This window comes from Sulfitobacter aestuarii (genome assembly GCF_042685005.1).
In the GTDB taxonomy this organism is placed as follows: Bacteria; Pseudomonadota; Alphaproteobacteria; order Rhodobacterales; family Rhodobacteraceae; genus Sulfitobacter; species Sulfitobacter aestuarii.
In genome coordinates this window covers 1-56328 of sequence record NZ_JBHUMP010000007.1, presented here as the reverse complement: position 1 = coordinate 56328, position 56328 = coordinate 1, and the positions used below count along the sequence as shown (strand labels likewise).

At 64.1% G+C, this 56328-nt stretch carries 53 protein-coding genes (1 of these 53 only partly in view); 25 read left to right on the top strand and 28 right to left on the bottom strand.

Features of this window, described 5'->3' with window-relative positions:
* The 5 genes from queA to uvrA all read left to right on the top strand — a co-directional run.
* Positions 1-557 carry the 3' portion of a tRNA preQ1(34) S-adenosylmethionine ribosyltransferase-isomerase QueA gene (queA, locus tag ACFSUD_RS09755; RefSeq protein ID WP_386373864.1) on the top strand. Its footprint begins 496 nt before the window's first position, so only the last 557 of its 1053 coding nucleotides appear in the window; its start codon lies beyond the left edge, outside the window; it ends in the stop codon at positions 555-557.
* A gap of 97 nt (positions 558-654) precedes the next feature.
* The gene (locus ACFSUD_RS09750; RefSeq protein WP_386373862.1) at positions 655-1914 is read left to right on the top strand and encodes an MFS transporter; all 1260 of its coding nucleotides are present in this window, start codon (positions 655-657) and stop codon (positions 1912-1914) included.
* 104 nt (positions 1915-2018) lie between these two features.
* On the top strand, positions 2019-2603 hold the full coding sequence (locus ACFSUD_RS09745) for a DUF924 family protein (protein WP_386373860.1): 585 nt from the start codon (positions 2019-2021) through the stop codon (positions 2601-2603).
* A gap of 96 nt (positions 2604-2699) precedes the next feature.
* Positions 2700-4094: a dihydrolipoyl dehydrogenase gene (gene lpdA, locus ACFSUD_RS09740; protein WP_386373858.1), complete on the top strand. Its 1395-nt coding sequence runs from the start codon at positions 2700-2702 to the stop codon at positions 4092-4094.
* A 125-nt stretch (positions 4095-4219) separates the two neighbouring features.
* On the top strand, positions 4220-7084 hold the full coding sequence (uvrA, locus tag ACFSUD_RS09735; protein WP_386373856.1) for an excinuclease ABC subunit UvrA: 2865 nt from the start codon (positions 4220-4222) through the stop codon (positions 7082-7084).
* A 51-nt stretch (positions 7085-7135) separates the two neighbouring features.
* Here the strand turns inward: uvrA and ACFSUD_RS09730 are convergent, their stop codons facing one another.
* From ACFSUD_RS09730 to ACFSUD_RS09710, 5 genes are all read right to left on the bottom strand, one after another.
* Positions 7136-8167 carry a transketolase gene (locus tag ACFSUD_RS09730; RefSeq protein ID WP_386373854.1) on the bottom strand — a complete coding sequence of 344 codons (1032 nt, stop codon included), beginning with the start codon at positions 8165-8167 and terminating at the stop codon, positions 7136-7138.
* Positions 8168-8287: 120 nt separating this feature from the next.
* Positions 8288-9172 (bottom strand): 3-hydroxyisobutyrate dehydrogenase, encoded by an 885-nt coding sequence (mmsB, locus tag ACFSUD_RS09725; RefSeq protein ID WP_386373852.1) that lies wholly within the window; start codon positions 9170-9172, stop codon positions 8288-8290.
* A 2-nt stretch (positions 9173-9174) separates the two neighbouring features.
* The gene (locus ACFSUD_RS09720; RefSeq protein WP_386373851.1) at positions 9175-10212 is read right to left on the bottom strand and encodes an enoyl-CoA hydratase/isomerase family protein; all 1038 of its coding nucleotides are present in this window, start codon (positions 10210-10212) and stop codon (positions 9175-9177) included.
* Between the two features lie 11 nt (positions 10213-10223).
* Positions 10224-11366 (bottom strand): acyl-CoA dehydrogenase family protein, encoded by a 1143-nt coding sequence (locus ACFSUD_RS09715; protein WP_386373849.1) that lies wholly within the window; start codon positions 11364-11366, stop codon positions 10224-10226.
* A 137-nt stretch (positions 11367-11503) separates the two neighbouring features.
* Positions 11504-13003: a CoA-acylating methylmalonate-semialdehyde dehydrogenase gene (locus tag ACFSUD_RS09710; protein WP_386373847.1), complete on the bottom strand. Its 1500-nt coding sequence runs from the start codon at positions 13001-13003 to the stop codon at positions 11504-11506.
* 167 nt (positions 13004-13170) lie between these two features.
* On the opposite strand from ACFSUD_RS09710, the gene ACFSUD_RS09705 reads away from it, so the two are divergent.
* The 3 genes from ACFSUD_RS09705 (at position 13171) to coaD (ending at position 15143) form a co-directional block, all read left to right on the top strand.
* Positions 13171-14067 carry a LysR family transcriptional regulator gene (locus tag ACFSUD_RS09705; RefSeq protein ID WP_386373845.1) on the top strand — a complete coding sequence of 299 codons (897 nt, stop codon included), beginning with the start codon at positions 13171-13173 and terminating at the stop codon, positions 14065-14067.
* Between the two features lie 55 nt (positions 14068-14122).
* A complete protein-coding gene (locus ACFSUD_RS09700; RefSeq protein WP_386373843.1) occupies positions 14123-14557 on the top strand; it encodes a CBS domain-containing protein in 435 nt (144 codons plus the stop codon).
* 85 nt (positions 14558-14642) lie between these two features.
* A complete protein-coding gene (coaD, locus tag ACFSUD_RS09695; RefSeq protein WP_386373841.1) occupies positions 14643-15143 on the top strand; it encodes a pantetheine-phosphate adenylyltransferase in 501 nt (166 codons plus the stop codon).
* A 100-nt stretch (positions 15144-15243) separates the two neighbouring features.
* On the opposite strand, the gene ACFSUD_RS09690 is transcribed toward coaD, so the two are convergent.
* Positions 15244-15387 carry a hypothetical protein gene (locus ACFSUD_RS09690; RefSeq protein ID WP_386373839.1) on the bottom strand — a complete coding sequence of 48 codons (144 nt, stop codon included), beginning with the start codon at positions 15385-15387 and terminating at the stop codon, positions 15244-15246.
* A 75-nt stretch (positions 15388-15462) separates the two neighbouring features.
* A complete protein-coding gene (gene gap / locus ACFSUD_RS09685; protein WP_386373837.1) occupies positions 15463-16464 on the bottom strand; it encodes a type I glyceraldehyde-3-phosphate dehydrogenase in 1002 nt (333 codons plus the stop codon).
* A 186-nt stretch (positions 16465-16650) separates the two neighbouring features.
* Between gap and ACFSUD_RS09680 the strand changes: the two genes are divergently transcribed.
* A complete protein-coding gene (locus ACFSUD_RS09680) occupies positions 16651-17631 on the top strand; it encodes a DUF808 domain-containing protein (RefSeq protein ID WP_386373835.1) in 981 nt (326 codons plus the stop codon).
* 112 nt (positions 17632-17743) lie between these two features.
* Here ACFSUD_RS09680 and ACFSUD_RS09675 read toward each other — a convergent pair whose 3' ends face one another.
* Together ACFSUD_RS09675 and tkt are read right to left on the bottom strand one after the other, a co-directional pair.
* Complete coding sequence (locus ACFSUD_RS09675) at positions 17744-17917, bottom strand: hypothetical protein (protein WP_386373833.1); 174 nt, start codon at positions 17915-17917, stop codon at positions 17744-17746.
* Between the two features lie 233 nt (positions 17918-18150).
* Positions 18151-20166 (bottom strand): transketolase, encoded by a 2016-nt coding sequence (gene tkt / locus ACFSUD_RS09670; protein ID WP_386373831.1) that lies wholly within the window; start codon positions 20164-20166, stop codon positions 18151-18153.
* A gap of 263 nt (positions 20167-20429) precedes the next feature.
* Here tkt and ACFSUD_RS09665 point away from each other — a divergent pair, with 263 nt between their 5' ends.
* Both ACFSUD_RS09665 and ACFSUD_RS09660 read left to right on the top strand, forming a co-directional pair.
* Positions 20430-20930 carry a hypothetical protein gene (locus tag ACFSUD_RS09665; protein ID WP_386373829.1) on the top strand — a complete coding sequence of 167 codons (501 nt, stop codon included), beginning with the start codon at positions 20430-20432 and terminating at the stop codon, positions 20928-20930.
* The gene (locus ACFSUD_RS09660) at positions 20930-21322 is read left to right on the top strand and encodes a cell division protein ZapA (RefSeq protein WP_386373827.1); all 393 of its coding nucleotides are present in this window, start codon (positions 20930-20932) and stop codon (positions 21320-21322) included. Before ACFSUD_RS09665 ends, ACFSUD_RS09660 begins: the two co-directional genes overlap by 1 nt.
* A gap of 174 nt (positions 21323-21496) precedes the next feature.
* On the opposite strand, the gene grxD is transcribed toward ACFSUD_RS09660, so the two are convergent.
* Complete coding sequence (gene grxD / locus ACFSUD_RS09655; protein ID WP_386373825.1) at positions 21497-21859, bottom strand: Grx4 family monothiol glutaredoxin; 363 nt, start codon at positions 21857-21859, stop codon at positions 21497-21499.
* Between the two features lie 44 nt (positions 21860-21903).
* On the bottom strand, positions 21904-22146 hold the full coding sequence (locus ACFSUD_RS09650) for a BolA/IbaG family iron-sulfur metabolism protein (protein WP_386373823.1): 243 nt from the start codon (positions 22144-22146) through the stop codon (positions 21904-21906).
* A 114-nt stretch (positions 22147-22260) separates the two neighbouring features.
* Between ACFSUD_RS09650 and ACFSUD_RS09645 the strand changes: the two genes are divergently transcribed.
* From ACFSUD_RS09645 to ACFSUD_RS09620, 6 genes are all read left to right on the top strand, one after another.
* Positions 22261-23229, top strand: a complete 969-nt coding sequence (locus ACFSUD_RS09645; RefSeq protein WP_386373821.1) for an XdhC family protein — start codon at positions 22261-22263, stop codon at positions 23227-23229.
* Positions 23226-24224: a molybdopterin-binding protein gene (locus ACFSUD_RS09640; protein ID WP_386373820.1), complete on the top strand. Its 999-nt coding sequence runs from the start codon at positions 23226-23228 to the stop codon at positions 24222-24224. The genes ACFSUD_RS09645 and ACFSUD_RS09640 overlap by 4 nt, the downstream gene beginning before the upstream one ends.
* A gap of 114 nt (positions 24225-24338) precedes the next feature.
* The gene (locus ACFSUD_RS09635) at positions 24339-24824 is read left to right on the top strand and encodes a (2Fe-2S)-binding protein (RefSeq protein ID WP_386373818.1); all 486 of its coding nucleotides are present in this window, start codon (positions 24339-24341) and stop codon (positions 24822-24824) included.
* A 76-nt stretch (positions 24825-24900) separates the two neighbouring features.
* Positions 24901-27273: a xanthine dehydrogenase family protein molybdopterin-binding subunit gene (locus ACFSUD_RS09630; RefSeq protein WP_386373816.1), complete on the top strand. Its 2373-nt coding sequence runs from the start codon at positions 24901-24903 to the stop codon at positions 27271-27273.
* Between the two features lie 99 nt (positions 27274-27372).
* Positions 27373-28164, top strand: a complete 792-nt coding sequence (locus ACFSUD_RS09625; RefSeq protein WP_386373814.1) for an FAD binding domain-containing protein — start codon at positions 27373-27375, stop codon at positions 28162-28164.
* A gap of 154 nt (positions 28165-28318) precedes the next feature.
* Positions 28319-30358: an OmpA family protein gene (locus ACFSUD_RS09620; RefSeq protein ID WP_386373812.1), complete on the top strand. Its 2040-nt coding sequence runs from the start codon at positions 28319-28321 to the stop codon at positions 30356-30358.
* A gap of 100 nt (positions 30359-30458) precedes the next feature.
* Here the strand turns inward: ACFSUD_RS09620 and infC are convergent, their stop codons facing one another.
* Positions 30459-31031, bottom strand: coding sequence for a translation initiation factor IF-3 (infC, locus tag ACFSUD_RS09615; protein WP_449343062.1), 573 nt, complete (start codon positions 31029-31031; stop codon positions 30459-30461).
* A gap of 179 nt (positions 31032-31210) precedes the next feature.
* Here infC and ACFSUD_RS09610 point away from each other — a divergent pair, with 179 nt between their 5' ends.
* Positions 31211-32212, top strand: a complete 1002-nt coding sequence (locus tag ACFSUD_RS09610; protein WP_386373810.1) for a hypothetical protein — start codon at positions 31211-31213, stop codon at positions 32210-32212.
* Between the two features lie 90 nt (positions 32213-32302).
* Here ACFSUD_RS09610 and ACFSUD_RS09605 read toward each other — a convergent pair whose 3' ends face one another.
* From ACFSUD_RS09605 to cysG, 6 genes are all read right to left on the bottom strand, one after another.
* Positions 32303-33148: a ferredoxin--NADP reductase gene (locus ACFSUD_RS09605; RefSeq protein WP_386373808.1), complete on the bottom strand. Its 846-nt coding sequence runs from the start codon at positions 33146-33148 to the stop codon at positions 32303-32305.
* 108 nt (positions 33149-33256) lie between these two features.
* Positions 33257-33679 (bottom strand): DUF934 domain-containing protein, encoded by a 423-nt coding sequence (locus tag ACFSUD_RS09600; protein ID WP_386373806.1) that lies wholly within the window; start codon positions 33677-33679, stop codon positions 33257-33259.
* Between the two features lie 2 nt (positions 33680-33681).
* A complete protein-coding gene (locus ACFSUD_RS09595; RefSeq protein WP_386373804.1) occupies positions 33682-34458 on the bottom strand; it encodes a phosphoadenylyl-sulfate reductase in 777 nt (258 codons plus the stop codon).
* Positions 34448-36112: a nitrite/sulfite reductase gene (locus ACFSUD_RS09590; protein ID WP_386373802.1), complete on the bottom strand. Its 1665-nt coding sequence runs from the start codon at positions 36110-36112 to the stop codon at positions 34448-34450. The genes ACFSUD_RS09595 and ACFSUD_RS09590 overlap by 11 nt, the downstream gene beginning before the upstream one ends.
* Positions 36112-36408, bottom strand: a complete 297-nt coding sequence (locus ACFSUD_RS09585; protein ID WP_386373800.1) for a DUF2849 domain-containing protein — start codon at positions 36406-36408, stop codon at positions 36112-36114. Before ACFSUD_RS09585 ends, ACFSUD_RS09590 begins: the two co-directional genes overlap by 1 nt.
* On the bottom strand, positions 36408-37814 hold the full coding sequence (cysG, locus tag ACFSUD_RS09580) for a siroheme synthase CysG (protein ID WP_386373798.1): 1407 nt from the start codon (positions 37812-37814) through the stop codon (positions 36408-36410). Before cysG ends, ACFSUD_RS09585 begins: the two co-directional genes overlap by 1 nt.
* 142 nt (positions 37815-37956) lie before the next feature.
* On the opposite strand from cysG, the gene ACFSUD_RS09575 reads away from it, so the two are divergent.
* Positions 37957-38418 (top strand): Lrp/AsnC family transcriptional regulator, encoded by a 462-nt coding sequence (locus ACFSUD_RS09575; RefSeq protein ID WP_386373795.1) that lies wholly within the window; start codon positions 37957-37959, stop codon positions 38416-38418.
* A 9-nt stretch (positions 38419-38427) separates the two neighbouring features.
* Here the strand turns inward: ACFSUD_RS09575 and ACFSUD_RS09570 are convergent, their stop codons facing one another.
* Complete coding sequence (locus ACFSUD_RS09570; protein ID WP_386373793.1) at positions 38428-39609, bottom strand: cytochrome P450; 1182 nt, start codon at positions 39607-39609, stop codon at positions 38428-38430.
* A gap of 234 nt (positions 39610-39843) precedes the next feature.
* Here ACFSUD_RS09570 and ACFSUD_RS09565 point away from each other — a divergent pair, with 234 nt between their 5' ends.
* From ACFSUD_RS09565 to ACFSUD_RS09555, 3 genes are all read left to right on the top strand, one after another.
* Positions 39844-40845, top strand: coding sequence for a TRAP transporter substrate-binding protein (locus ACFSUD_RS09565; protein ID WP_386373791.1), 1002 nt, complete (start codon positions 39844-39846; stop codon positions 40843-40845).
* Positions 40846-40960: 115 nt separating this feature from the next.
* Positions 40961-41641 (top strand): TRAP transporter small permease, encoded by a 681-nt coding sequence (locus ACFSUD_RS09560; RefSeq protein ID WP_386373789.1) that lies wholly within the window; start codon positions 40961-40963, stop codon positions 41639-41641.
* 4 nt (positions 41642-41645) lie between these two features.
* Positions 41646-43022, top strand: coding sequence for a TRAP transporter large permease (locus tag ACFSUD_RS09555; protein WP_386373787.1), 1377 nt, complete (start codon positions 41646-41648; stop codon positions 43020-43022).
* 84 nt (positions 43023-43106) lie between these two features.
* Here the strand turns inward: ACFSUD_RS09555 and tpiA are convergent, their stop codons facing one another.
* From tpiA to ACFSUD_RS09510, 9 genes are all read right to left on the bottom strand, one after another.
* Entirely contained in the window at positions 43107-43856 is a 750-nt protein-coding gene (gene tpiA, locus ACFSUD_RS09550) for a triose-phosphate isomerase (protein ID WP_386373785.1), read from the bottom strand.
* Positions 43857-43938: 82 nt separating this feature from the next.
* On the bottom strand, positions 43939-44289 hold the full coding sequence (locus ACFSUD_RS09545; protein ID WP_386373783.1) for a HesB/IscA family protein: 351 nt from the start codon (positions 44287-44289) through the stop codon (positions 43939-43941).
* 46 nt (positions 44290-44335) lie between these two features.
* On the bottom strand, positions 44336-45046 hold the full coding sequence (locus ACFSUD_RS09540) for a DUF3307 domain-containing protein (protein ID WP_386373781.1): 711 nt from the start codon (positions 45044-45046) through the stop codon (positions 44336-44338).
* Positions 45047-45162: 116 nt separating this feature from the next.
* Complete coding sequence (locus tag ACFSUD_RS09535; protein WP_386373779.1) at positions 45163-45798, bottom strand: hypothetical protein; 636 nt, start codon at positions 45796-45798, stop codon at positions 45163-45165.
* 108 nt (positions 45799-45906) lie between these two features.
* Positions 45907-46269: an SUF system Fe-S cluster assembly protein gene (locus ACFSUD_RS09530; RefSeq protein ID WP_386373777.1), complete on the bottom strand. Its 363-nt coding sequence runs from the start codon at positions 46267-46269 to the stop codon at positions 45907-45909.
* A gap of 107 nt (positions 46270-46376) precedes the next feature.
* Positions 46377-47222: a 2-keto-4-pentenoate hydratase gene (locus ACFSUD_RS09525; protein WP_386373775.1), complete on the bottom strand. Its 846-nt coding sequence runs from the start codon at positions 47220-47222 to the stop codon at positions 46377-46379.
* An 82-nt stretch (positions 47223-47304) separates the two neighbouring features.
* On the bottom strand, positions 47305-47610 hold the full coding sequence (locus tag ACFSUD_RS09520) for a hypothetical protein (RefSeq protein WP_386373773.1): 306 nt from the start codon (positions 47608-47610) through the stop codon (positions 47305-47307).
* Between the two features lie 159 nt (positions 47611-47769).
* Positions 47770-49155, bottom strand: coding sequence for a 30S ribosomal protein S6--L-glutamate ligase (gene rimK, locus ACFSUD_RS09515; protein WP_386373771.1), 1386 nt, complete (start codon positions 49153-49155; stop codon positions 47770-47772).
* Between the two features lie 56 nt (positions 49156-49211).
* On the bottom strand, positions 49212-50885 hold the full coding sequence (locus tag ACFSUD_RS09510) for a mechanosensitive ion channel family protein (RefSeq protein WP_386373769.1): 1674 nt from the start codon (positions 50883-50885) through the stop codon (positions 49212-49214).
* A gap of 194 nt (positions 50886-51079) precedes the next feature.
* Here ACFSUD_RS09510 and tgt point away from each other — a divergent pair, with 194 nt between their 5' ends.
* The 3 genes from tgt (at position 51080) to lon (ending at position 56103) form a co-directional block, all read left to right on the top strand.
* Positions 51080-52207, top strand: a complete 1128-nt coding sequence (gene tgt / locus ACFSUD_RS09505; protein WP_386373767.1) for a tRNA guanosine(34) transglycosylase Tgt — start codon at positions 51080-51082, stop codon at positions 52205-52207.
* 106 nt (positions 52208-52313) lie between these two features.
* Positions 52314-53411 carry an alkene reductase gene (locus ACFSUD_RS09500; RefSeq protein ID WP_386373765.1) on the top strand — a complete coding sequence of 366 codons (1098 nt, stop codon included), beginning with the start codon at positions 52314-52316 and terminating at the stop codon, positions 53409-53411.
* A gap of 280 nt (positions 53412-53691) precedes the next feature.
* Entirely contained in the window at positions 53692-56103 is a 2412-nt protein-coding gene (lon, locus tag ACFSUD_RS09495; protein WP_386373763.1) for an endopeptidase La, read from the top strand.
* Positions 56104-56328: the final 225 nt, after the last annotated feature.

Sequence of the window (56328 nt, the reverse complement as noted above, 5' to 3'; positions counted from 1 at the left end):
AGGACATGACCGATTACCAGACCGTCTTCGCGCGTCATTCCGGTGCCGTCGCGGCGCCCACCGCCTCGCTGCATTTCGATGCGCCGCTGCTGACCGCGCTGGCCGCCAAGGGCGTTGAATTCGCCCATGTCACGCTGCATGTCGGTGCCGGGACGTTCCTGCCGGTCAAGGTCGATGACATCAGCGAACACAAGATGCATGCCGAATGGGGCCAGGTCAGCGCCGCCGCGGCAGAGAAGATCGCCGCGACGAAGGCAGCGGGCGGCCGGGTGATCCCGGTCGGCACCACGGCGCTGCGGCTGATCGAGACGGCGGCGCGCGGGGGCGAGATCGCGCCCTGGGAAGGCGATACGGATATTTTCATCACCCCGGGGTTCACCTTCAACATTACCGATGCGCTGATGACCAATTTCCACCTGCCGCGCTCGACGCTGATGATGCTGGTTTCCGCGCTGCTCGGCGTGGCGGAGGTGCGGCGCATCTATGATCATGCAATCGCTGAAGAATATCGCTTTTTCTCCTATGGCGATGCATCGCTCTTGATTCCGCGGCCCTGAAGGTCGGCGGGAACGACCGACTTAATGTCGCTTTGGGGGCTGACGCGGGGCGGCAACATCGTCAGTGAGGGGTCAGAAGGCTAAGGGGATTCGGTTTATGTTACAGGTGCTATCCAGCGCATGGGCGCTTTTGCTGGGCATGTGCCTGCTGATGGTCGGTAACGGCATGCAGGGCACGCTGCTCGGTATTCGCGGCGGAATCGAGGATTTCTCGACCTTTCAGATGTCGGTGGTCATGTCGGCCTATTTCCTCGGCTTCCTCGGCGGCTCGCGCATGGCGCCGGGGATGATCCGTCGGGTCGGTCACGTGCGGGTTTTCGCGGCGCTGGCCTCGCTGATCTCGGCGGTGATGATCATCTATCCGACCTTTCCCAACACCATCGTCTGGTCGCTGGGCCGGGTGTTGATCGGCTTCTGTTTCTCCGCCGTCTATGTCACCGCGGAAAGCTGGCTCAACAACGCCGCCACCAACGAGAACCGCGGCCAGGCGCTGTCGCTCTACATGATCGTGCAGACCCTCGGCATCGTCATTGCCCAGGCGCTGCTGCTGACCGCCGATCCCTCCGGCTTCGTGCTCTTCGTGATCCCCTCGGTGCTGGTCTCCATCGCGGTGACCCCGATCCTGCTGTCGATCAGCCCGACTCCGGCCTTTGACACGACAAAGCCGATGAGCCTGCGCGAACTGGCCGGATATTCTCCTCTGGGTTGTGTCGGCATGTTTCTGCTCGGCGGCGTCTTCTCCGCGCAATTCGGCATGGCTTCGGTCTACGGTGCCGAGGCGGGGCTCAGCGTGGCGCAGATTTCGACCTTCGTGGCGATGTTTTTCGTCGGCGCCGTGATCTTGCAATATCCGATCGGCTACATCTCCGACCGGATGGACCGGCGTGCCCTGATCGTGATGGTCTCGCTGGTCGGGGCCGGGGGCTCCGTGCTCGGCATGATGCTCGGTCATGTCTTCCCGATCCTGCTGGTCTCGGCCTTCGTGGTGGGCGGCATGTCAAACCCGCTCTACTCGCTGCTGATCGCCCATACCAATGACTTCCTGCAACATGAGGATATGGCGGCTGCCTCCGGCGGGATGATATTTATCAATGGCTTGGGCGCCATCCTCGGCCCGATCATCACCGGCTGGCTGATGGGAACAGCGTTGGGGCCCGGCGCGTTCTACTTGTTCACGGCGCTGCTCTTCGTGCTGTTGGCTGCCTATGCCGCCTACCGCGCGACCCAGCGTGCCGCGGTGCCCGTGGAGGAGACCGGCAATTACGTGCCGATCTATGCCTCCGCCACAGCGGTTGCCGTGGAGATTGCGCAGGAATACGCGATCGAGACCGAACAGGAGGGGGAAAGCAACCAATGATAACGTTAACAATGTCGGCGATGTTGCAATTCGTGACTATGAAACCAGCTGGAATAAGCGTTAAGCTATAATGACTTGACCAAAGCGTCAGAGGAGTGCGCAAAATGGTGAGCCCCGAGGAAGTGCTTGAATTCTGGCTGGACGATGTCGGTCCGAAGGGGTGGTACGATTCAAGTGCCGCATTGGACAAGCGCGTCCGGGAGAAATTCGAGGAGAGCTGGAACGCGGCCTGTGAAGGAAAGTTCTCCCTCTGGTTGACCTATCCGAGCGGCGCGCTGGCCTATATCATCCTCATGGACCAGTTTCCGCGCAACATGTTCCGAGGGCAGGGCAAGGCGTTTCACAGCGATCACATCGCGCTCGCTGCCGCGAAATCCGCCATCGAGAAGGGCTGGGACCTGCGCATCGACGAACCCGCGCGGCAGTTCTTCTACCTGCCGCTCATGCATTCGGAGAACCTCTGCGATCAAGATCGCTGCGTGCGGCTGATCGTCGAGCGGATGCACAGCGGCCGCGAGAGCAATCTCGTCCATGCCCGCGCCCATCGCGCGGTGATCCGTCAATTCGGCCGCTTCCCCTACCGCAACGAGGCGCTCAATCGGCCGTTCACGGCGCTGGAGCGCGACTATATCGCCTCCGGCGGCTATGGCATGACCCTGCGCCAGCTGCGTGCCAAGGAAGCTGCCTGAGCGGCTTCCTGCGGGTGATGATCTCGCGGTTGTGGTGCGCGCGAATATAGTTTAACGGTAAACTATATTTGCGTCCCACTGAGCGAGGTTCCCCATATGGCTGCGAAATCCTTTGATCTTGTCGTGATCGGCGCCGGGCCCGGCGGCTATGTCGCGGCCATCCGGGGCGCGCAGCTCGGTATGAAGGTGGCGATCGTCGAGCGCGAGCATCTCGGCGGCATCTGTCTCAACTGGGGCTGTATCCCGACCAAGGCGCTGCTGCGCTCTTCGGAGGTTTTTCATCTGATGCACCGGGCCAAGGAATTCGGGCTGAAAGCGGAGGGCATCGACTATGATCTCGAGGCGGTGGTGAAACGCTCGCGCAAAGTGGCGGGGCAGCTTTCGGGCGGAATCGGCCATCTGATGAAGAAGAACAAGATCGAAGTGTTCATGGGCGCCGCGACCCTGCCCGGCAAAGGCAAGGTCAGCATCAAGACCGACAAGGGCAGCGAAGAACTGAGCGCCAGGAACATCGTGCTCGCCACCGGCGCGCGGGCGCGCGAATTGCCGGGGCTTGAGGCCGATGGCAAACAGGTCTGGACCTATAAACACGCGCTGCAGCCGCCGCATATGCCCAAGAAGCTGCTGGTCATCGGCTCCGGCGCCATCGGCATCGAATTCGCCAGTTTCTACAACACGCTCGGCGCCGATACGACGGTGGTTGAGGTGATGGACCGGGTGCTGCCGGTGGAGGACGCCGAGATTTCGGCCTTCGCCAAGAAGGCGTTCGAGAAACAGGGCATGAAGATCATGCAAAAGGCCATGGTCAAACAGCTCGACCGGGGCAAGGGCACGGTCACCGCGCATATCGAGATCGGCGGCAAGATCGAGAAACACGAATTCGATACGGTGATTTCGGCGGTCGGCATCGTCGGCAATGTCGAAGGGCTGGGGCTCGAGGAGCTCGGCGTCAAGGTGGACCGGACCCATGTGGTGACGGATGAATATTGCCGCACCGGCGTCGAGGGGCTCTATGCCATCGGTGACATCGCCGGCGCGCCCTGGCTGGCGCATAAGGCGAGCCACGAAGGGGTGATGGTGGCCGAGCTGATCGCCGGGAAACATCCGCATCCGGTCAAGCCGGAGAGCATCGCGGGCTGCACCTATTGTCATCCGCAGGTCGCTTCGGTCGGCTATTCGGAGGCCAAGGCAAAGGAGCTCGGCTATGAGGTCAAGGTCGGCAAGTTCCCCTTCATCGGCAACGGCAAAGCGATCGCGCTCGGCGAGCAGGAGGGGCTGGTCAAGACCGTGTTCGACGCCAAGACCGGCGAGCTGCTCGGCGCCCATATGATCGGGGCGGAAGTGACCGAGCTGATCCAGGGCTATGTGGTCGGGCGGCAGCTCGAAACCACCGAAGAAGACCTGATGAACACCGTCTTCCCGCATCCGACCCTGAGCGAGATGATGCATGAATCGGTGCTCGACGCCTATGGCCGCGTGATCCACATGTGACCCCGCACGGGCGGTTGAATGCCGCCCGCCTGTCGCGCCTTTAAAATGTTCCATTTGTGTTCCTGCCGGGGTTGGAGAAGCCCCGGCCATGCACTATCTGTAAGGCTTCGATCCGTGGGGGATATATGGCCGAGCTGAAGAACATCGAAGTGCGCGGCGCGCGCGAGCACAATCTCAAGAACATCGACGTGGATATCCCGCGCGACCGGTTGGTGGTGATCACCGGGCTTTCGGGCTCGGGCAAGTCGAGCCTGGCATTCGACACGATCTATGCCGAAGGCCAGCGCCGCTATGTCGAATCGCTCTCGGCCTATGCGCGCCAGTTCCTCGACATGATGCAGAAACCCGATGTCGATCACATCAGCGGGCTCTCCCCGGCGATTTCCATCGAGCAGAAGACCACCTCGAAGAACCCGCGCTCGACCGTCGGCACGGTGACCGAGATCTACGACTACATGCGTCTGCTTTTCGCGCGGGTCGGCACGCCCTATTCCCCCGCCACCGGCAAGCCCATCGAGGCACAGCAGGTGCAGGATATGGTGGACCGGATCATGGCGATGGAGGAGGGCACCCGCGCCTATCTGCTGGCGCCCATCGTGCGCGACCGCAAAGGTGAGTACCGCAAGGAATTCCTCGAGCTGCGCAAATCCGGCTTTCAGCGGGTCAAGGTCAACGGCGAGTTCCACGAGCTGGATGAGCCGCCGACGCTGGACAAGAAATTCCGCCATGACATCGACGTCGTGGTGGACCGGCTGGTGGTGCGCGAGGGGCTGGAGACGCGGCTGGCTGACAGCCTGCGCACCGCGCTCGATCTGGCCGACGGCATTGCCATTCTCGAATCAGCGCCGAGCGAGGGCGAGCCGGAGCGGCATACATTTTCCGAGAAATTCGCCTGCCCGGTCAGCGGTTTCACCATTCCCGAGATCGAGCCGCGGCTGTTCTCCTTCAACGCGCCTTTCGGGGCCTGTCCCTCCTGCGACGGTCTCGGGGTCGAGTTGTTCTTCGACGAGCGACTGGTGGTGCCGGACCAGAACCTGAAGATCTACGACGGCGCGCTGGCACCGTGGCGGAAGGGCAAGTCGCCCTATTTCAAACAGACGATCGAGGCGATTGCCAAGCACTACCAGTTCAATCAGCAGACCCGCTGGAAGGACCTGCCCGAGAAGGTGCAGCAGGTCTTCCTCTATGGCTCCGGCAAGGAAGAGATCAAGTTCCGCTATGACGAGGGCGGCCGGGTCTATGAGGTGAGCCGGGTTTTCGAAGGCGTCATTCCAAATATGGAGCGGCGCTACCGCGAGACCGACAGCAACTGGGTCCGCGAGGAATTCGAGCGCTATCAGAATAACCGCCCTTGCGGCACCTGCAACGGCTATCGTCTGCGCCCCGAGGCGCTGGCGGTGAAGATCGCCGGGCTGCATGTGGGTGAGGTAGTGCAGATGTCGATCCGCGAGGCGCATGATTGGTGCGTCAGCGTGCCGGAACATCTGAGCCAGCAGAAGAACGAGATCGGCAAGGCCATTCTGAAGGAGATCCGAGAGCGGCTCGGTTTTCTGAATAACGTGGGGTTGGAATACCTTACGCTGTCACGTTCATCCGGTACATTAAGCGGCGGCGAGAGCCAGCGCATCCGTCTGGCCAGCCAGATCGGCTCCGGTCTGACCGGAGTGCTTTACGTGCTCGACGAGCCCTCCATCGGGTTGCACCAGCGTGACAACGACCGCTTGCTGCTGACGCTGAAGAACCTGCGCGATCAGGGCAATACGGTGATCGTGGTCGAGCATGACGAAGAGGCGATCCGCGAGGCGGATTACGTCTTTGACATCGGCCCCGGTGCTGGGGTGCATGGCGGGCAGGTGGTGAGCCACGGAACGCCTGGCGAAGTCGCGGCGGATGTCAATTCGATCACCGGTCAATATCTGACCGGCGCGCGGGAGATCGCGGTGCCCGCCACGCGGCGCAAGGGCAACAGGAAGAAACTCAAGGTGGTCAAGGCCACCGGCAACAACCTCAAGAACGTCACTGCGGAATTCCCGCTCGGCAAGTTCGTCTGCGTCACCGGCGTGTCGGGGGGCGGCAAGTCGACGCTGACCATCGAAACGCTGTTCAAGACCGCCTCGATGAACCTCAACGGCGCGCGCCAGACCCCGGCGCCCTGCGAGACCATCAAGGGGCTGGAGCATCTCGACAAGGTGATCGACATCGATCAGCGCCCCATCGGGCGCACGCCGCGGTCGAATCCGGCGACTTACACCGGTGCCTTCACCCCGATCCGCGACTGGTTCGCCGGGCTGCCGGAGGCCAAGGCGCGCGGCTACAAGCCGGGGCGCTTCTCCTTCAACGTCAAGGGCGGGCGCTGCGAGGCCTGTCAGGGCGACGGGGTCATCAAGATCGAGATGCACTTCCTGCCGGATGTCTATGTCGAATGCGAAACCTGCAAGGGCGCGCGCTACAACCGCGAGACGCTCGAGATCAAGTTCAAGGGTAAGTCCATCGCGGATGTGCTCGACATGACGGTGGAGGATGCGCAGACCTTCTTCGCCGCGGTGCCGAGCATCCGCGAGAAAATGGATGCGCTGATGCGGGTCGGACTGGGCTATATCAAGGTCGGCCAGCAGGCGACGACGCTTTCGGGCGGTGAGGCACAGCGCGTGAAGCTTTCGAAAGAGCTCAGCAAACGCTCGACCGGGCGCACGCTCTATATCCTCGACGAGCCGACCACGGGTCTGCATTTCGAGGATGTGCGCAAGCTGCTGGAAGTGCTGCACGAGCTGGTCGATCAGGGCAATTCGGTGGTGGTGATCGAACATAACCTCGACGTGGTGAAGACCGCGGATCATATCATCGACATCGGTCCCGAGGGCGGCGATGGCGGGGGTATGGTGGTGGCGACCGGCACACCCGAAGAGGTGGCGGAGGTCGCCGAGAGCTACACTGGTCACTATCTCAAGCCGATGCTCACCAAGAAACGCGAGAAGGTCGCGGCGGAATGACGAAGGGCGCCCTGCGCGGCGCCCTTTCATTTATGCCGTTTGCAAGCGCGATCAGAAAACCGCGCGGGCCATGCGGATCAGCTGCAGGGTCTCGAAGGCGCTGTCGGCCAGGGTCACCAATTCGCCATTGATCACCGCATAATTATAGCCTGGTTCGAGTTCCGGCAGGCGGTAGGTCTGGCGCAATTCCTGCTGGGTCAGGGCCGCGGTCGGCGCGATGCGCAGATCGCCCGGAAGGGTATCGACCCGCGCCAGATCATTGATCCGCAGCAACGAGCTGTAATCCTCGTCGCTCAGCAACACCGGCTGGCCGTCGATCAATGCATAGCGCTTGCCCGCGGGGGCCGAGCGCAGGTCATAGAGATCCGCGATCTGGCTCGAACTGAGCAGCAGCACATCATCTTCGGGAGTGACCGCATCGTCGCGATACTGACGGCTTTCCTCGCGCAGGAGCCGATCAATCTCCTCATCGTCATAGGACACCCATTGCTCATATGTCACGCCCTTGTCGGCAAGGCCGGGGGGGACGCAGGGCGGATCCTTCTTGGCCAGCCCGGGCGGGCAATTGCGATAGGTCAGCAGCCGCTCTTCCGGCACATCGGCAAAGATCACCTCCTTGCCAAGCAGGGCCAGCGGCACGGCGGCGAGCAGGGCGGTCATATCGCGCTTTTCGGGGGCCGGGACGTTCAGGATCGTCTCGGCACGTTCCTGTCGCTGCTCCGGCGTATCCCAGCTCTTGCGGCGCTCCTTGGCGCGTTTCTCGGCGTGTTTGTTCGCCTTTTTGATATCCTTCCCGCGTTCCTCGGCCGCCTTCTTCAGCTCCTTGTGGCGCTTCTTTTCGGCCTTCTCACGCTGCTTGCGAATGTCCTTACGCTTCTTCTCGGCATTCTTGTGCGCCTTCTTTTCAGCCTTCTTGTGGCCCTTGCCCTCCTTGCCCTCCTTGACCTGCACCAACGGCAAGTCGGCCCCCAGCGCCGCCGTGAGCGCGTAAGGCGAGGTCTGGGGCAGGGATGTGGCGGCCTGTACTTGCGGGGTCAGCATGCCGATGAACATGGTGGCAAGGGCGACATTACGATATTTCACTTGGAACTCCCGATTGGCAGGGGTGCCGCAGAATTCTGCACCCCGATAACGCGTCCGGGGCGCAGCACCCGGACCTTTCCATTGGAACACCGGGCGCCCGGGCCGGGTTCCACGGCGCGATCAACCGTCGCGGCCGCGTTTCTCGAACCGGGGCAGCATGGCGGAGAAATCCATGCCCTTGCCGTCTTCCTCCTCGACGAAGCGCGCATAGAGCGCCTGTGCCAGCGCGCCCATCGGCGTGTCGGCATCGGCAAGCGCCGCCGCCTGCTGTGACAGGCCGAGATCCTTCAGCATCAGCTCGGCGGCGAAACCGGGCTTGTAGTCATTGTCGGCAGGTGATTGCGGTCCGACACCGGGTGCGGGGCAATAGGCGTTCATCGACCAGGAATAGCCCGAGGAGGTCGAAACCACGTCGAACATTTTCTGCCGGTCGAGCCCGAGCTTGTCGGCCAGCGCAAAGGCCTCGCAGGTGGCGATCATGGTGACCCCGAGGATCATGTTGTTACAGATCTTCGCGGCCTGACCGGCACCGGGAGCGCCGCAATGCACGGCCTTCTGCCCCATGATGTCAAACAGCGGTTCCGCGCGGGCAAAGGCCGCGTCGGAGCCACCCGCCATGAAGGTCAACGTTCCCGCCGCCGCGCCGCCGATGCCGCCCGAGACCGGCGCATCCACAGCGAGGATCCCCGCCTTCTGCGCCGCATCGGCCGTCTCGCGGGCGCTTTCCACATCGACGGTCGAGCAATCGATGAACAGGCTGCCCTCCGACATATGCGGAATCAGCTTCGCCGCGACCTTGCGCAGGATGGCACCGTTCGGCAGCATGGTGATCACCACATCGGCGCCCGCTGCCGCCGTGGCGATATCGGCGACCTGTTCGACGCCCTCGGCGCTGGTCCCGGCGACGTCATAGCCGCGCAGCCTGTGTCCCGCCTTGGCCAGGTTTGCCGCCATCGGCGCGCCCATGTTGCCCAGACCGATGAAGCCGATTGTCAGTTCACCCATGCTCATTCCTCCAAGTTCAATTCATTCTCGCCGAGATCGGCCAGCATCGCCGCGACGGCGGCGTCCGGCACATTGCCATCGCCATATTGCCAGCGCGGCTGGCGGTCCTTGTCGATGATCGCGGCGCGGATCCCTTCGAGGAAATCGCCCTGCGCCTGCGCCCGCCAGGTGAAGCGATATTCAAGCGCCAGCGCCGCGCGCATATCCGGCCCCCCGGCCCGCAGACGCGCAAGCATCTCCAGCGCGCAGGCCTGCGACAGCGGCGCGCCGCGTTCGAAGAGATTCAGCGTCTCGGCGGCGAAATCGCCGTCGGCCTCCTCCAGCCGCGCATGGATCTGCGCGCGCGATCCGGGCGCGAACCAGGCATCGATCTGTGCCTGCCGCGCGGCCAGACCGGCCTCCGGCGCAGGCCCCGCCGCCGCATCCAGCAATGCAACATCGCCGGTCTGTTCCAGCGCCGCAATCAGCCCCGGCCATTCCGCCTCGGGCATGAACATGTCGGCAAACCCGGCACGGATCGCATCGCCTGCCGCCATCCGCGCCCCGGTGGTGCCAAGATATTCCCCGAGCCGCCCCGGCGCCCCGGCCAGCAGCCGCGATCCACCGACATCCGGCACCAGCCCGATACCGCATTCCGGCATGGCGATCCGGCTGCTTTCGCCGACTACCCGGTGCGAGCCGTGACAGCCAATGCCGACACCGCCGCCCATGGTGAACCCCTGCAGGAAGGAGACCACCGGCTTGTCATAGCTGTAGAGCTTGTGGTTCAGCCGGTATTCATCGGCCCAGAACCGCTGGCCATAGGCATGATCACCGGCCCTGCCGCGCGCGTAGAGCTCGGCAATGTCACCGCCCGAACAGAAGGCCCGCTCCCCGGCGGCATCGAGCATCACCAGCGCGACGCGTCCATCCTCACGCCAGCCCTCGATCGCCGCTTCGATGGCCAGACACATCTCATAGGTGAGCGCATTCAGCGCCTGTGGCCGGGTCAGGGTGATCCGCCCGGCGCGCCCGGTGACGCGGATATCGATATCGCTCATCCCGGTGCCGTTCATCGGTTCTTCAGCATGTCGCGGGCCACGATCATGCGCATGATCTCGTTGGTGCCCTCAAGGATCTGATGTACCCGCAGATCGCGCACCAGCTTCTCGATCCCGTAATCGGCGAGATAGCCATAGCCGCCGTGCAGTTGCAGACATTGATCGACGATCCGGCTGCCCGCCTCGGTGACGAATTTCTTCGCCATGGCGCAATGTTTGCTCGCGTCCGGTGCACCGGTGTCGAGCTTCCAGGCCGCCTGACGCAGGAACACCCGCGCCGCCTGCAGCTCGATTTCCATGTCGGCAAGACGGAACTGCAGCGCCTGGAACTGATCGATGCTCTGGCCGAAAGCCTTGCGCTCGCCCATGTAATCGAGTGTGGCATCAAGGGCGGATTGCGCCGCGCCGAGCGAACAGGCGGAGATATTGAGCCGCCCGCCATCGAGCCCCGCCATCGCGTATTTGAACCCCTTGCCCTCCTCGCCGACCAGGTTCCCGGCCGGGACGTGACAATCGTCGAATTGCACCTGCGCCGTCGGCTGGCTGCGCCAACCCATCTTGTCTTCCAGACCCCCGAAGCTGAGCCCCCGTGTGCCGTCCTCGACATAGAGCGTCGAGATCCCTGCCGCGCCCTCATCAGAGGTGCGCACCATGGTTACATAGCCATCCGAATAGCCGCCCCCCGAAATGAACGCCTTGCTGCCGTTCAGCACATAGCCCTCGTTGTCGCGCACGGCACGTGTCTTGAGCGCCGCGGCATCCGAGCCCGAGCCCGGCTCCGTGAGGCAATAGGACAGCACCTTGTGCATCGCCAGCACATCCGGCATCACCCGCGCCTTCAGCGCATCGGAACCGAAATTGTCGATCATCTTGGCGCACATGTTGTGGATCGACAGGAACGCCGCCACCGAGGGGCAGGCCATCGACAGCGCCTCGAAGACCAGCGTCGCATCCAGCCGCGTCAGGCCCGAACCGCCGCTCTCCTCCGAAACATAGAGCCCGCCGAACCCCAGTTCGGCAATCTGCGGCCAGAGCTCCTTGGGGATCGTGCCGTCCTTCTCCCAATTGCGGGCAAAGGGCGCGATCTGCTCCTGGCCAAAGGCATGGGCCATGTCGAAAATCGCGCGCTGCTCGTCGCTCAGTCCAAAATCCATCACATCCTCCCGAGATTTGTCGCGCCCCTCCTATCCGGCAATCCTTGCGGAAATTTTGCGGCGTCCCAGCTTCTTTATGCTGTAAATACTCCCATCGGCGGAACAGGCGAAGGGCCCGCTCCGCCGATGGGTCGCGCTTATTCCATCACCGGGATGGAGAACTCGCCGCCTTCCTTGATGCCGCTCGGCCAGCGCGCTGTGACGGTCTTGGTGCGGGTGTAGAACTTGAACGCGTCCGGCCCGTGCTGGTTGAGATCGCCGAAGGCGGATTTCTTCCAACCGCCGAAAGTGTGATAGGCCAGCGGCACCGGGATCGGCACGTTGACACCGACCATGCCGATGTTGACGCGGTTGGCGAAATCGCGCGCCGCGTCGCCGTCGCGGGTATAGATCGCGGTGCCGTTGCCGTATTCATGATCCATCGCCAGCGACAGCGCCTCTTCGTAATTCTGCGCGCGCACGCAGGTCAGCACCGGGCCGAAGATCTCCTGGGTATAGATGTCCATCTCCTTCGTCGCGTGATCGAACAGATGCGGCCCGACGAAGAAGCCTTCTTCATAGCCCTGCAGTTTGAAATCGCGCCCGTCGACCACCAGCTTGGCGCCCTGATCGATGCCGGTCTGCACCAGGCGCTCGATATTGGCCTTGGCGGCGGCGGTCACGACGGGGCCGTAATCGACGTCATTGCCCGAGGTATAAGGGCCGACCTTCAGCGCCTCGACGCGCGGCACCAGCTTCTCGATCAACCGGTCGGCGGTCTCATCCCCCACCGGCACCGCAACCGAGATCGCCATGCAGCGTTCGCCCGCGGCACCGTACCCGGCGCCGACCAGCGCATCCGCGGCCTGATCGAGATCGGCATCGGGCATGATGATCATGTGGTTCTTGGCGCCGCCGAAACATTGCACGCGCTTGCCGTTCGCACAGCCGGTGGCATAGATATATTGCGCGATCGGGGTCGAGCCGACAAAGCCGACCGACTGGATCACGTCGTGATGCAGGATCGCGTCGACCGCTTCCTTGTCGCCGTTGACGACCTGCAGGATGCCTTTGGGCAGGCCCGCTTCCTCGGCCAGCTCGGCCAGCATCAGCGGCACGGAGGGGTCGCGTTCGGAGGGTTTCAGGATGAACGCGTTGCCGCAGGCGATGGCGGGGGCGAACATCCACATCGGGATCATCGCGGGAAAGTTGAACGGGGTGATCCCGGCGGTGACGCCGAGTGCTTGGCGCATCGAATACATGTCGATGCCGGGGCCGGCGCTGTCGGTAAATTCACCCTTCAGCATCTGCGGCGCGCCGATGCAATATTCCACCACTTCAAGCCCACGCTGCACGTCACCGGCGGCATCCGGCAGGGTCTTGCCGTGTTCGCGGCTCAGCGCTTCGGCGAGCTTGTCCATGTCGCGGTTGATCAGCGAGACGAGCTTCATCAGCACCCGGGCGCGGCGCTGCGGGTTGGTGGCCTCCCAGGCAGGCTGTGCGGCGGCGGCATATTCCACGGCCTTGTCGAGCTCTTCGGTGCTGGCCAGCGGCACCTTGGCCTGCACTTCGCCGGTCGCCGGGTTCATCACGTCGGCAAAACGGCCGGACGTGCCTTTGACATGTTCGCCGTTCAGGTAATGGGTCAGTTCTTGCATGGGATCCTCCTTGGTCCGGCGCAGGATAGGCTTGCAAAAAGACAGGTTAAAGAGGCAGTAAGGCAAAATAGATTTGCAAAAACGCAAAACCCCGTGTTCCGCAGCTGACAGTTTCGGCAGAGCAGGCAGGGCGGGCAGGGCGCGTGGACCGCGGAAAGAGGCGGCATATGGATGACAATTGGGACGACCTGCGCCTCTTCCTGGCGGTGGCGCGCGAGCAGAGCCTGTCGGGCGCGGGCAAGCTTCTGCGCCTCGATCCGGCCACGCTCGGACGCCGGGTGGCGCGGCTGGAGAAGGCGCTGCAGGTCGCACTCTTCGTCAAGTCGCCGCAAGGCTATGCGCTGACCGATGCGGGCGCGGACCTGCTTGTCCGTGCGGAGCGTGCCGAACAGGCGATGCGCGCCGCCACGGCCGTGCTTTCGGGCCAAAGCGACCGGCTCAGCGGACAGATCCGCATCGGTGCGCCGGATGGCTGTGCCAATTTCCTGCTGCCCCAGGTCTGCGGTGCCATCGCGGCGGAGAACCCGGAGCTCGACATCCAGGTCGTGGCGCTGCCACGGGTGTTCAATCTTTCGCGCCGCGAGGCCGACATGGCGATCGGGGTCAGCGCGCCGACGGCCGGGCGGCTCCTGGTGCACAAGATCACCGATTATCACCTGCACCTGGCGGCCGCCGCGCACTATCTTGCCGAACGCCCGGCGCCCGACAGCATCGCGGCGCTGCGCGATCACCGGCTCGTCGGTTATATTCCCGACATGATCTTTGACCGCGAGCTCGATTATCTCGCCGATCTCGGCATCGCGCGCGTGCCGCTGGCGTCGAATTCGGTCTCGGTGCAGCTGCACATGATCCGCCAGGGCAACGGTATCGGCGTTGTGCATGATTTCTGCCTCGACGCGGCCCCCGGCGTGCGGCGCGTCCTGACCGGGGCCGTCTCGATCAAACGCGCCTTCTACCTGATCCGCCATGCCGATGATCAGCGCAATCCGCGGCTGTCCCGCTTTGCCGAGCGGCTCAGCGCCGGGCTGCGCGCCGAGGTGGCACGGCTCGAGGCAAAGGCTTGACAGAATACGGCGCTGCGGCGACCCTGAAATCACGGGGCCATAGCAGGAGGCGCATATGCTGGTATCGCAGATACTCAAGTCCAAATCCGACGAAGGGGTGGTCACCTCGCCGCCCGACATGCTGATCTCCGAGGCCGCCAAGCTGTTGTCGGAGAAACGTATCGGTACGCTGGTGATCTCGGCCGACGGCAAGACCCCGGACGGAATCCTGTCGGAACGCGATATCGTGCGCGAACTCGGGCGCAAGGGCTCCGGCTGTCTCGATGAGAGCGTTCAGACCCTGATGACCCGCGATCTGGTGACCTGCAAGCGCGACGACCGCGCCGATATCATCCTGCAGCAGATGACCGACGGGCGCTTCCGTCACATGCCGGTGCTCGAGGACGGGCGGCTGGTCGGGCTGATCTCTATCGGCGATGTGGTCAAGGCGCGACTGATGGAATTGTCGATGGAAAAGGACGCTTTGCAAGGCATGATCATGGGCCATTGAGCCCGCGCGGGGCGGCGCAAATCGGCTTGCGCCCGCGCCCGTGACATGCTTGCTTGCGGAAACTTAAACCGAGCAGGACCGCCCGATGCGCATTGGCCTCTATCCCGGCACGTTCGACCCGATCACCCTGGGTCACATCGACATTATCCAGCGCGCGGCGCGGCTGGTCGACAAGCTGGTGATCGGTGTCGCCATCAACCGCGACAAGGGGCCGTTGTTCCGGCTCGAGCAGCGGGTGGCGTTGATCGAGGCGGAATGTGCCGCGCTGGCCGAACAGACCGGCGTCGAGATCGTCGTGCATCCTTTCGAGAACCTGCTGATCGACTGCGCCCGCGACGTCGGGGCGCAGATCATCGTGCGCGGCCTGAGGGCGGTGGCGGATTTCGAATATGAATACCAGATGGTCGGGATGAACCGGCAGTTGGACGATTCGATCGAGACCGTCTTCCTCATGGCCGATGGCCAGCACCAGGCGATTGCCAGCAAGCTGGTCAAGGAAATCGCCCGTCTCGATGGTGACATCAGCAAATTCGTCACCCCGCGGGTACGCGAAGCACTGTTGCAGCGGTATTCCGAAAAGGGATGAACCGGTCTGCCGCGCGGCGATCGCGCGGCACGTGACCTGACCGCGCTGCCGATCCAATCGGCGGCGGGGCGACGGCGGGGGGAGGTAATGGCGGGCGCGCTCAGCGCCAGAACGCCATCCATTCGATCAGCTCGAAGAACTTCTTGCCGAGATAGACGAAATGCTCGCTGCCGTAGATCAGCCCGTCGAGCGCCAGCGCGCCGACGATGACAAGGCCGAGAATGAGGGCGATCAGGTTGGTCATCGGCGCGGGCTCCGCTCTGGCTTGCCCCCGATATGACATCCTGTCGGGGGCGGGGGCAAGCTGTCAGGGCGCTGCTCAGCCGAGCTTGCCCATCGCCACGGCGACATCGGCCATGCGCACCGAGAAACCCCATTCGTTGTCATACCAGCACAGCACCCGCACCGTGCGGCCGCCGACGACCAGTGTCTGGTCGGGCGCGAAGATGCAGCTTTCGTCCGTGTGGTTGAAGTCGATGGAGACTTTCGGCTCGGGATCATAGGCCAGCACGCCCTTCATCGCCCCTTCGGCGGCGGCGCGCACGGCGGCGTTGACCTCTTCCACGGTGACATCGCGCCCGGCCGTGAAGGTGAGGTCTACGGCGGAGACATTCGGCGTCGGCACGCGCATCGCGGTGCCGTCAAGCTTGCCCTTGAGCGCGGGCAGCACCTCGCCCAGAGCCTTGGCGGCGCCGGTGCTGGTGGGGATCATTGCCATGGCGGCCGCCCGGGCGCGGTAGAGATCCTTGTGGCGGCGATCCAGCGTCGGCTGGTCGCCGGTATAGGAATGGATCGTGGTCATCACGCCGCTCTCGATGCCAAACGCCTCGTGCAGGACCTTGGCGATCGGGGCGAGGCAGTTGGTGGTGCAGGAGCCGTTGGAGACCATTACGTCGGACACCTGCAGCTCGTCGTCATTGACGCCGAAAACCACGGTGCGATCGACATTCTTGCCCGGCGCGGAGAGCAGCACCCGCTTGGCGCCGCGTTCCAGATGCGCCTTGGCCTTGGTGCCGTCGTTGAACTTGCCGGTACATTCCAGCACCACGTCGCAGCCGGACCAGTCGAGCGCATCGAGATCATAGGTGGACATCACCTCGATATCGTTCTGGCCGAGGTTCAGCTTGCCCTCGCCGATGCTGATCTCGCCGGGAAAACGGCCATGCACGGAATCGTATTTCAGCAGATGCGCGGCGGTTTCCAGCGGCCCGGTGGCGTTGAGCTTGACGACCTCGATGTCATCGCGCCCCGAAGCAGCGATATGGCTGAGGGTGCAGCGGCCGATACGGCCAAATCCGTTGATACCGACTTTGATTGTCATGGGAGAGCTTTCCTTTGCGTGGGGCGTTGTCGGCTCTATATCTGCGGCGGCAGGCGGGGTTAAAGAGGCAAAGCCCTCCGATCGCGCGATGTTAGCGATAAAGGTTGCCGTTAGCGATAGCAGCATCTGGGGATTGCCGGCACCCCGGGTCAGACTATGTGAGGGCAAGCGGAAAAGGAGAATGGAATGAGCGGTCTGCTGGCGTTGCTGGATGATGTTGCGGCCATTGCCAAGGTGGCGGCGGCGAGTGTGGACGATGTGATCGGGCAGGCAGCCAAGGCCGGGTCCAAGGCGGCCGGCGCGGTGATCGACGACGCCGCCGTGACGCCGAAATATGTCCAGGGTTTCGCCCCGAGCCGCGAATTGCCGATCATCTGGCGCATTACCAAGGGCTCGCTGCGCAACAAGCTTCTGTTCCTGCTGCCCGCCGGTCTGCTGCTGTCAAATTTCGCTCCCTGGGCGATCGCGCCGCTGCTGATGCTGGGCGGGGCCTATCTCTGTTTCGAAGGCGCCGAGAAGGTTGCCCATGCGCTCGGGCTCGCGGGAGGGCATGAGGATTATCCCGGTGCCAAGGCGAAGATCCAGGATCCGGCGCATCTCGAGGAGCAGAAGGCCAAGGGGGCGATCAAGACCGATTTCATCCTGTCCGCGGAGATCATGACCATCGCGCTTTCGGCGATACCGGCCAGTTCCTTCTGGATGGAAGCCGCGACGCTGGCGGCGGTGGCGGTAATGATCACGGTGGCGGTCTATGGCGCGGTGGCACTGATCGTGAAGATGGATGACCTCGGGCTGCTGATGGCCAACCGCGGCCGGTTCGGCGTGACACGGACGCTCGGGCGCGGGTTGGTCCAGGCCATGCCCGGATTCCTGAAGCTGCTGATGATCATCGGTACGGCGGCGATGCTCTGGGTCGGCGGCTCGATCATCATTCACGGGATGGAGCAGCTCGGCTTCGCCATGCCCGCCCATCTGATCCATGACGCGGCTGTTTGGATCGCGCATTACCTGCCGGAGGGCATGCATGGCGCCGGGGAATGGGTGGCGACCGCGGCGATGGACGGGATCCTCGGTCTCGCGCTCGGGCTGCTGCTGATACCGGTTGGGGAAAAGGTGATCACGCCGATCTGGCGGGCGGTGTTTCATCGCAAGGCGGTAGAGGCCTGATCCTCCAGCGTCGCGCGTCGATCCGGGGCTTGCTCCGCGCTACGCGATCTCGGCTCAGACTTTGCGCAGTGCGGGCCGGGACGGGGTGCACTGCGTGGCAAGCCATCCTGTCTCAGGCGATCTGACGATGGTTGAGATAGGCCCAGCCGAACAGCCCGGTCGCCGCGAGGTTGCCGGAGATCACATAGACCAGCAGGACGGACAGGATCGGGGCCCCGCCGATCAGCCAGATCAGCGCGCAAAGCGCGCCCAAACATATCGCGAACAGAGGAATGACTATAACCATCTGAGCCGCTTTCATGAACAGACGCGGGCGGATCACGCGTCGCCGGGGTGAAGTTGCGAGAAGGACTGCCACCACACCTAATGGATGAAAGTGAACGGAGCGCTAAGAATTGGGAAAGGATCCGGTTTGAGCGGCGCGTTGCCGCTTCACCGGAAAAACGCTGGCGGCGATCCGCCAACAGCCTCGGGAAGGGACATCGGCGCGCGATGGGGATCGCGCGCCGGATTTGTCGATCAGAGCAGCGCCTTGGCGGTCGCGGCGACGTTCTCGGCGGTGATGTCGAATTTCTCGAACAATTCCTCCGCCGGAGCCGAGGCGCCGAAGCGGTCCATGCCGACGAAATCGGCCTTGCCGTATTTGCCGCGCTCGCCGAGCAGCCATTGATCCCAGCCCTGCCGCACACCGGCCTCGACACCGACACGCACCGCGCCGCTGGGCAGCACCCGCTTGCGATAGGCCTCGTCCTGTGCCGCGAAGAGCTCCATGCAGGGCATCGAGACGACCCGCGTGCCAATGCCTTCGGCCTGCAACTGTTCGCGCGCGGCGAGGGCAACCGAAACTTCCGAGCCGGTGGCGATCAGGATGACCTGACGCTTGCCCGTCGCCTCGGCCAGCACATAGGCGCCTTTCTCGGTCAGGTTGTTGTTCTTGTGCTCGTGCCGCACGGTCGGCACGCCCTGACGGGTCAGCGACAGCACGGAGGGCGTCTTCCTGGAGGTCAGCGCCAGTTCCCAGGCCTCCGCGGTCTCGATCGTGTCGGCCGGACGGAACACCCAGGTGTTGGGCGTGGCGCGGCTGATCGCGAGATGCTCGACCGGCTGGTGGGTCGGGCCGTCTTCGCCCAGGCCGATGCTGTCGTGGGTCATCACGAAAACCGTCGGCACTTCCATCAGCGCCGCCAGACGCATGGCGGGGCGGGCATAGTCGGTGAAACACATGAACGTGCCGCCGTAGGGGCGAATACCGCCATGCAGCGCCATGCCGTTCATCGCCGCGGCCATGCCATGCTCACGGATGCCCCAATAGACATAGCGACCGGCGCGGTTGTCCACGTCAAAGACGCCGAGATCGCCGGTCCTGGTGTTGTTCGAGCCGGTCAGATCGGCCGATCCGCCGACGGTTTCCGGCAGGATCGGATTCAGCACTTCCAGCACCTTCTCGCTGCTGGCGCGGGTCGCGAGCTTCGGCGCGGTCTCGGACATCTGCTTCTTGAACGCCTTGATCGTGGCGCTCAGTTTCTTCGGCGCTTCCAGCGCCAGCGTGCGGTTGAAGGTCTCGCGTTTGGATTTCGACATCGCATCGAAACGCTCTTCCCAGTCCCGGCGCTCCGCCGCGCCGCGTTGCCCGATCTCCTCCCAGGCGGATTTCACCTCCGCCGGGACTTCGAAAGGACCGGCGGCCCAGCCATAGGCCTCCTTGGCAGCGATCAGCTGATCGGCATCGGTCAGCGCGCCGTGACCCTTGGATGTGTCCTGTGCGGCATGGCCGAGGGCGATATGGGTCTTGCAGGCGATCATGCTCGGCTTGTCGGATTTCTTCGCCTCGGTCAGGGCGGCGTCGATTTCGCCGGGGTTGTGCCCGTCGATCTCGATCACATGCCAGCCCGCGGCTTCGAACCGGGAGACCTGATCGGTATTGTCAGACAGCGAGACCGGCCCGTCGATGGTGATGTTGTTGTTGTCCCACATCACGATGAGCTTGGCGAGCTGGTGCCGTCCGGCGAGGGTGATCGCCTCCTGGCTGACGCCCTCCATCAGGCAGCCGTCCCCGGCGATCACATAGGTGAAGTGATCGACGACCTTCTTGCCGTATTGCGCGCGCAGCATTTCCTCGGCCATGGCGAAACCGACCGAATTGGCGATGCCCTGACCGAGCGGGCCGGTGGTGGTCTCGATCGCGTCGGCGAGGAAGTTCTCGGGATGTCCCGCGGTGCGGGCGCCGAGCTGGCGGAAGTTCTTCAGCTCCTCGATCGGAAACTGTTCATAGCCGGTCAGATGCAGCAGCGAATAGAGCAGCATGGAGCCATGCCCGGCCGACAGGATGAACCGGTCGCGGTCGGGCCAGAGCGGGTTGGCGGCATCGAACTTCAGGTGCTTCTCGAACAGGACGGTGGCAACATCGGCCATGCCCATGGGCATGCCGGAATGGCCGGAATTGGCGGCGGCGACCGCATCGAGCGTCAGGGCCCGGATGGCGCTGGCCTTGGACCAGTGATCGGGATTGGCATTGCGCAGGGCGTTCAGATCCACGGGACGGGCTTCCTTTTGTGCTTGGGCAGGAGATTTCGGGCCGTGCATATCAGCGCATCCGTAAAGTTCAAGCACAAGTGCCCGGACCGGCGGCTTGCCGCGTCAAGAGCGCGGTCTAAGGTTCTGATATGATAGAGGGGCGCATTTCCCTTCGGCTTTCGCTAGGATTGTCTTTGACGCCGTTTTGTGCGATTCGTCGCGGCCGAGACGGCCGGGTCGCGCCGACAACGGGCCTGTCAGAACGCGACGAGGTGAGGACGAGCATGAGCGACATCGAGGAATTGCAACGGCGCATCACGGCGGCGATGGACCGGATGGCCCGGGGGGTCGACCGGATGGCCGCGGCGCCGGATGCAGAGACCGAGCGCGCGCTGGAAGAAGAACGTATCGCCAATGCCCAGCTCAGCGAGCGGGTTCGGGTGCTCAAGGCCCGGGCCGAGGAGGGCACGGCGCAAATGGGCGCGAAGGTCGAGGAGGACGCGGCCCGCATGGCGCAGCTCGATCTGGAATTGCAGCGGCTGCGGCGGGCCAACGAGGAGTTGACCCGGGCCTGTGCGGCGCTGCAGGCGGCCAATGCCGAAGGGCTCGCCGATGCCGGGCTGATCAACGCGGCGATGCAGGCCGAGCTCGAAGCCCTGCGTGCCGCACGGGCCGCCGATGTGGCGGAGGCCAGCAGCATCCTCGGCGCGCTCGGTCCGCTGGTTGAACAAGCAGCCAGCGATGGGGCCGATCCCGCCCGCACCGACACAGAGGAGAACGCCTGATGCCCGAGGTCCGGATCACCATTGGCGGCCGCGAATTCGAAGTCGCCTGTCAGGATGGCGAGGAAAGCTATCTGCATTCCGCCGCAAAGATGCTTGATGACGAGGCACAGGTGCTGAGCGATCAGGTCGGGCGGATGCCCGAGGCGCGGATGTTGCTGATGGCCGGGTTGCTGCTCGCCGACAAGACCGCCGGTATCGAGGATCGCGTCAACGAATTGCGCGGCGAACTGGCGGCGCGCGAGGCCGAACTCGAAGCGCTGCGCAACCAGGTGATCGAGCCCGAACGTGTCGAGGTCCCGGTGGTGCCCGCCAGCGTCAGCGAGACGCTTGCCGAACTGGCCGCGCGGGCAGAGGCGCTGGCCGCAGAGGTTGAGGAAAAGACGGCGGGCTGATCCGCGTCAGGGCGGAATTTTGGAAAAATTCCGGTGCGGAGAATTTCAAATTCTCCGGTCCGTGGTGCTTGTTGGTCAGGGCGAAGGTGGCGTGGGCGGACGGCGTCACGCTGAACGTCAGCCATTCCGCCATCGGGTAAGCGGCGCGGCGGTCGGGGCCGCCGCGCCAGAGTCTCAGCCGTTGGCTTCGCGGATCTTGTCCGCCGCGTCCTTGTCGTAATGCACGCCGTTCTGCTCGAACAACGTGTCAAGCTCGCCCGAGAGGGTCATCTCGGTAATGATATCGGAGCCGCCGACGAATTCGCCCTTGACGTAGAGTTGCGGAATCGTCGGCCAGTCGGAATAATCCTTGATCCCCTGGCGCAGGGCCTCGTCGGCCAGCACGTTCACATCGGCGAAATCGACGCCCATGTAGTTCAGCACCCCGGCCACGCGGGAGGAGAAACCGCATTGCGGCATTTCCTTGGTGCCCTTCATGAACAGCACCACGTCGTTGCTGCTCACCTTGTCCTTGATCTGTGTCGTCGCGTCACTCATGTCGGTCATCCTTGAATTTTTTGTCTGAGGCTCTGCCGTCTGTTTCAATCGGGCGCCTTGGTGGTCAGCGCCAGCGCGTGAAGCTCGCCGTTGTTGCCATCCATCTTGCCTTTCAGCGCGGCATAGACGGCGCGCTGCTGCTGTACCCGGTTCATGCCCTTGAACGAGGCGTCGATCACCTCGGCGGCATAATGGTTGCCGTCCCCAGCAAGGTCGGTGATGGTGATCTTGGCCTGCGGGAAGCTGGCCCGGATCAGGTCTTCGATGTCGCTTGCTTGCATGGGCATGAAACGGCTCCGGTATAGATGTTGCTTTTGCCACAGATGTAGTGGTGCATGGGGGCGGACGCAAGTTGTATGCCCTGCGCGGACGGGGGCGCCGGGCAGGTGCGGGAGGATGGGATGCAATTCAGCGAAGCGATACCGGAACAGGCGCTGTTCTGGGCGCAGGGCGGCGAGGGCGCGGCGCTGGCCACGGTGATCGAGACCTGGGGCTCGGCCCCGCGCCGGGCCGGGGCGCAGCTGGCGGTATCCGGTGCAGGCGCGATGCAGGGATCGGTCTCGGGCGGCTGTGTGGAGGGAGCGGTGGTGCTCGAGGCGCTGGAAGCGCTCGAGGCGGGCGCGCCGCGGCTGCTCGAATACGGCGTCAGCGACGGTGATGCCTTCGCGGTCGGGCTGGCCTGCGGCGGCAATATCCGGATCCTGGTCGAGCCGGTGGGTCCGGGGGGCATGCCGCTGACGCTGCTGCAGGAGCTGGTCGCCGCCCGGGCAGCGCGCAAGGCGGTCGCCTATGAGGTGGCGCTTGATGGCAGCGCCCGCCGCCTGCGCCATGACGGACATGCGACGCGATTCCGACAGGATTGTTCCGGCATCGAACCGGACGGCGCGACCTTCGTCGCCATCCACAACCCGCTGCTGCGGCTGGTGATCGTCGGTGCCGTGCATATCGCCCAGGCCCTGACCGAGATGGCACGGGTACCGGGTTTCGATCCCATCGTGATCGATCCGCGCGCGGCTTTCGCCTCTGCCGAGCGTTTCCCGCGGACGCAGCTCGTCAGCGACTGGCCCGATGCGGCGCTGAAGGCGCTCGGCCTCGATGCCCGCTGCGCCGTCGTGCTGCTCACCCATGATCCGAAGCTCGACGATCCGGCCCTGCGGATCGCCCTGGCGTCAGAGGCCTTCTACATCGGCGCACTCGGCTCGACCCGCACCCATGCGGCCCGCTGCGAAAGGCTCTCCGCCGCGGGGTTCGATGCGGCGCAGATCGCGCGGATCAGGGGGCCGGTCGGGCTCGACATCGCCGCCGCGGGCCCGGCCGAGATCGCCGTGTCGATCCTGGCCGAAATGATCCGGGACCTGCGGCGGCCATGAAGTTCGGTGGGGTTCCTCCCGATCAGGCGCTCGGCGCGGTGCTGGCCCATTCGCTGGCGCTGCCGACAGGGCGACTGCGCAAGGGCCGTCTGCTCACGGCGGAGGACATTGCCGCGATCAGCGCGGCGGGCCATGAGGAGGTCGTCGTGGCGCGGCTCGATCCGGGCGATGTCGACGAGAACAGCGCCGCCGCCGCGCTGGCCAAGGCGCTGCTGGCCCAGCAAAGCGGGCTGCGGGCCGCGGCACCCTTCACCGGGCGCGTCAACCTCATCGCCTCGGGTCCGGGTGTGGCGCTGCTCGATGTCGCCGCGCTCGAAGCCGTCAATCTGGTGCATCCGATGCTGACGCTGGCCACGGTGGCGCCGTTCCAGCAGATGGCGGGAGGCGGCATGGTGGCGACGATCAAGATCATCTCCTATGCCGTGCCGGGCGAGGATCTTGCCCGCGCCTGCAATGCCGGGCGCGGTGCCATCGCCCTGGCGACGCCGAAGCTGCGCCGCGCGGCGCTGATCATCACCGAGATCCCCGGCGGTGCGGGAGAAAAGGGGCAGCAGGCGATCGCGGATCGGCTTCAGGCCCTCGGTGTCACGCTCGACCGGATGGCGTCCGTGCCGCATGAACCCGAGGCGCTTTCCCGTGCGATTGTCACCTGCGACAGCGAGCTGATCCTGATCCTGACCGGCTCCGCGACCTCGGATATCGACGATGTCGGCCCGGCAGCGCTGCGCGCGGCGGGCGGGCGGGTCGAACGGTTCGGGATGCCGGTCGATCCGGGCAACCTTCTGTTTCTCGGCGAGGTCGCGGGCAGACAGGTGATTGGCCTGCCGGGCTGTGCGCGCTCCCCGGCGCTGAACGGCGTCGATTGGGTTCTCTCGCGGGTGATCTGCGGCGTACAGGTCAGCAGCCGTGACATCGCCGCGATGGGGGTGGGTGGCCTGCTGAAGGAGATCCCGACCCGGCCGCAGCCGCGCCGTGGCAGCGCTGCGCGCAGCTGAGCCGCGCCGCGGTATCGCCACAAGAGCGATCAGGTCTCGCGAAAGATTTAGGTTCTCAGAACGAGATTGTCGTGTTTAACTTCCCCCAACACGACCGAAAATGGGGAGGACAAGATGACACAGGTCAGCATGACCGTGAACGGAAAAGCTGCGTCCGGCGATGTGGAGGGGCGCACGCTGCTGGTGCAGTTCCTGCGCGAGGATCTCGGTCTGACCGGCACCCATGTCGGTTGCGATACGAGCCAGTGCGGTGCCTGTGTCGTGCATGTGAATGGCGCGGCGGTGAAAGCCTGCACGATGCTGGCGCTCGAGGCCGAGGGGGCCGAGGTCGCCACGATCGAGGGGCAGGCGGAGGCGGATGGTTCGCTCAACGTCATCCAGCAGGCGTTTCAGGATCATCACGGGCTGCAATGCGGGTTTTGCACGCCGGGCATGGTGATGTCGGCGGCGGCCTTGCTGAAGGACAATCCGCAACCGAGCGAGGCCGAGATCCGACATTATCTGGATGGCAATATCTGCCGCTGCACCGGCTATCACAATATCGTCAAGGCGATCATGGCGGCCTCCGGACAGGATGTCTCGGCGCTGGCGGCGGAATAACAATCACGATGCAAGGGGCGCGCGGCCCTGCGGGAGGAGATGCAGGAACGCGCCGACCCATGGGGAGGAGATTATCATGCTAAAGGACGGCGGTATCGGCGCCAGCAGCAAGCGGCGCGAGGACGTCCGGTTTCTGACCGGCGCGGGAAATTATACCGATGACATCAACATCCGGGGTCAGGCGCATGTGTTCTTCCTGCGCTCGGACGTGGCGCATGGCACGCTGAACGCGGTCGATACGAGCGCCGCGGAGCAGATGCCCGGCGTGGTGCGGATCTTCACCGGGGCGGATTTTGCCGAAATAGGCGGCATGCCCTGCGGCTGGCAGATCACCGACCGGCAGGGCAACCCGATGCAGGAGCCCAGGCACCCGGTGCTGGCCCATGGAAAGGTGCGCCATGTCGGCGAGCCGATTGCCGCCGTGGTAGCCGAGACGCTCGGTCAGGCCCGCGATGCCGCCGAGGCGATCGAGGTCGAGATTGATGACTTGCCCGCGGTCGTCGACATGAAGGCGGCGCTGCAGGACGCTACGCCGAAGGTGCATAACGATCTCACTTCGAATCTCTGCTATGACTGGGGCTTCGTGGAGGAAAACCGCGAGGCGGTGAACAAGGCATTCGAGGATGCGGCCCATGTCACGACGCTGGATCTGGTCAACAACCGGCTGATCGCCAACCCGATCGAACCACGGGTCGCGATCGGCGATTATGCCCGCGGCACCGGCGAACATACGCTTTATACCACCAGCCAGAACCCGCATGTGATCCGTCTGCTGATGGGCGCCTTCGTGCTGGGCATTCCCGAACATAAACTGCGCGTCGTGGCGCCGGATGTCGGGGGTGGGTTCGGCAGCAAGATCTTCCACTATCAGGAAGAGGCCTTCTGCACCTTCGCGGCGAAAGCCTGCAACCGGCCGGTGAAATGGACGTCGAGCCGTTCGGAAGCCTTCATGTCAGACGCCCATGGCCGCGATCATGTGACCAGGATCGAACTGGCGCTCGACAAGGACAACAACTTTACTGCCCTGCGCACCGATACCCATGCCAACATGGGCGCCTATCTCAGCACCTTCGCGCCGAGCGTGCCGACCTGGCTGCACGGCACGCTGATGGCGGGGAATTACCGCACGCCGCTGATCTATGTGAACGTCAAGGCGGTGTTTACCAATACCGTGCCGGTCGATGCCTATCGCGGCGCCGGGCGGCCCGAGGCGACCTATCAGTTGGAGCGTGTGGTAGACAAGGCGGCCCATGAGCTGGGCGTCGATCCGATTGCGCTCAGGCGACAGAATTTCGTCACCGAATTTCCCTATGCCACGCCGGTGGCGGTGGAATATGACATTGGCGATTATGTCGCCACGATGGACAAGCTCGAAGAGCTCGCCGATCGCGACGGCTTTGTTACGCGGCGCAAGGAAAGCGAGGCGCGGGGCAAGCTGCGCGGTTTCGGGGTGAATTGCTATATCGAGGCCTGCGGGATCGCGCCCTCCAACCTTGTCGGCCAGCTCGGCGCGCGCGCCGGGCTTTATGAAAGCGCCACGGTGCGGGTCAACGCGACCGGCGGGCTGGTGGTGATGACCGGCAGCCACAGCCACGGGCAGGGGCATGAAACGTCGTTTGCCCAGGTGGTGGCCGAGATGATCGGGATCGACGAGAACATGGTCGAGATCGTGCATGGCGACACCGCCAACACGCCGATGGGCATGGGCACCTATGGTTCGCGCTCGATTGCCGTCGGCGGCTCGGCGATGGTGCGCGCCACAGAGAAGATTATCGCCAAGGCCAAGAAGATCGCCAGCCATCTGCTGGAAGCCTCCGAAAACGACATCGAACTCAAGGACGGTGCCTTCAGCGTTGCGGGCACCGACAAGTCGGTGGCCTGGGGCGACGTGACGCTGGCGGCCTATGTGCCGCATAATTACCCGCTGGAGGATATCGAGCCCGGGCTGGAGGAGACGGCTTTCTACGATCCGAGCAACTTCACCTATCCGGCCGGTACCTATGCCTGCGAGGTCGAGCTCGACCCCGAGACCGGGCATGTCAGCATCGAGCGTTTCACCGCCGCCGATGATTTCGGCAATGTCATCAACCCGATGATCGTCACCGGCCAGGTCCATGGCGGGCTGGCCCAGGGGATCGGCCAAGCGCTGCTGGAGAATTGCGCCTATGACGGCGACGGGCAGTTGCTGAGCGCGTCCTACATGGATTACGCCATGCCGCGCGCCAGTGATCTGCCGTTTTACAGCGTCGATCATTCCTGCCAGACGCCCTGCACGCACAACCCGCTCGGGGTGAAGGGCTGCGGCGAGGCCGGGGCGATCGGCTCGCCGCCCTCGGTGGTCAATGCGGTGCTCGACGCGCTGCGCTCCGGCGGGTTTGACATCGGGCATATCGACATGCCGCTCACGCCTGCGCGGGTCTGGTCCGCGATGCGGGAAACGGCGGGCTGAGCCCTGCCGCGCGTCGCTGCGGCGGGTGATACGGCGGATTTGAGTATTTGAAAAAGGGTGAAGGGGGGCGTCGCGCTCCGGAACCCGGGAGGAAAGCGGATGTATGATTTTGATGTCGTGAGACCGAAGAGCATCGAGGAGGCGGTGGAGGCCCTGAGCCGTGAGGAGGCGCAGCCGCTGGCGGGGGGGCAGACCCTGATCCCGACGCTGAAGGCGCGGCTTGCGGCGCCTTCCGTGCTGGTATCGCTCAGCGGTATTGACGGGATGAAGGGGGTGCGGCGCGATGATGCGGGGCGGCTCTGCATCGGTGGGGGCACCACCCATGCGGAGGTCATGCGCGAGGCCGAGGCGCATTATCCGGGGCTTGCCTCGCTGGCGGCGCGGATCGGCGATCCGGCGGTGCGCAACCGCGGCACCATCGGCGGATCGCTGGCCAATAACGATCCTTCGGCCTGCTATCCGGCGGCGGCGCTGGCGAGCCGGGCGGTGATCGTCAGCGATCGTCGCGAGGTTGCCGCGGATGACTTCTTTGACGGGATGTTCGGCACGGCGCTGGAGGAGGGCGAGATCATCACCGAGGTGAGATTCGCGGTGCCCGCGGCGGCGCGCTATGAAAAATTCATCCAGCCCGCCTCGCGGTTTCCGCTGGTGGCGAGTTTCGTGGCGCGGTTCGATGACGAGCTGCGCGTGGCGATTACCGGGGCGTCGGAGGATGGCGTGTTCCGCTGGGATGCGGCGGAGACGGCGCTTGCCGGGAATTTCGCCCCCGACGCGCTTGACGGGCTGCGCCCGGGGGAGGACGGGATGATCTCGGACCTGCATGGCAGCGGTGCCTATCGGGCGCATCTTGTCGGGGTCATGACGCGGCGGGCCGTCGCGGCACTGCTTTAGGACAGGCAGCATCACAGGGTGAACGCGACGCTTTCGGGGGCTCCGGGGGGCGAATTCTTGCGCGTGATATTGGATAGCGGAACCTGTTCGTGCATCAGGCGTTGGTGAGCAAGCGCTGCCCGAACGGCGTACCATATCCCGTTAGGAGTTGAATATGCAGAACCTGTTGAAATCCACCACGTCGCTGACGCTTTGCGTCGCCCTGGCCCTGCCCGGCGGTGCCTTTGCGCAGGCCGAAGGGCCGAGCTGCGGTTCGGTGAAGGAGCAGGAGGATTATCCCTGTTTCCTCGATGACGGCACCGAGGTTGCCGACAAGAAGGAATTGCGGAAGGTCCGTAAGGAGGAACGCAAGGCCGAGAAGAAGGCTGGCACGGAATCGGATGAGGAAAGTGCCGAGGTCGACGCCGAGGTGGAAGCTTCGGATGACGCGGCGAGTGCCGAGATCGAGGCGGATATAGCCGAGGAGCAGGTGCAGGCTGAAGCCGACGCGGCTGCCGAGCAGGCGGAAGCTGAGGCACAGGCTGCGGCCGAACAGGCGGAACTAGCTGCCGAAGCTGCGGAGGCCCAAGCTGAGGCGGATGCCGAGGCCGCCGAGCGGGAGGCGGAAGCGGCGGCGGAGCAGGCGGAAGCGGAAGCCGAGGCTGCGCAGCAGCAGGCGGAGGCCGAGGCCGAGGCAGCCGAACAGCAGGCGGAAGCCGAAGCGGAGGCTGCGGAACAGCAGGCCGAGGCGCAGGCTCAGGCCGAAGCCGAAACCGCGGCCGCGCTCCAGGCCGAGGCTGATGCGGCGGCGGCTACAGAAGAGCAGGCGGAGGCGGATGCCGAAGCACAGGCGCAGGCCGAGACCGAGGCTGCGCTGCAGGCGGAAGCCGAGGCGGCAGAGGCGGCCGAACAGCAGGCCGAATCTGATGCGCAAGCCGAGGCGGAAGCTCAGGCCGAGGCGGAAGCTCAGGCCGAAGCGGAAGCACAGACCCAGGCTGAGGCAGATGCACAGGCCGAGGCCGAAACAGAAGCCGCGCTGCAGGCGGAAGCCGATGCGGCGGCCGCTGCCGAGCAAGAGACCGAAGCGGAGCTTAGTGCCGAGGAGAAAGCCGAGCGCGAGGAACGCCGTGCGGAACGCCGCGCCAACCGTCGCGCTGCCCGCGAAGAGGAACGCGCGGCCGCAGCCGCAGCGGCCGATTCCGGCGAGGGCGAGGTCGTGACCGAGGAGGTGACCGAGGAGGAAGTACGCAGTTCGGACGAGGAATTCGACACCGCCGTCACGGCCAATGCGGCAGAGGGCACGGCGCAGGCCGAGGCCAAGACTGACGACGATGACGGGTTGAGCAAGTTCGAGAAGGCATTGCTGCTCGGGCTTGGTGCTGTCGCGGTCGGCGCCGTGTTGAAGAACGGTGAAAAGGTCATCAGCAATTCCGGCGACCGGATCGTGGTTCAGGACCCCGACGGTCAGCTGCGGGTGCTGAAGGACGATGACGCGCTGATCCGCCGCCCCGGCGACGAGGTGCGCACCGAGACCTTCAACGACGGTTCTACCCGGACCACTGTCAACAAGCCGGACGGTTCGAAGATCGTGACCATTCGGGGGCGCGACGGTACCGTGCTGCGCCGGATGAATATCGATGCCCAAGGCCGTGAATACGTGCTCTTCGACGATACCCGTCAGGAACAGGAGATCGTGGTCTCGCAACTGCCACAGGTCCGTCAGGATGATGTGCGGGTCGGCACACAGGACGAGGAAGCCCTGCGGGCGGCCCTGCAGCGGGCATTGCCCGGCGAGCAATCGCGCCGCTTCTCCCTGCGCCAGGTGCGCGAGGTTCAGGAAGTCCGCGCAATGGCACCGCAGCTCGAGCTCGACGCCGTTCAGTTCGAAACCGGCTCTGCCGCGATCCAGCCGGAACAGGCGCGTGCGCTGGCACGGATCGGTACAGCGCTGAGCGACCTGATCGCCAAGGACCCGCGGACCGTGATCCTTGTCGAGGGCCATACCGATGCGGTGGGCGATGCGACCTATAACCTGGCCTTGTCGGACCGTCGTGCGGAGACCGTGGCGCTGGCGCTTACCGAGTATTTCGAGGTGCCGCCGGAGAACATGATCACCCAGGGCTATGGCGAGAGCGCGTTGAAAGTGCCGAGCCAGACCGCCGAACCGGCCAACCGTCGTGCGGTGGTGCGCAACATTACCGAATTGCTGCGCTGATACGTTAGACAGGATGAAACGAGAAACGCCCTCGCGATGCGGGGGCGTTTTGCGTTCTAGACATCAGGAGCGCGCGGATCCGGGCACGCTGCTCGCGATCTTACTTGTGCGGCAACGGGCCGATCAGCATGACCATCTGCCGACCTTCCATCTTCGGGAAGTTTTCCACGCGGCCGATATCCTTGGTATCCTCCGCCACTCTTTCGAGCAGCTCGCGACCGAGATTCTGGTGGGCCATTTCACGGCCGCGGAAGCGCAGGGTGATCTTCACCTTGTCGCCATTCTCCAGAAACTTGAAGACATTGCGCATCTTCACTTCGTAATCGCCGGAATCCGTGTTCGGACGGAACTTGATTTCCTTGATCTCGATGATCTTCTGCTTCTTGCGGGCTTCGCTCTCACGCTTCTGCTGTTCGTATTTGAACTTCCCGAAGTCCATGATCTTGCAGACCGGCGGATTGGCATTGGGCGAGATCTCGACAAGGTCGAGCCCGACCTCGTCGGCCATCTCCATGGCCCGGGCGGGGGATACGACCCCGACGTTTTCGCCTTCTGCGCCGATCAGACGGATTTCGTTGGCGCGGATCTTGTCATTGACGCGCGGGCCGGTGTCGCGTTGCGGCGGCGCGTTGTGGGGTCTGCGAGCGATGGTGATGGTCCTTTGATTGTTCAAGATTTCAGTGTTGCAAGTTAGCCGCGACAAGGGATTTCTTCAAGCCGCAAAATGCGCGGCAGAGGCGTCATTCGCGGGGTTTGACCGGGCTGCGCTTTTCCTCTGGTTGCACATTCCCCGATCCTGCGATTGTGCTATGTAGGGCGGAGCAGCCCGGCTGCAGTTTGAGGGGAATAAGAATGAAGAATCTGATCTGGATCGTGATCGCTGCGGTGATCATCGTGTTTGGCTATATGTTGTTTTCCGGGAAATCGGCGCAGGAGCTGGCAGACGAGGCCGCGCGGGCGGTGGATGTACCGGCGCTGATCGAGGGTGCGGAGGATGCGGGGCGAACCGCGGGCGAGAGCATCAGCGAGGCGGCCAAGAGCACGGCGGAACTGGCCAGCGACGCAGCCGCAGCTTTGCGGGAGGTCTCGCAAGAGGCGGTGTCGTCGGTCGATGATGATGTGCAGCCGGCGCAGAAGCCGGTCCCTGCGGAGGATGACACGGCCAAGATTGCTGCGGAGGAGACAGAGGTGCCGGTCACCGAGGAGGCGACGGAGGTCGAGCTGCAGAGCGCACAAGAGGCGGACGATGCGGATCAGGCCCAGGTTGACCCGGTGGCGCCGGAGACCACGGAGGGGATCGAGGCCACGTCCGAGGCAGAGGCCGAGACCGTGACGCAGGAAAATGGATCCGTGACAGGGGACGCGGCGGGTACGAGGCTCGGCGATGACGCGGTTTCCGTGCCGGATGAGCCCGAGACGGCGGATGCCGGGACCGACACGGCAACCGACACCGATACGGCGACTGACACTAATACGGCGACTGACGCCGATCCGGATGCACCGGCATCGCCGGAAAGCGAGACAACGACCCCTGAAGCGGAGACAGCGTCGGACGTAGAGACGGAGCAGGACCTGCCTGCTGCTACGACCGATGATGCGGCCGAGCCCACCGGTGAAGTTCGCAGCGATGCGGCGGCGGAAACCGAAGGCGAAATCGCGACCGGGGCCGAGGCGGATGCCGAGGTGCTGACCATGGAGGGCTTCGACCTCGAAAGGGCGATGACGCTGATCGAGGATTCGGATCTTTCCGAACTGCGCAAGGAGTCGCTGCAAAGCAGTCTGGAAGCGGCGCAGGACAATGAACCGGCGCTGAAAGCGCTGCTTGAGCAGATCCGCGACGCGCTTGAACGCTGATCAGCGTCCTGCGATACATAGAGGACAGACAAAAACCGTGCCCTCGGCAGAAGGCGCGGTTTATTTATTGTGGCGATTGGCGTGCGGTAATTAACCGACGAAAGCTTTCTCGACCACGTAATGTTTGGGGTCGGAGTTCGCGCCTTCCTCAAGCCCGAAGCTCTCCATCAATACCTTGATATCCTTGTTGAAATCAAGGCTACCGCAGACCATGCCACGGTCGGTCTCGGCGTTGATCGGCGGGATGCCGAGGTCTTCGAACACCGTGCCATTTTCCAGCAGCGTGGTGATCCGGCCCATCTTCGGGCTCTGCTCGCGGGTGGTGGTCGGATAGTAGCGCACCTTGTTTTCCACCAGCTCGCCGATCAGCGGATCGTCATTGAGGCTCGCCACCAGCTCGGCCCCATAGGCCAGCTCCGCCACGTCGCGGCAGGTATGGGTCATGATGATCTCGTCGAATTTCTCGTAGGTTTCCGGCTCGCGCAGCAACGAGGCGAAGGGCGCGAAACCGGTGCCGGTGGCGAAGAGCCACAGCCGCTTGCCGGGCAAGAGCGCGTCATGGACCAGCGTGCCGACAGGCTTGGGGCGCAGGATGATCTGATCGCCGGGCTGGATATGCTGGAGTTTCGAGGTCAGCGGCCCGTCCTGTACCTTGATCGAATAGAACTCCAGCTCGTCATCCCAGGCCGGGGAGGCGATGGAATAGGCGCGCAGCAGCGGTTTCTGCTTGCCGGTCTCGGGATGCGGATCGCCCATCAGGCCGATCATCACGAATTCGCCGGAGCGGAAGCGCAGCGAGGCGGGCCGCGAAACCCGGAAGGAAAACAGCCGATCCGTCCAGTGCTTGACCGAAGTGACGGTCTGCGCATCCGGCAGCGTCGGCGTGGCCGGGACGGCCTGGGCGGTGTTCTGGGTCACGTTCAGAGCTTTGTTCATTGTTTCTACACTAACAAGTTTGAGCCGTTATTACAGGAATGAACAGCGTTTTTCAACATCGGATTTGCGGGATCGGCCGGCGCCTTGTGCGCCAGCCGATCGGCAATGTCAAATTGCCGGAACAGGCGCGCGGCCGCGCAGGCGGTTCTGATAATCATGCGCCTGCCAGTCGGCGCGGAACAGCCATTGCTCCTCGGGCTGACGCTCGGCCAGGGCCGCGTCGATCTCGACCTCGTCGAAACCCGAACGCCGGGCCATCGCATATTGGTCCGACAGGACATGTCCCTTGGCGCGCAGCCGCCCGGTGAAACCGCGCTGGCGTAGCACCCGCGCGATGCTGAAGCCGCGGCCATCGGCGGAGGAGGGGAAATCGACCCGGATCATCCGCAGCGCCGGGCTGAGCTGTACCTGTTCGGGGTCGGTATCCGAAGGCAGGTCGAGCCCGACGCAATCGTTGGCCGCACCGCAGCTGCAATAGCCGCTGGTCCAGTCGTCGGGGGAAAAGCCGGTGTCGGTGACGATAATGCTCATGTTCATACTCCTTGGCGGACCATCTTGCCGTTCACGAAATGGATGCCGCATTCCTGTTTGTCCTGATCGCGCCAGCGTCCGGCGCGCGGGTCTTCGCCCGGTGCCACCGGCGAGGTGCAGGGCGCGCAGCCGATCGAGGGATAGCCCTTCGCCACCAGCGGATGTCGGGGCAGGCGGTTCTCGGCGATATATTCGGCCACGTCCTCTGAGGCCCAATAGGCGAGCGGGTTGACCTTGATCCGCGCCGGGGCACCTTCGGGACGTTCGAGTTCGAAGAATTCCAGCGCGGCACGAGTGCCGGACTGAAAACGTTTGCGGCCGGTGATCCAGCCGTCGAACCCCTGCAGCGCCGCATTGAGCGGCACGGTCTTGCGCAGCGCACAGCAGGCGTCGGTATCGCGTCGGTGCAGGCTGCCGTCCGGGTCCTGCGCGGCAATCTCGGCCGCGCGCAGGATCCTGAGGTTGCGCAGGCCCAGCCGCTCGGTCAGCTCCTGCTGATAGACCAGCGTCTCGGCGAAGAGCATCTCGGTATCGATGAACAGCACCGGCAGGTCGCGCGATACCATCGAGGCCAGATGCAACAGCGCCACCGATTCCGCACCGAAGCTGGAGACCAGCGCGAGCTCGGGGATTTCCTCAAGCGCGACGCGCAGCACGTCGGTCGCGCCGTGGTGGCGCAACCTGGCGTTCAGCCCTGCCACCTGTGCGGCCAAAAGCGTCTCGCGCTCCCGATCCTGCGCGGGCAACGGTGCCTGAAACGGGGATGGATCAGGCCGCATCGGCTCGGGCTTCCGGATAGAGGGCGGCCTTGAACGGCGCCAGCCCCAGACGGCGGTAGGTCTGCAGGAAAGTCTCGGCAGGTTCAAGACGCAGGTCGAGATAGGCCAGCACCAGCCGTTCGATGGCCGGAATGATCGCCTCGGCCGAGAACCCCGGTCCGGTGCGCGCGCCGATCTCGGCGTTTTCGGTCCCATCGCCGCCCAGAGTGATCTGGTAGTTTTCCACCCCGGCGCGGTCCAGCCCGAGAATGCCGATATGCCCGACATGATGATGCCCGCAGGCGTTGATGCAGCCGGAGATCTTGATCTTCAGCGGACCGACATCGTGCTCCAGCTTCAGCTCGTCGAACCGTGTGGCGATCTGCTGCGCGATCGGGATCGAGCGGGCGGTGGCCAGCGCGCAATAATCCATGCCGGGGCAGGCGATAATGTCCGAGATCAGCCCGATATTCGCCGTGGCGAGCCCCGCCTCCTTCAGCGCCGCATGAAGTGCCGGGAGGTCAGCGCGGTGCACATGGGGCAGGATCACGTTCTGCTCATGGCTGATGCGCAGCTCGTCATGGCCGAACTCGCGCGCCAGCCGCGCCATGACGCGCATCTGATCGGATGTCGCATCGCCCGGTGTGGCGCCATGCGCCTTGAGCGAGATCGACACGATGGCATAACCCGGCGCGCGATGCGCGGCCAGATTGGTATCGGCCCAACTGCGGAATACCGGATCGTTGGTATAGGCGGACTCGTAAGGTGCCAGCGACGCGGTCTTGAAATCGGGCGCGGCGAAATCCGCTTCGATGCGCGACAGAATCTGTTGATCGACACCGGTGAAACGCGGCCGCACCAGCGCAAAACGCTCATTCACCCGGGCGCGGATATCCTCGATGCCGTTCTCGTGCACGGTGATCTTGATGCGCGCCTTGTACTTGTTGTCTCGCCGTCCGAGCAGGTTGTAGACGCTGACGATGGCTTCGAGATAGGGCAGCAGGTCTTCCTCGGGCAGGAAGTCATGCAGCACCTTGCCGATCATCGGGGTGCGACCGAGACCGCCACCGACGATTACCTCATAGCCGCGCTCGCCGTCACGCTCGAGAATGCGCAGTCCGATGTCATGCGCCTTGATCACGGCGCGGTCGGCCTCGGCCCCGGTGACCGCGACCTTGAACTTGCGCGGCAGGAACTGGAATTCCGGATGATCGGTGGACCATTGGCGGATCAGCTCTGCAACCGGGCGCGGATCGGCCACCTCATCGGCGGCGGCCCCGGCAAAATGGTCCGCTGTCACGTTGCGGATCGTGTTGCCGGAGGTCTGGATCGCGTGCAGGTTCACCTCGGCCAGCGCGTCGAGCATGTCGGGCACATCGCGCAGCTTGGGCCAGTTGTACTGGATGTTCTGGCGCGTGGTGAAATGGCCATAGCCCTTGTCCCAGCGGTCGGCGATCTCGGCGAGCTTCTCCATCTTCGCGCTGTCGAGCGTGCCATAGGGGATCGCGACGCGCAGCATATAGGCGTGCAGCTGCAGGTATAGCCCGTTCATCAGCCGCAGCGGCTTGAACTCGTCCTCGGTCAGCGAGCCTTCGATACGGCGCTCGACCTGCTGGCGGAACTGGGCGTTGCGCTCGGCGAGGAACTGGTCATCGAATTCGGTATAGCTGTACATCACTGGCTCTCCTGTTTGCCATGCGCGTAGTTTGACGGGCCGGTGGCGCGAAACGCCTCGCGGAAATGAGTGGGGCGCGGGTGCCGGTCCTCGAGCTTGACGTCGGCGAGATAGGCACCGACCACGCGGTCGCTCTGCTGCATCGCGTCGATCAGGCGCAGATCGGCGTCGGCCTCGTCGGTGAGCACCTCGGCCTCGGTGAGAAGCCGGGTCCAGCCATCGGCGGTCTGATAGATCACGTCCCCTTCCAGAAGGGCATTGGCGGTGACGACTTTGGGGGTGAAGATCTTGGGCATCAGGCAAATTCCTGCAGATTGATGGTTTGTGAAATACCCTGCGATGCGGCACGGGCGGTGCGCGGTGCAAGGCCATAGAAAGTGAGTGCGGGACCCTTCATGTCGGCCGCCGCAAGGTCGTTGGGCAGACGGTCGAGATTGGTCTCCAGAATGCGCTGCTCCGGTCTCGAAGCATTCTCGATCACCGTTACAGGCGTATGACGATCAGCCCCGTGCATCAGCAGGCGGCCCTGCACGAAACGCGCAGATTTCTTGCCCATGTAGATCGCCGCGACCTCGTCGGGGCGGGCCAGTGCGGCCCAGTCGTGATCGGCGAAACCCTTCATGTCATGGCCGGTCAGGAAACGGACAGAGGCATTGCGGCCGCGTTTGGTCAGGCTCTGACCGATACCGGCCACGGCCGCGGAGGCGGCGGTGATGCCGGGAACGATGTGCCAGGCAATGCCGTGGGCGTCGATCGCGTCGATCTCCTCGTCGAGCCGTCCGAAGATCGTCGCATCGCCGGATTTCAGCCGCACGACCTGTGCACCGGCCTTGCCGTGTTCGACCAGCAGATCGTTGATGCTCTTCTGCGAGGTGGAGGGGCCGAAGCCTTCCTTGCCGACGTCGATCATCAGCGCCTCGCGGCGGGCCAGTTCGAGGATCTCAGGGCTGATCAGCCGGTCATAGATCACCACATCGGCCTCATCGAGGGCGCGGCGGGCCTTGAGGGTCAACAGCTCCGGATCACCGGGGCCACCGCCGACAAAGGCGACATGGCCCGGCCGGGCATTGCGGGTCAGATGGTCGGAAAGCAGATCATCGAGCGCCGGGCGCAGCGCCGCCTCACCGGCGCCGATCGCGCGGGGACCGGAGGTGAAATAATAGTCGCGCCAGAAATCGCGGCGCGCCCGGCCGAAGGGCAGGGCATCGGCCATCTTGCGGAACGACTTGCCGATCCGTGCGAGCGTGCCGAGGCTGCTCGGCAGGCGGTCTTCGAGCTCCGCCTTGATTGCGCGGGCCAATACCGGGGCGGCGCCCTCGGTGCCAATGGCGATGGTCACCGGGTCGCGGTCGACGATCGCCGGGGTGATGAAGGCGCTGTCCTGCAGGTTGTCGACGATATTGACCAGCGCGCCTTCGGCGCGGGCAATCGCGGCGTTCGCGGCATCAATTGTGTCATCCTCATCGGCGGCATAGAACAGCGCGGCGCCGTCCACATCACCGGGCGCCAAGGACCGCGCCTTCAGGGTCAGCCGACCGGCAGCGGCCCAGTCGATGATCTCGCGTGCCGGGGCGGGGGCAAAGACGGTGACCGCCGCTTCGGTCTTCAGCAACAGGCGCAGCTTGGCCAGTGCCGCCTCGCCGCCGCCGGACAGGACGATGCGCTGGCCCCTGGTGGACAGGAAGATCGGGAAGTGGTCCATAGTGATGCGCCCTTGCGTTTGGTTTGATGTCATATATAGGAAAAATTCCCTCCATTGCGCCATATGTGCGGAGAGATAAGGACATGTGTTCCGGCCTGAGGTAAAGTCGGAACAAGCGTCATGGTAAAGAAGGAAGTATGGAATGAATGTCCGGATCGACGACACTGACAGGAAAATCCTGGCCCAGCTGCAACGCGATGCCAGCCAGTCGCTCGACGATATTGCCCGCGAAGTCGGCTCGTCCAAGACCCCGGTCTGGAATCGCATCCGCAAGCTGCGCGAAGCCGGGGTGATCGGTCAGCAGACGGTGGTGCTCGATTCGGAAGCGCTCGGGTTCGAGGCCTGTTTCTTTGTGTTGATCCGCACCTCGGAACATGAGGCGGAATGGCAGGCGGCGTTTCTGAAGGCGCTGCAGGACCGCCCGGAAGTGCAGGAGGCACATCGGCTGGCCGGGGACATCGACTATATCCTCAAGGTCCGGGTCAAGAACGCGCGGGCCTATGACGCCTTCTACCAGGCGCTGATTTCCGAGGTGCGGGTGCATAATGTCACCGCGCTGCTGTCGATGGAGGAGATCAAGTCCACCACGATGCTGCCGCTCTGATCGCGGCCCTCAGCGGGTGACCATCAGCCGTTCGAGCCGATGGAAGTGGAACGTGTCGGCGTAGCACGGTTCCTCGGCCAGCCGCATCTGCGGCAGCGCGTCAAAGAGCATCGGCAAGGCGGTCTGCAACTCAAGCCGCGCCAGCGGCGCCCCGACGCAGAAATGCAGCCCGCCCCCGAAGGCCGCATGGGGCTTGGCCGGGCGGGCGGGATCGAAGTCATCGGGCGCTGTGTGCAGGGCCGGATCGCGCCCGGCGGCACCGAGGATCAGCGCGATCTGCTCGCCTTTCTTCAGCGTCACTGCGCCAAGTTCGATGTCGGCATAGGCATAGCGGGTGAAAAGATGCAGCGGCGGGTCATAGCGCAGCAGCTCCTCGACGGTGGCATTCACCCGCTCGGGCGCCAGCATGTCGCGCGGCGTGTCGTGTTCGAGCAGGCATTTTACCGAATTTCCGAGCGAATGGACCGTCGCTTCATGCCCGGCGTTGAGCAGCAGCACGCAGGTGCCGATCATCTCGTCATTGCTGAGCTTGCTGCCATCCTCTTCCGCCGCGATCAATTGGGTGATCAGGTCGTCGCGCGGGTCGGTGCGGCGCTGCTCGATGTAATCGCGCAGGAAGGCGGTGAATTCGGCGGCGGCAGCATTGGCGGCGTCCTCAATCTGCCGGTCGCGGTTGGCCTGATACATCGCCACCATGGCGTTGGACCAGGCCAGCAGATCGGGCGCCATCGTCTCGGGCACGCCGAGCAGCCGGGCGATGATGCGCACCGGCAATTGCGTGCAATAGGCCGGGATCAGGTCGAAGTCCCCCTGCGGCAATCCGGCAATCAGATCGCGGCTCACCGCTTCGATATCAGGGCGCAGTGCGCCGATGCGCCGCGAGGTGAAGGCGCGCAGCACCAGACCGCGCAGGCGGGTGTGGCGCGGCGGTTCGAGTTCCAGCATCGAATGGGTCTCGATCGCGTCAAATGCGGCAAGATGCGGCTGCGGCGCCGGGCGCTGCTCCACCGGGATCTCCCGTCCGAGGCGACGGTCGCGCAGCAGCGCCTGCACGTTTGCGCCATCAAAGGCGGCATACATGCCGTAATCCTCCCAGAACAGCACCGGCCCGTCGCGGCGCGCCTGCGCATAGGCGGTGTAGGGATTCTGGACAAAGGCGGGGTTGCGGGGGTCGAGATGCAGCTTGTTCATGCGCTCAGCTAGGCCGGGCGGGCAGGGGGATGCAAGAGGACAAAGCCCCTGCGCACCGGGTCGGCTTGGCGCAAATGCCGAAAGGTCGGCAAGTATGATTTGCAGTGTGGCCGAAAAGCCGTGATAAAATAGCCTTCTGCACATCGCGAGCGATGCGGCCGGGCGCGATTGGCCGCCCTGCGGCCGCCGCGCATAAGCATAAGAATGCAGGATCAATCTCTGGGAGGAGAACCTATGAAACGACTGACCATTGCCACCATCGCCCTGTCCCTGAGCGTCAGCGCCGGTGCGGTTGCCGCCGCCTGTGACGACGGCGAGATCGTGATCAAGTTCAGCCATGTGACCAATACCGACAAACACCCCAAGGGGCTGGCCGCCTCGTTGCTGGAAAAACGCGTCAACGAGGAGATGGATGGCAAGGCCTGCATGGAGGTGTTCCCGAACTCGACGCTCTATGACGATGACAAGGTGCTCGAGGCGATGCTGCAGGGCGATGTGCAGATGGCTGCGCCCTCGCTGTCGAAATTCGAGCAGTTCACCAAGGTCTTCCGGCTCTTCGACCTGCCCTTCGTATTCAAGAACATCGAAGCGGTAGATGAATTCCAGAATTCCGAAGCCGGTGAGAAGATGAAGAGCTCGATGGAGCGGCGCGGGCTCAAGGGGCTGGCCTTCTGGCACAACGGCATGAAGCAGATGTCGGCCAACAAGCCGCTCGTGACGCCCGAGGATGCCAGGGGGCTGAAATTCCGCGTGCAGCCCTCCGAGGTGATCAAGGCGCAGATGGAGGCGATCGGCGTCTCGCCGCAGCCGATGGCGTTTTCCGAGGTTTACGGGGCATTGCAGACCGGGGTTGTCGACGGGCAGGAGAACACCTGGTCCAACATCTATGGTCAGAAGTTCTTCGAAGTGCAGGACGGCATCACCGAGACCAACCACGGCGTGCTCGATTACATGGTCGTGACCTCGACCGATTGGTGGGAGGGGCTGCCCGAGGATGTGCGCACCCAGCTTGGCACCATCGTCGAGGAAGTCACCGCCGAGCGCAATGCGGCGGTCAGCGAGGTCGATGCCGATGCGCGTCAGGCGATCCTCGACACCGGCACCGAGATCATCGAGCTTGACGATGCGCAGCGCCAGGTCTGGGTCGACGCGATGAAGCCGGTCTGGGACCAGTTCATCGACGATGTCGGTCAGGACAATATCGACGCGGCGCAGCAGATCAACCTGACCCACTGACGCCCTCCGTCGCTTTCGGGATCCGGTTCCCGGCGGGGCCGGATCGTTTGACATCCCTGACCGGCTCCCGAGCCGGACGGGATCATGTGACGTATCAGACGGCAGGGAGGGCGCGATGTCTGCTCATTATCGACCACGCGACGGGTTCGGGCGTTTTGTCCATGAATTCGAGGAGACCGCGATTGCAGTGATCCTCGGGCTGATGACGGTGATCACCTTCATCAACGTGGTCCTGCGCTACGGGTTCAACACCGGGTTGATCTGGGGGCTCGAAGCCGTGACCTTCCTGTTCGCGTGGCTGGTGCTCTTCGGCGTCAGCTATGCGGTCAAGGTGACCGCGCATCTGGGTGTCGATGCGGTGATCAACCTCTTCGGGCACCCGATCCGCAAGACGCTGGCGCTGCTCGCGGGGCTGATCTGCGTCATCTATGCGGCCCTGCTGCTGAAGGGCGCCTGGGATTACTGGGCCCCTTTCGCCGGGCTTGATGCCACCACGGGGCGCTGGTTTCCCACCGGTTTCGCGCAGAGCCGCGATCAGGCCTGGTACGAGGTCGTCGACCTGCCCATGCCCGATTGGCTGCGCTTCATCGAGCCCGTGATGAACGAGGGCGAAGCCTATGAGAAACTGCCCCGTTTCATTCCCTATGCCATCCTGCCCCTGGGCACGGCGCTCTTGCTGCTGCGCTTCCTGCAGGCGTGCTGGCGGGTCTGGCGCGACCGGCAGGAGGCGCTGATCGTCGGACATGAGGCCGAGGATGCGGTGCTCGAAATCAAGCATATGAACGCGGAAGACTGAGCCCATGGAAGTCGTCATACTCTTTGCCATGGTGATCGGGTTGATGCTGATCGGCGTTCCCATTGCCGTCAGCCTCGGCATGTCCTCGATCCTGTTCCTGCTGGTCCTGTCGGATACCTCGCTGGCCTCGATCGCGCAGACGCTGTTCCAGGCGATGGCCGGGCATTACACGCTGCTGGCGATCCCGTTCTTCATTCTGGCGTCCTCCTTTATGTCGACAGGCGGGGTGGCGCGGCGGATCATCCGGTTTTCCATCGCGCTGGTCGGGCATCTGCCCGGCGGACTGGCGATTGCCGGGGTCTTTGCCTGCATGCTCTTCGCCGCGCTCAGCGGTTCGTCCCCCGCGACGGTGGTGGCCATCGGTTCCATCGTGATCGCCGGGATGCGGCAGGTCGGCTACAGCCGCGATTTCGCCGCCGGGGTGATCGCCAATGCCGGCACGCTGGGCATCCTGATCCCGCCGAGCATCGTGATGGTGGTCTATGCCAGCGCCACCGATGTTTCGGTCGGGCGGATGTTTCTGGCCGGGGTCGTGCCGGGGCTGCTGGCCGGGACCATGCTGATGGTGACGATCTATGTCATGGCCAAGGTCAAGGACCTGCCCAAGGGCGAATGGCGCGGCTGGGGCGAAGTATGGCAGAGCGGGCGCGAGGCGGGCTGGGGGCTGTTCCTGATCGTGATCATCCTCGGTGGTATATATGGCGGGATCTTCACCCCGACCGAGGCCGCGGCCGTGGCCGCGGTCTATGCCTTCCTGATCGCCTGTTTCGTCTATCGCGACATGGGGCCGCTGCATGTGGCGGGCGGGGGGCGGAACCTGCCGCTGTGGAACAAGCCGCTGGCTCTGCTCTCGGTGTTCTGGCACCGGGATACCCGCGACACGCTGTTCGAGGCGGGCAAGCTGACCGTGACGCTGATGTTCATCATCGCCAATGCGCTGATCCTCAAACATGTGCTGACCGACGAGCAGATCCCGCAGCAGATCTCGGCGGCGATGCTCAGTGCCGGGTTCGGGCCGATCGTGTTCCTGGTGATCGTCAACGTGATCCTGCTGATCGGCGGTCAGTTCATGGAGCCCTCGGGCCTGCTGGTGATCGTCGCACCACTGGTGTTCCCGATCGCCATCGAGCTCGGCATCGACCCGATCCACCTCGGCATCATCATGGTGGTCAACATGGAAATCGGCATGATCACACCGCCGGTGGGGCTCAACCTGTTCGTCACCTCGGGCGTGGCCAACATGCCGATGATGTCCGTGGTGCGCGCGGCGCTGCCGTTCCTGGCGGTGCTCTTCATGTTTCTGATCATGGTGACCTATATCCCGATCCTGTCGACCTGGCTGCCGACGCTGATGATGGGGCCGGAGATCATTACCAACTAGACATCGGGGCGGGGGCAGTACGTCATCGCGACGAGCCGCCCTCCGTCCGGGGTCGGATTTCGAGTATTTGGGAAAGGGTGAAGCTCAGGCTCTGTCGAGCGCGGCGATGATCGGGGCGAAATCGCTGGCCTTGAGGGAGGCGCCGCCGACCAGGGCGCCGTCGACGTTTTCGGCCCTGAAGATGGTCTCGGCGTTGTCGGGTTTGACCGAGCCGCCGTAGAGCAGCGGAACAGCATTGCCGGTGGTCTCGCCGAAGCGGGTGATCAGGGTATCGCGGATGAAATCATGTGTTTCGGCGATCTGCTCCAGGCTTGGCACCTTGCCGGTGCCGATGGCCCAGACCGGTTCATAGGCGATCACGGTGTTGGTGGCGCTGACCGCGTCGGGCAGGGAGCCTGCAAGCTGCGTTGCGAGGATCTCCAGCGTGGTGCCGGATTGCTGCTGCTCGGCGGTTTCGCCGATGCACAGGATGGCGGTCAGCTCGGCGGCCCAGGCGGCCTTGACCTTGGCGTGGATGTCGGCGTCGCTTTCGTGATGGTCGGCGCGGCGTTCGGAATGGCCGAGGATTACATATTGCGCGCCGGTATCGGCGATCATCGCGGCGGAGATGTCACCGGTATGGGCCCCCGCCGCCGCGCTGTGGCAATCCTGGCCGCCGATGGCGATGATGCTGTCCTGCGCCGCCTCGCAGGCGCGGTAGAGCAGCGGGGCGGGCGGGCAGATCACCACCTGCAGCGCGGTGGTGCCGATCATGCGGGAAAGCTCGTCGAGTTCTTCCAGCGCGGCACCGGTGCCATTCATCTTCCAATTGCCAGCGGCCAGTTTGCGTCGCATGTTCTGCCTCTTCTTCATCGCGGTTCCGCTCTGGTAACATCGCGGTGAAGAGGCGGCAACGCGCGCCGGGTGGATTTAAATCTCAGCTGTCGGCGAATTTGATCGATTCACCGCAGCCGCAGGCCTCGGTGACATTGGGGTTGTTGAACTTGAAGCCGGATTCGAGCAGCGAGGTCTCGTAATCGATCTCGGTGCCGAACAGGAACATCTGCGCCATCGGGGCGATCATCACCCGGGCGCCGTCCTGTTCAACGACTTCGTCATTGGGGTCTGCCACATCGACATATTCCATTGTGTATTCCATACCCGCGCAGCCGCCCTTTCGCACGCCGATGCGCAGGCCCGCATGGCCTGCCTGCGCCATCAGCCTGGAGATCTGGCCCGCTGCCTTCGGGGTGATGTTGACCGCTTGTTTGCCGGGGATGCCGAACATGAAACATACTCCTTTGAGCGCAAGATAAGGGGGCGGGCGGGCAATCTCAAGCCGGGGGCAGCGAAATCGCCAATGCCTTGGCGGCGAAGGCAATCAGCAATGCCCAGCCGAAGGAGGCGAGCGTGCCGATGATCACGTATTCGCTGATGCTGCGGTCGCGCGAGACGGTGTCGAAACGCAGGATCGACTTGGCGGCGATCAGGAAGCCGATGCCGGTGGGTTCCCCGATCAGCACCATGAGGTAGATCAGCCCGCGTTCGAGCAGGCCGATGGTGCGCCCGGCGTTGGGCAGGCCGTCGGGCTGCGCGTCGGCGCGGTAGCGCGCCATCAGCAGCCCGACCGCCGGGCCGCCCGCCAGCGTCGCGGCAATGCCGCCGCTGAGCAGCACGGCGGCGGGCAGGATCTCCGTCGCATGACCGGCCCAGAGCCCGGTGTCGACGAGATCGGGAAGCGCCACGGCGATGACCGCCAGGGTGAGCAGATGCGCGGCCTGATCCGCGAGATAGGTCAGGAGGGTGTCGGGCAGGGAATAGACCTTGATCGCGTCGATCCCCAGATGCACCAGCGCCAGCAGCAGCGCGATCTCCGCATGTCCGCCCAGCGCCGCGACGCTCAGCAGGAAGACCGCCAGCCCGTGCAGCGCCAGCACGCCGGGATTGCGTTTGTGGGCGACCATCCAGTCGGTCTGGAACACGAAATCGGCCAGCAGATGCGCGGTGAGCAGGGCGAGGAAAGGGGCCGAGGTGAGAAACGCCATGACGATATCCGGGAACTGGTGACGGGCTGGTTCAGGGTGTGACAGGTAAAATCACCTGCTATTTGGTGAAGCAGGCTTTATCGCCTGTTTTTTTGGTAAGCAGGTTAAATCACCTGCTAGTTTTCATATCCCCCTGTTTCGCCTTTAGCGGGGTTTTCCAGCAGCGTGCAGCTTTCCAGCAGGGCCATGATGCCGGATTGATCGGCCTGTTGCTGCACGCTCTGGCGGGTCTGGCCGAGCCGGTCGGCGACCTCGGATTGGGTCGGGGCCTCGGGAGGGAGCAGCAGATAGGCGATCTCGGCCTGGCGGGCGGTCCAGCCGTCGATGATCTGGTCGGCCAGCGGCAGCAGCAGGCGCAGCGACAAATCGGCTTCGGGAGCGCTCATGCGCAAGGTCCGTTTCATCTCGTCGAGCGCATGGCCCGAATGCAGGAAGGCCACGCCCTCCGCGCCGGAGAGATCATCGCCCGGAATCCGGCCCTGCCCAATCCCGATGCCGATCCGGGAGTCGAGCCCCTTGCCGACCCGGCGCACCGCGGCACGCATGGCCAGCAGCGCCCGGAAGGTGAGCGCCGGGGCGACGGCCATCTGCCAGCCATCGCCGCGAAAGCGGGTAAAGAGGGTGGGAGCGTCCTGCCAGCGCGCGACCTCGTCGGCGGCCTCCTCGAGAGAGCTGAAGATCCGCGACAATTGCTCCGAGCCGAGTTCGGAGGATTTCACGATGTCGCCGGTGAAGACTGCCCAATCCGTCATGTGCCGCTGCGCCTTTTTACCGGGCAATGTCGCAGGAAGCAAAGCGCCGCGCAAGGGCGCGGCGGGGAGACGGGGTAACGGTGGGCGACGAGACCTGCGGCGCGCAGATTACATGAAGCCGAGTTCGAGCCGCGCTTCGTCCGACATCATGTCCATGCCCCAGGGCGGCTCCCAGACCAGCGCGACATCGACCTGCTTAACGCCGGGGATCGGCTCTACCGCATCGGCGACCCAGCCGGGCATCTCTCCTGCCACCGGGCAGCCCGGCGCGGTCAGGGACATCTTGATATCGACCTCGTTGGACTCGTTGATGTCGATCGTGTAGATCAGCCCGAGCTCATAGATATTGACCGGAATTTCAGGGTCATAGACCGTGCGACAGGCTTCGACCACCGACTCGTAGAGCGGATGGTCCGTGGTGGACGGCGCAATCAGGGGGGTTCCTTCGAGCGGCTGGGTCTGGTCGGTCATCGGGGCCTCGCATGTGATCCTGAGCGATTATATAGGGATTGCGGCGACCGGCGTCCAGAGGGCGGGGCCGGTCAATCGCGGCGGTGCGATGCCCATTGTGGCGCGGGTCATTCGCTGAAGTTCACCGAGATGCGCGGATCACCGGGCAGTCCGACATAGCTCGCCGAGGCACCGCCGTTCATCTGCGCCGCGGGCACTAACGGGCCGAAGGAGCCGACGCTGACCAGGTCGCCGGGCTGAAGCGAGACGCCCTTGCCGATCAGCCAGAGCACCGAATTTGCCGGATGACCGAGCACGGCGCTGCCGGGGGCGGTGGAGACCACCGTTCCCGCCCCGTCGCGCAGGGTCACCTCCATATTCGCCAGCGCTGCATCCATGGCCGCGGCGTCCTCCACCGGGATTGCGTCGCCGAGCACACCGAGTTTCGGACCGACGGCCATGGCGGTGAGGGTGATCGCGGTGATCGGTTCGCCCTTGGCCAACATCAGGTCGGGCAATTCGATGAAGGGATGGATCGCGCTCACATGGGCCATGACCTCGCCCGGAGACTCCGCCGCGTTGATCGCAGCGTCGCCCACCACCAGTACCAGGTCGCTTTCCACCATGGGTGTCGCCCCGAAGCGGACAGGAATGGTGGCGCCGTCCGGCAGCATCATCTTCTCGAAGAGCAGGCCGCGCACCGGTTCGTCGACCTCGAAACGCTGCTGTGCCGGAGGCGAGGTCAGACCGGCCTTGTACCCGATCACCTTGCCCATGCTCGGCGCGAGCGCGGTGGCGAGCTTTTCCTGGATACAGAGCGCATCATCCATGCTGCCACCGTCGCCGAGCGCTTTCGCCGGTTCATTGGCATCAAGCGCGGCGACGAAATCGGCAATCTGCGCATCGCTGGCGCAATCGGCATGCGCGGTCGTGGCAGTGATCACGGCGAGGGCGGCAAGGACGATGCGCGGCATGGGCGGCTCCTGTCGGCTGCTGATGCCGACGAGCTTAGCCTGCATTGGGTGCGGCGCAAGTCCTCAGCGGCCCTCGCATCGCTCAGCTCGGGGTATCGTCGAGCTTTGCAACCGGTGTCTGCACCAGCCAGTGACTGCCGGTGGAGACGATACAGGCGATCCCGTTGGCATGGGTGAGCAGCACGGTGTAGCTGCCGCTCTCCTGAGAACTCCAGATCTCCATCAGCGTTTCGCTGTTCTGCAGGCCGCGTGCGGTCAGGGTCTCGTCATATTTGAGGGTGAGTTGCCGCGTCAGATCTTCGTGTTTGGCACAGGCTGCCGCATGAACGGGCGGTGCCAGCGCGACCATGCCGAAGACCAGAGCGGTGGTGAAGATACGTTTGAACATCACATTCTCCTTTGCGGCGTTGCGTCAAAGGGAGACGAATGTTCCAGGAGAATATCGGCCTCCCTACCTATAAAATGTAGTTTGGAGACTGAAATATCAACTCACGCCGCATCACGGATGCGACGTGAAAATGTCATGGGAAGGATCCCGCATGCCGTCTCAGCTGCCTGTTCTGCGCTTGCGCACCGGCTGGGGTTTCACCTTGGCCTCGATCTCGTCATAGAGCTTGCCGACGATGTCCTTGCCGGTGGCGTTCTCGATCCCCTCGAAACCGGGGGAGGAATTGACCTCCAGCACTTTCGGCCCGTCAGAGGAGCGCAGCAGGTCCACCCCGGCCTTGCCCAGACCGAAGGCCCGCGCGGCCCGTACCGCGGTGTCCCGTTCGGTCTTGGTGATCCGTACCACCTTCGCGGAGCCGCCCCGGTGCAGGTTCGAGCGGAAATCGCCCTCCGCCCCGGTACGCTTCATCGCCGCGACGACCTTGCCCGCCACCACCAGACAGCGGATATCCTCCCCCGCCGCTTCCTTGACGAAATCCTGTACGAGGAAGTTGGCCTTGAGCCCACGGAAGGCATCGATCACGGATTCGGCGGCCTTCTTGGTCTCGGCCAGCACCACGCCCTTGCCCTGCGTCGATTCCAGCAGCTTGACGATCAGCGGCGCGGTGCCGACCAGCGCCATGAGGTTGGACGTGTCCTTGGGCGACGCGGCGAAGGCGGTGGCGGGCATGCCGATGCGCTTGGCGGCCAGCACCTGATGGGCATGCAGCTTGTCGCGGCTGGCGGTGATCCCGGCCGAGCCGTTGACACAATAGGTGCCGATGGTCTCGAACTGACGGATCACGGCGCAGCCATAGGGGGTGATCGATGCGCCGATACGCGGGATCACGGCGTCATAGCGCGGCAGCGGCTTGCCATCGTAATGCACTTCCGGCGCCAGGGCGTTGATCGCCATGTAACAGCGGGTGGTGTCGATCACCTCGACCGAATGGCCGCGTGCCTCGCCGACCTCGACGAGACGGCGGGTCGAATAATTGTCCTCCCGGCTCAGCACGGCGATGCGCAGGGCCCGCTTGGGCGCCTCGCGGCGCACCGCGGCGGTGTGATAGACGTCATAGCTCAGGTCAGGCTGCAACCGCTTTTCGGTGGCGGTGATCGAGATATGCCCGTGCAGCGCCTGACGTCCGAGCAGCATCCGGCTGTTCATTCCCGCCCGGTTGGTCAGCGTGATCTCGATCGGCCAGCTCTGCCCGGCCACCTCGAGATTGGTGGCGATCACGAAACGGGTTTCGGATTCGCCGTTCGAAGAAGTCACCTCGCGGCGGTCGATGATCGGCGCGGAACAGGTGATCGAGATATCCTCGCGCCCGGCAATCGGATGCACGTTGAAGCGGACCTTGGGCTTGGCACTGGGGCCGAAGATCTCGATATCATGGGCATGCAGCGCCGAAGTGCGCGCGCCGGTATCGACCTTGGCCTTGAGCGCGGGCAGCCCGAGATCGGGCAGGGCAACCCATTCCTCCCAGCCGAAAGTCAGCTTTTCCATTCGTATGTTCCTCAAACTGGCGTGGATCATCTGCCTATAGGGCGGTGTCTGTGGCATCAAGCCTCCGGGCGATCCTGCGGTGGTGGCGGCAGCATCGGGCGACCGGTCTCATCCTCGATCCGGTGGGCCTCGGCAAGCAGCCGCTCGCGGATCCGGCATTCGATGTCCCAGAAGGTCGCCGGGTTGGCGGTCGGCACTTCGAACCGGACCTTGATCCCGAAGACGCTGTGTTCGGTCACATGGACATGGGCGCGATCGAGCGGTGCGACCTCGTCGGGATCCTCCTCGGCAAGCAGCTCGAAGAACACCTTGCGCAGTGCCGCGACGTCGGCGCCCTGCGCCAGGGTCAGCTCGATCGGGCGGACCATCTCGTTATCTTCAATCGACCAGTTCTCGAAAGCGTCGCTGATGAAATAGCTGACCGGGACGATATAGCGCGTGCCGTTCCAGATCATCAGCTGCACATAGGTGAAATGGATCCGCTCGACGGTGCAGAAATGCCCCTCGAAGATCAGCTGGTCGCCGATCCGCGCGGACCGGTTGAGCGCGATCTGCACCGAGGCGAGGATATTGCCAAGCACTTCGCGGGCTGCGAAACCGAGAACGATGGTCAGCGCACCGGCCGAGGCGAGGAGCGAGAAACCGAGCGTGTTGAACGTGTTGATCGAAGTCAGCACCACGCCGGTCCCGGCGAGTACCGCGATGACGATCACCGCCTTGCGCGCTGCCGAGATCGTTGTCGCCATGGCGCGCATATGGGCGTTCTTCGGATCGGCCAGCTCATAGGGCGTGTTGACGCTGATCCGGTCGAAGATCTCGTCGATGATCAGCACCAGCGCCATCGAGGCGGCGACCACATAGGCGATCAGCAGGATCGGCCCGAGCACCGCATCGATAACCCCGGAAACCACCAGCACCCGTTTTGTCCCGGTGCCGACGATCAGCCCGAAGAGGGTGATCGCGACCGGCCAGGGCAGGGACCGGGCGACGAAACGCACCGAGCGGTGTTTGGCGTGATCGCCGAGCCGACGCAGCAGCCGGAAGGCGGACACCGCCACGATCATGGCCAGCGCCAGCAGCAACGGCACGAAGAGCACTTCCCAGGTATACATGCCCCAGATGCTCTGCTGCCGCGCCCAGGAGGGCAGCGAGGCTTCCAGCTTTGTCGGGCCGTAGAGATCATGCCAGCCCGGGATGTTGTCCACCGTCTGCCGCGAGAAGACCCAGACCGGATCGGCATCCTCGCCGGCCTTGATCCGGTTGATCCGCATCGGCACGTTGTGATCGTCAAGCTCCAGCCGGTCGACCAGGATCGAGCGGCGCACGCGGCCGGTGTCGTTGTTGTCGGGCGAGCCGGAGAGCCAGCCATCGGGGCGGTCGGCCAGTGTGGACCAGGGGATCACCACCTTGCGTTCGAGCACGACCGAGAGCTGGAAGGCGCGCTCGGCGCCGATTTCGGCCTGCTGGCCCTGCGGAAGATCGCTGAGATCAAGAAGATGCGCGGCCTCGCTGTAATGTCCCTTTCTGGTGAGGAAGAGAAAGTTCTCCATCACTGCCATCGGCGTGTCGCGATCGAGCGAGGCGGGGGGCGGGCCGAGACCGAGGTTCAGGCTGTCGGTCTCAAACCAATCCTCCTGCGCCGCCGCCGCGGCGAGGGCGACGAGCGAGAGGCAAAGCATCGTGAGCAGCCGCAGGGTGAGCGGGCGCAGGAAGGAGCAGACAATCCACATAGATCCGCAACTTAGACCGCAACCGCCCAGATCAATAGCCTGCCGTGAAAACCCGAAGGATATCGCGGTGCGACGCCGCGTCTTCTCAGCGCCGCACTGGCCCGCCCGCGATGCGACCGGCGAGGGCAGCCGGGGCTTTCGTTGCATGTTTCCCGCGGCTGGTTTATCGCCGGGTCAAAGCAGAGGATGGCGCGATGACACAGACGGGATTTGAGCTCAGGGCACAGGACGGCAAGGCCCGCACCGGGGTGATCAGGACTACCCGGGGCGAGATCCGCACCCCGGCTTTCATGCCAGTCGGCACGGCCGCGACGGTCAAGGCGATGATGCCCGAAAGCGTCGCCTCCACGGGCGCCGATATCCTGCTTGGCAATACCTATCACCTGATGCTGCGCCCGACGGCGGAGCGGGTCGCCTCGCTTGGCGGGCTGCACAGGTTCATGAACTGGGACAAGCCGATCCTGACCGACAGCGGCGGTTTCCAGGTGATGAGCCTCGCCGGGCTGCGCAAGCTCACCGAGCGCGGCGTGACCTTCAAGAGCCATATCGACGGCTCGAAACACGAAATCACCCCGGAACGTTCGATGGAAATCCAGGCGCTGCTCGGCTCCGACATCGTCATGTGTTTCGACGAATGTCCGGCACTACCCGCCGACCGCGAGCGCATTGCCGAGAGCATGCGCATGTCGATGCGATGGGCCGCGCGCAGCCGCGAGGCTTTCGGGGATCGCCCCGGTCACATGTTGTTCGGCATCCAGCAGGGCGGGCTCGAACAGGATTTCCGCGAGGAAAGCGCCGAGGCGCTCAAGGAGATCGGTTTTGACGGCTATGCGGTCGGCGGTCTGGCGGTGGGTGAAGGGCAGGGCGCGATGTTCTCCTGTCTCGATTTCGCGCCCGACATGCTGCCGCAGGACAAGCCGCGCTACCTGATGGGGGTCGGCAAGCCCGATGACATCGTCGGCGCCGTGGCGCGCGGCATCGACATGATGGATTGCGTGCTGCCCTCACGCTCGGGGCGCACCGGGCAGGTCTTTACCCGCCACGGCGTGCTCAACATCAAGAACGCCCGCCATCAGGACGATCCGCGCCCCTTGGATGAAAACTGCAGCTGCCCGGCCTGTCGCGGCTATTCGCGCGCCTATCTGCATCACGTGTTCCGCAGTCAGGAGATCATTTCCTCGATGCTGCTGACCTGGCACAATCTGCAGTATTTTCAGGACATCATGGCGTGTATGCGTGACGCGATCGCCGCAGGCACGTTCGACGCCTGGCAGGCGGATTTCCATGCCGGGCGGGCCGAGGGCGATATCGAACCGCTCTGAACAGGGTATGACCCCGCGTCAGCACCCCTCACGTGACCGTGTCCGCCCTTGTTGCGCGACTGCTGCTGACTAGGTCTTCTCGCAACGCAACGCGAAAGGACCTTTCATGACCGAGAAATTATTCACGCCCTTCACCGCCGGTGCCATCGATCTGAACAACCGGATCGTCATGGCCCCGCTGACCCGCAACCGCGCCGACGATGACAGCGGCGAAGTGCTCGACATGCATGTCGATTACTACCGCCAGCGCGCCGGGGCCGGGTTGATCATCACCGAGGCGACGCAGATCAGCGCCGAGGGCAAGGGCTATATCCAGACGCCCGGGATTCATACCGAAGGTCAGGTCGCGGCCTGGAAGAAAGTTACCGACGCGGTGCATGAGGAAGGCGGCAAGATCGTCGTGCAGCTCTGGCATGTGGGCCGGATCAGCCATGTGTCGCTGCAGCCCGGCGGCGCCAAGCCGGTCGCCCCCTCGGCGATCGCCGCCGGGGTCAAGACCTTCACCGCCAACGGGTTTGAGGAAACCTCGACACCGCGCGCCCTGTCGCTGGATGAATTGCCCCGCGTGGTGGCCGATTATGCCCACGCGGCGAAGTTAGCGAAGAAAGCCGGGTTCGACGGCGTCGAGGTGCACGGCGCCAATGGCTACCTGCTCGACCAGTTTCTCAAGACCGGCTCCAACCACCGCGATGACGCCTATGGCGGCTCCGTCGAAAACCGGGCGCGGTTGCTGATGGAGGTGCTCGACGCCGTGACCGAGGTCTGGGGCGGAGACCGGGTCGGCCTGCGCCTGTCGCCGTTCTCACCGGCCAACGGTATCGAGGACGCCGATCCGCAGGAAACCTTCGAATATGTCGTGAAGGCGCTGAACCGCTACAATCTGGCCTATCTGCACATGGTCGAAGGCGCCACCGGCGGCTCGCGCGCGCTGGATGAGGGTGAAAGCATCGCAGCGCTGCGCAAGCTGTTTGACGGGCCCTACATGGGCAACAACGATTATGACCGCGATCTCGCGATCAAGGCAGTTGCCGGGGGTGACGTCGACCTGGTGGCCTTCGGGCGGCCCTACATCGCCAACCCTGACCTCGCTGAGCGGCTTGAACGGAATGCGCCGCTGAATGAGGGCGATCAGGAAACATATTATGGCGGGGGGCGTGAGGGATATACCGATTATCCTACCCTGCAGGAAAAATCCGCCGCCTGATCCTGCCGCGCAGAAGCCGACGAAACCTATCCGCCCCGCAGATCCGCTCTGCGGGGCGGCTTTGCAAAAAGCACCGATCAAATCTTGCCTCCCGCCGCGTTGGGGGTCATGTTGGCGAAGCCCCGCGCGGAGGCCCTGTGTCACGTCATAGTGACACCGGGAGGATGACAAGGGATTGAAACAGGCGGGCAGGGTGCACAGATACCTAACCCAGAACAGGAGACAGCGGCGGTTGCCTATGAAGGGGCCCGGTCTGTCTTGCTAATACAAGGAAAAGAGCATGTTAGAGCCTCTGAACGCATCATACCCGGTCTTGCCGCTGCGCGACATCGTGGTGTTCCCGCATATGATCGTGCCGCTTTTCGTGGGCCGGGAGAAATCCGTTCGCGCCCTTGAGGAAGTCATGGCCGATGACAAGCAGATCCTGCTGTCGAGCCAGATCGATCCCGGTGAGGATGATCCCGAAGCGAGCGGCATCTACAAGGCCGGGGTGCTGGCCAATGTCCTGCAGCTGCTGAAACTGCCCGACGGCACCGTCAAGGTGCTGGTCGAGGGGCAGGCGCGGGTGCGGATCACCGAATATCTCGACAACGAAAGCTTCTTCGAGGCGCGCGCCGAATATCTGACCGAGATGCCCGGTGACGCGGCTACCACCAAGGCGCTGCTGCGCTCGGTCGCCGATGAATTCGAGCGCTATGCCAAGGTCAAGAAGAACGTTCCCGAAGAGGCGTTGACCGCCGTCGGCGAATCCGCCGAACCGGCGCGTCTGGCCGATCTCGTGGCCGGTCATCTCGGCATCGACGTCGAGCAGAAACAGGACCTGCTGGAGACCCTCAGCGTCTCCGAGCGGCTGGAGAAGGTCTATGGCCTGATGCAGGGCGAGATGTCCGTGCTGCAGGTCGAGAAGAAGATCAAGACCCGCGTCAAGTCGCAGATGGAGCGGACCCAGCGCGAGTATTATCTGAACGAACAGATGAAGGCGATCCAGCAGGAGCTGGGCGATGGCGAGGACGGCAAGAACGAGGTAGCCGAGCTCGAAGCCAAGATCGCCGAGACCAAGCTGAGCAAGGAAGCCCGGGAAAAGGCCGAGGCCGAGCTCAAGAAGCTCAAGAACATGAGCCCGATGAGCGCCGAAGCCACGGTGGTGCGCAACTATCTCGACTGGATGCTGAGCATCCCGTGGGGCGTCAAGTCGCGCGTCAAGAAGGACCTCGGCAAGGCACAGAAGATCCTCGATGACGACCATTACGGGCTCGAAAAGGTCAAGGAGCGGATCGTCGAATATCTCGCGGTGCAGCAGCGTTCGAGCAAGATGAAAGGCCCGATCATGTGTCTCGTCGGCCCTCCGGGCGTCGGCAAGACCTCGCTGGGCAAATCGGTCGCCAAGGCCACGGGGCGCGAGTTCATCCGCATCTCGCTCGGCGGCGTGCGCGATGAGAGCGAGATCCGCGGTCACCGCCGGACCTACATCGGCTCGATGCCGGGCAAGATCATCCAGGCGCTGAAGAAAGCCAAGACCACCAACCCGCTGATCCTGCTCGACGAGATCGACAAGATGGGTCAGGACTTCCGCGGTGATCCGGCCTCTGCCATGCTCGAAGTGCTTGATCCGGAACAGAACTCCACATTCGTGGATCACTATATGGAGGTCGAATACGACCTCAGCAACGTGATGTTCCTGACCACGTCGAACAGCTACAACATGCCGGGGCCGCTGCTCGACCGGATGGAGATCATTCCGCTGGCGGGCTACACCGAGGACGAGAAGCGCGAGATCGCCAAGCAGCATCTGGTGGCCAAGCAGATCAAGAACCACGGGCTCAAGGCCAAGGAATTCTCCATCGAGGATTCGGCGCTGACCGGCATGATCCGCTACTACACCCGCGAGGCAGGCGTGCGGAACCTTGAGCGCGAAATTGCCAAGGTGGCGCGCAAGTCGCTGACCAAGATCGTCAAGAAGGAAGCCGAGAGCATTACCGTCACGGGCGACAATCTCGAGGAATTTCTCGGGGTCAAAAAGCACCGCTACGGGCTGGCCGAACTTGAGGATCAGATCGGTGTCGTGACCGGGCTGGCCTATACTTCCGTGGGCGGCGAGCTCCTGCCGATCGAGGCTTTGCGCCTGCCTGGCAAGGGCCGGATGAAGACCACCGGCAAGCTCGGCGACGTGATGAAGGAAAGCATCGATGCGGCAAGCTCCTACGTGCGCTCGATCTCGCCGCAGCTCGGAGTGAAACCGCCGAAATTCGACACGCTGGACATCCACGTCCACGTGCCGGACGGCGCCACCCCCAAGGACGGGCCTTCGGCCGGTCTGGCGATGGTGACCTCGATCGTGTCGGTGCTGACCCAGATCCCGGTGCGGCGCGACATCGCGATGACCGGCGAGGTTTCGCTGCGCGGGAACGCCATGCCGATCGGCGGATTGAAGGAGAAACTTCTCGCGGCTCTGAGGGGCGGCATCACCACGGTGCTGATCCCGGAGGAGAATGAGAAGGATCTGCCGGAGATCCCGGACAATGTGAAGGAAGGGTTGAAGATTATCCCGGTGAAACATGTCTCGGAAGTGCTGAAACACGCGCTGGTGCGCCAGCCCGAGCCGATCGATTGGGACGAGGCAGCCGAGGAAGCCGCCGCAGCGGCCCGGATGGCGGAGAAATCCGGCTCCGGCGACAGCCCGACCACCCATTAAGCGCCTCTAAGCGCGAAGAGAACGCCCCGGACCTCCGGGGCGTTTTCGCGTTGGGGCGTCGCATCAGCGGAGGTGTCGGCAGGGCTGGCAATGCCGATTGGTTGGGCGTAGCCTCGGCGACAATTGTTTCAGCTATTGAAGGTGGTTCGTAAGCGGTCGCGGGATAGCACTGTCGGTTCAGCTTGACGTCCTGAAGTTCCACGGCAGCAGATCGTCGATGCGGCT

Coding starts and splice junctions, on each gene's coding strand:
- ACFSUD_RS09750 (WP_386373862.1), top strand. CDS start 655: ATGTTACAGGTGCTATCCAGCGCATGGGCGCTTTTGCTGGGCATGTGC.
- ACFSUD_RS09745 (WP_386373860.1), top strand. CDS start 2,019: ATGGTGAGCCCCGAGGAAGTGCTTGAATTCTGGCTGGACGATGTCGGT.
- lpdA (WP_386373858.1), top strand. CDS start 2,700: ATGGCTGCGAAATCCTTTGATCTTGTCGTGATCGGCGCCGGGCCCGGC.
- uvrA (WP_386373856.1), top strand. CDS start 4,220: ATGGCCGAGCTGAAGAACATCGAAGTGCGCGGCGCGCGCGAGCACAAT.
- mmsB (WP_386373852.1), bottom strand. CDS start 9,172: ATGGGTGAACTGACAATCGGCTTCATCGGTCTGGGCAACATGGGCGCG.
- ACFSUD_RS09720 (WP_386373851.1), bottom strand. CDS start 10,212: ATGAGCGATATCGATATCCGCGTCACCGGGCGCGCCGGGCGGATCACC.
- ACFSUD_RS09715 (WP_386373849.1), bottom strand. CDS start 11,366: ATGGATTTTGGACTGAGCGACGAGCAGCGCGCGATTTTCGACATGGCC.
- ACFSUD_RS09710 (WP_386373847.1), bottom strand. CDS start 13,003: ATGCAAGAACTGACCCATTACCTGAACGGCGAACATGTCAAAGGCACG.
- ACFSUD_RS09705 (WP_386373845.1), top strand. CDS start 13,171: ATGGATGACAATTGGGACGACCTGCGCCTCTTCCTGGCGGTGGCGCGC.
- ACFSUD_RS09700 (WP_386373843.1), top strand. CDS start 14,123: ATGCTGGTATCGCAGATACTCAAGTCCAAATCCGACGAAGGGGTGGTC.
- coaD (WP_386373841.1), top strand. CDS start 14,643: ATGCGCATTGGCCTCTATCCCGGCACGTTCGACCCGATCACCCTGGGT.
- ACFSUD_RS09690 (WP_386373839.1), bottom strand. CDS start 15,387: ATGACCAACCTGATCGCCCTCATTCTCGGCCTTGTCATCGTCGGCGCG.
- gap (WP_386373837.1), bottom strand. CDS start 16,464: ATGACAATCAAAGTCGGTATCAACGGATTTGGCCGTATCGGCCGCTGC.
- ACFSUD_RS09680 (WP_386373835.1), top strand. CDS start 16,651: ATGAGCGGTCTGCTGGCGTTGCTGGATGATGTTGCGGCCATTGCCAAG.
- ACFSUD_RS09675 (WP_386373833.1), bottom strand. CDS start 17,917: ATGGTTATAGTCATTCCTCTGTTCGCGATATGTTTGGGCGCGCTTTGC.
- ACFSUD_RS09665 (WP_386373829.1), top strand. CDS start 20,430: ATGAGCGACATCGAGGAATTGCAACGGCGCATCACGGCGGCGATGGAC.
- ACFSUD_RS09660 (WP_386373827.1), top strand. CDS start 20,930: ATGCCCGAGGTCCGGATCACCATTGGCGGCCGCGAATTCGAAGTCGCC.
- grxD (WP_386373825.1), bottom strand. CDS start 21,859: ATGAGTGACGCGACGACACAGATCAAGGACAAGGTGAGCAGCAACGAC.
- ACFSUD_RS09650 (WP_386373823.1), bottom strand. CDS start 22,146: ATGCCCATGCAAGCAAGCGACATCGAAGACCTGATCCGGGCCAGCTTC.
- ACFSUD_RS09645 (WP_386373821.1), top strand. CDS start 22,261: ATGCAATTCAGCGAAGCGATACCGGAACAGGCGCTGTTCTGGGCGCAG.
- ACFSUD_RS09640 (WP_386373820.1), top strand. CDS start 23,226: ATGAAGTTCGGTGGGGTTCCTCCCGATCAGGCGCTCGGCGCGGTGCTG.
- ACFSUD_RS09635 (WP_386373818.1), top strand. CDS start 24,339: ATGACACAGGTCAGCATGACCGTGAACGGAAAAGCTGCGTCCGGCGAT.
- ACFSUD_RS09630 (WP_386373816.1), top strand. CDS start 24,901: ATGCTAAAGGACGGCGGTATCGGCGCCAGCAGCAAGCGGCGCGAGGAC.
- ACFSUD_RS09625 (WP_386373814.1), top strand. CDS start 27,373: ATGTATGATTTTGATGTCGTGAGACCGAAGAGCATCGAGGAGGCGGTG.
- ACFSUD_RS09620 (WP_386373812.1), top strand. CDS start 28,319: ATGCAGAACCTGTTGAAATCCACCACGTCGCTGACGCTTTGCGTCGCC.
- ACFSUD_RS09610 (WP_386373810.1), top strand. CDS start 31,211: ATGAAGAATCTGATCTGGATCGTGATCGCTGCGGTGATCATCGTGTTT.
- ACFSUD_RS09605 (WP_386373808.1), bottom strand. CDS start 33,148: ATGAACAAAGCTCTGAACGTGACCCAGAACACCGCCCAGGCCGTCCCG.
- ACFSUD_RS09600 (WP_386373806.1), bottom strand. CDS start 33,679: ATGAGCATTATCGTCACCGACACCGGCTTTTCCCCCGACGACTGGACC.
- ACFSUD_RS09595 (WP_386373804.1), bottom strand. CDS start 34,458: ATGCGGCCTGATCCATCCCCGTTTCAGGCACCGTTGCCCGCGCAGGAT.
- ACFSUD_RS09590 (WP_386373802.1), bottom strand. CDS start 36,112: ATGTACAGCTATACCGAATTCGATGACCAGTTCCTCGCCGAGCGCAAC.
- ACFSUD_RS09585 (WP_386373800.1), bottom strand. CDS start 36,408: ATGCCCAAGATCTTCACCCCCAAAGTCGTCACCGCCAATGCCCTTCTG.
- cysG (WP_386373798.1), bottom strand. CDS start 37,814: ATGGACCACTTCCCGATCTTCCTGTCCACCAGGGGCCAGCGCATCGTC.
- ACFSUD_RS09575 (WP_386373795.1), top strand. CDS start 37,957: ATGAATGTCCGGATCGACGACACTGACAGGAAAATCCTGGCCCAGCTG.
- ACFSUD_RS09570 (WP_386373793.1), bottom strand. CDS start 39,609: ATGAACAAGCTGCATCTCGACCCCCGCAACCCCGCCTTTGTCCAGAAT.
- ACFSUD_RS09565 (WP_386373791.1), top strand. CDS start 39,844: ATGAAACGACTGACCATTGCCACCATCGCCCTGTCCCTGAGCGTCAGC.
- ACFSUD_RS09560 (WP_386373789.1), top strand. CDS start 40,961: ATGTCTGCTCATTATCGACCACGCGACGGGTTCGGGCGTTTTGTCCAT.
- ACFSUD_RS09555 (WP_386373787.1), top strand. CDS start 41,646: ATGGAAGTCGTCATACTCTTTGCCATGGTGATCGGGTTGATGCTGATC.
- tpiA (WP_386373785.1), bottom strand. CDS start 43,856: ATGCGACGCAAACTGGCCGCTGGCAATTGGAAGATGAATGGCACCGGT.
- ACFSUD_RS09545 (WP_386373783.1), bottom strand. CDS start 44,289: ATGTTCGGCATCCCCGGCAAACAAGCGGTCAACATCACCCCGAAGGCA.
- ACFSUD_RS09540 (WP_386373781.1), bottom strand. CDS start 45,046: ATGGCGTTTCTCACCTCGGCCCCTTTCCTCGCCCTGCTCACCGCGCAT.
- ACFSUD_RS09535 (WP_386373779.1), bottom strand. CDS start 45,798: ATGACGGATTGGGCAGTCTTCACCGGCGACATCGTGAAATCCTCCGAA.
- ACFSUD_RS09530 (WP_386373777.1), bottom strand. CDS start 46,269: ATGACCGACCAGACCCAGCCGCTCGAAGGAACCCCCCTGATTGCGCCG.
- ACFSUD_RS09525 (WP_386373775.1), bottom strand. CDS start 47,222: ATGCCGCGCATCGTCCTTGCCGCCCTCGCCGTGATCACTGCCACGACC.
- ACFSUD_RS09520 (WP_386373773.1), bottom strand. CDS start 47,610: ATGTTCAAACGTATCTTCACCACCGCTCTGGTCTTCGGCATGGTCGCG.
- rimK (WP_386373771.1), bottom strand. CDS start 49,155: ATGGAAAAGCTGACTTTCGGCTGGGAGGAATGGGTTGCCCTGCCCGAT.
- ACFSUD_RS09510 (WP_386373769.1), bottom strand. CDS start 50,885: ATGTGGATTGTCTGCTCCTTCCTGCGCCCGCTCACCCTGCGGCTGCTC.
- tgt (WP_386373767.1), top strand. CDS start 51,080: ATGACACAGACGGGATTTGAGCTCAGGGCACAGGACGGCAAGGCCCGC.
- ACFSUD_RS09500 (WP_386373765.1), top strand. CDS start 52,314: ATGACCGAGAAATTATTCACGCCCTTCACCGCCGGTGCCATCGATCTG.
- lon (WP_386373763.1), top strand. CDS start 53,692: ATGTTAGAGCCTCTGAACGCATCATACCCGGTCTTGCCGCTGCGCGAC.